We start from the raw sequence: 57,671 nt of genomic DNA, 5'->3' as shown, positions 1-57,671 counted from the left end.
CCAGCGCGACTGGGGTCACTCGGCCGGCGATGCCGCGCCGGCTTCCTCCTGAACGCACCAAGGCGACGCAAGGAGCACGAAATGCCAGACAAAATCAAGATCGTGGCCCTCGAGGAACACATCGCTCTTCCCACGCTGCTCGACGCGTGGGCCAAGGCGGGAGTGCCGCAGATCCCGCAGCTCGGATTCGGCGACGAGCCCTTTGCCCGGCGGCTACGGGACGCGGGAGAGGAGCGTCTCGGGGATATGGACAACCAGGGCATCGACGTCGCAGTGCTGTCCCTGGCTTCACCGGGCGTGCAGAACCTGAAGGCCGAAGACGCCGTGAGCGTGGCCCGCGAGGCCAACGATGCGCTCGCTGAGATCGTCGCCCGGCGATCTGACCGGTTCCAAGCCTTCGCCGCCATCCCGACGGCGGCGCCCGAGGCCGCTGCGGCTGAACTGGAGCGCGCGGTCAACCAGCTCGGCCTCCCCGGCGCGATGCTCTACGGACGCACCGGCGACAAACTCGCCGACGCCGCGGAATTCGACGACCTCTATGCGACCGCAGCGCGACTACAGGTCCCCCTGCACTTCCATCCGCAAACTCCCGTGAAGCCGGTCCTGGACGCGTACTACTCAGGCTTCGACGACGGTGTCGGGCTGGCGCGCAGTACCGGCATGGGGCTTGCGACGGCGGGCCTGGGCTGGTACTTCGATCTGGGCATCCAGTACCTGCGGATGATCTTCTCGGGGGTGTTCGACCGCCACCCCGAACTCCAGGTGATCGCGGGACACTGGGGCGAGGTCGTCCTGTTCTACCTCGACCACACTGGGATCATGGCGCACAACGCGAAACTGGAGCGCCCGCTCGCCGACTACTTCACGCAGAACTTCTGGGTGTGCGGCAGCGGCACGGTCAGCGAACGCTACATGCGGTGGACCGCGGAGGTCGTCGGGACTCAGCGCATGATGTACTCCACCGACTACCCCTACACCTTCGGAACCCGCCCCGGCGGTTTCCCCTTCCTCGACACCGCCAACGGGGTGGCCCGCTCCTTCCTGGAGCAGGCGCCGTTCAGCTACGAGGAGAAAGCCGCTATCGGCTCCGGCAACTGGGAGAAGCTGACCCGGCATGTCGCAGCGGCACGCTGAGATCAGTAGCATTCGGCCCGTGAACGGTTGAGGTGCTGGGACCCGCTGCCCTCCACGTCTGGTCGCTCCAGCACCTCCGCAGCGCTCATCAACGATGCCCGCAACAACAGCAAGCCGGTGTGGCGAACGTGGAGCGGGGGCTTCTTGTCCAAGCAAGGACAGCGGCACCCCCAAACTCCGTCGGCATCGTGGTGGACAACGTCCGCGTCGTCGAGCTGGGCCCGATCGCGTAAGACCCGTCATGGCATCCGTGCGGCGCGGGCACCTCGCCTGCGCCGCCCGGGCGTTGCCCTTCTCGCCCTGCCCGAAGACGTATCGCCTCCTCTCGAGCCCCTGGAAGGAACGTCATGCCGATGACCGATGTCGGAGCCACGCGCGTTCACTGGACCCGCGACGGCGCCGGGCCGCCCCTCGTGCTGCTGCACGGCCTCGGTGGTGACATCTCCTTCTGGGACGCGGATCATGAGCGTCTGGCCCCGGACTTCGACGTCATCACCGTCGACCTTCGCGGCTCGGGGGCCACGGCCGGTTCCGAGGAACTGACCATCGGTGAGTTGGCCGAGGACGTCCGCGCGGTCCTGGACGATGCCGGTGTGCAACGGGCACACACCCTCGGGTTCTCCCTGGGCGGACTGGTGGCCTTGGAACTGGCGCTCACCCATCCGGACCGGGTGGGCGGTCTGATCCTGGCCTCGACCTACGCCCGGATGGGCGCGCAGGCCCGCCGCTTCCTGGACGCGGTCCTCGACGTCTACAGCCGGGGCGCCACCAACCGGCAGATGTACGACCTGATCGCCCCCTGGCTGTTCTCGGCGTCGTTCGTGGCCGATCCCGCGAATGCCGGTTTCTTCAACCTGACCGACGCGGACCTGGAGGACCAGGGACGAGCGGAATGGTGCGCGCTCTACCGGGCCCAGCAGGCCTTCGACGTCACCGCCCGGCTCGGCGAACTGACGGCCAGGACCCTCATCCTGACCGGCCAGGAGGATCACCTGGTCTCACCCCACGACACGCGCGTCCTGACCAACGGAATCGGCGGAGCCCAGCAGTACGTCTTCCATGCCGCCGGGCATCTCGTGAACGTCGAGCGCCCGGATGAGTTCCTCGACGTGGTGCGGGACTTCCTGCTCCCGTCCGAGTGATGTCCGCCGGGGCCGACGCGATCTGGGCGCGGCACCCTTCGGCCGACGCCCGCACGCCGCTCGGTCGACCTCAGGTCGCGGATCAGTGCGCTCGTGACGCCTTCGAGCGCTTGTAGCTGCAAGGACGGCGCCGCGCGCGCACAGCGGCGGCGCCGTCCTTCCCTTCCTGCGGACGCAAGCGGATGCGGTTACAACGAGCAGGGCGACCAGTAGCAGATGTTGCGGGTGGCTGTCTTGCCGGTCGATGGGCGGTTGAGCCCGAAGGTGGTGGAGTGCTCGCCGTCGGTGGAGCAGCCCCACTTGAACGTCACGGTCGTGCCGCCGGTCCCCACGTTGTAGAAGTCAAAGTAGTACGGCCGCGTCATGCCGCTGCCGCTCAGCGTCGCCCAGCCGTGCTCGCCGTTGGTCGCCTCGACCCAGGCCCATGTGACGGTGTTCGTGGTCGCGTAGTTGCAGCCGACCTTGCCGTTGAGGGTCACGGCCGGTTCCCACGGCCATGCCGCCGCCGGCTGGGGCGCCACGGCGACGCCACCGAGTGCGGCGGCCAGGACGGTCGCCACGAGTCCGGCGAAGCGGCGGCGGATGCGAGGTGTTGCGGATGTCGCGGTCATGAGCTCTCCCTGTGCGGTGTGGCGGCCGGGGTGCCGCACGCCGAGCGAACAGGGCGGCGGTCGCCCGGCGGAAGGGTGCGCGGCCCGGTCCGGACGACTCCGGACGGGCCGCGCGTCGGCCCGGACAGATCCGGACAGGCCGCTTGCTGCGGGAACGGGCTCAGCAGGGCGGGCTGTACGGTGCCCCTGGCACGTACTGGTTCCATTCCGCGCGGCTGATGCCCACTCCGGAGGTCCGGCAGATCTCGGCCGCAGCGGCGGCTGGGTCGATGCCCCACAGGCGGGTGGTGCCGTTGTCGCTGCCGGCGGCGAGGACCGTGCCGTCGGGGCTGAACGCGGCCGTGTAGTAGGCGGGATCGGCGCGGCCGAGGGTGGCGACGACCGTGGCGCGGGCCGGGGTGGTGACGTCCCACAGCCAGACGGTGCCGTCGGTCGACGCCGTGGCCAGGGTGGTGCTGCTGGGGTGGAACGTCACCCAGTACACGTAGCTGGTCGGTCCGAGCAGCGGTGCCGGGAACCGCACCGGATGCGCGGGATCGTCGGTCGACCACAGTTGGACGCTCTTGTCGGCGCCGCCGACCGCGAGCAGCCGCCCGTCGGGGCTGAACGCGGCGCTGTAGGCGTAGCCGGTGAACCCGCCGAGGGTGGTCAGCGGCACCAGCCGGGCCGGGTCGCGCGCGTCGAACAGCCGCACGGCGCCGTCGGTGTCGGTCGCGGCGAGGATCGGCGCGTGCGGGTGGAACGCCAGCGACAGGATGATGGCCCCGGTGCCGGGCACGGTGGCCAGCAGGGCCGGTTGTTGCGGCTCGGCGATGCCCCACAGGTACAGGTTGCCATCGTCGCCGCCGACGGCCAGCAGGGCACTGTCGGCACTGAAGGCGACTGCCTCGACGAGGGCGCGGGCGCCGCTCAGCGTCGGGGTGAGCCGGACCGGCCGTTCGGGTTCGTGGACGTCCCACAGGTCGACGTCGCCGGCTCTGGTACCGGCGGCGAGCAGCCTGCCGTCGGGGCTGAACGCGGCGGTACCGGCGTAACCCCCCACGGGGCGGCGCAGCACCGGACCCGGCGGGCCGTGCGGGTGCATCAGCCGGATCGTCTCGTCTTTGGCGGCTACAGCGAGTGTCGCGCCGTCCGGGCTGAACGCGGTCGAGAACACCCCGCCAGAGGGGCCGGTGAGCAGCGGTCCGGGCAGAGGCCACAGGCGCACGTGACCGTCGGTGCTGCTGGTGGCGAGCGTCTGCCCGTCGGCGGTCAACGCGACGGCGGTGACCGGGGCAGGATGCGGCAGGGTCTGCAGGATACGCCCGCTGCCGACGTCGTACAGGCGCACGGTCTTGTCCGACGAGCCGGCCACTAGCCGCTGGGTGTCCGGGGTGAACGTCACCGCGTTCACCCAGCTGGTGGGGCCGGTCAGCGGGGCGCCGCGCGGCGCGGCCCTGCGCGGCTCGGTGACGTCCCACAGCCGGACGGTCTGGTCGCTGCTGCCGCTGGCCAGTCGCCGCCCGCCGGCGTCGAACGCCACGCTGAGCACCTTGCCGGTGTGCCCGGACAGCGCCGCGACGTGCGCTGGACCTGGCGCGGCGGCCAGGTCCCACAGGTGTACCAGGCGGTCAGCCCCGCCGGCGGCCAGGACCCGTCCGTCGGGGCTGAACGCCAGCGCCTGCACGCCTGCGGCGCCGTCCAGAGGCGGCAGCGGTTCGAGGGTACTGCCGGCGACGTGCCAACGGTGCACGACGTGCTCGGCGCTGCCGGCGGCCAGGGTGCGCCCGTCGGGGCTGAACGCGAGGGCGTACACGGTGCCCGCCGGACCTGGCAGCGGCGGCAGCGGCTCGGGCCGGGCCGGGTCGTCGACCCGCCACCGGAACACCTGGTCGTCCGCCCCAGCGGCGGCGAGCAGGCGGCCGTCGGGGCTGGCGGCCAGCGCGTACAGGGCGTCGGCCGGGCCGGTCAGGGTGGCGAGCGCCGTCGGTACCGCCGCATCGGTCGCCCACAGTCGCACGGTGTGATCGGTGCCTGCCGCGGCGAGCAACGGCCGGCCGGGCAGCACCGCAACGGCCTGGGCGGGCCGGCCGAACGGCGCGAGCCGGGTCGCGCTCAGCGTGGCTGCGGCGTCCAGCAGGCTGGAGCGCGCCTCCACGGTGGGTGCGGTGCGGTACGCGGCCAGGGCCAGCTGCCGTGACAGGGTCGTCTCCCGGCCGCGCAGCCAGTCCGCTCGGCCGGCGATCATGCGTGACAGCGCCGCGTTGCGTTGGACGATCGCCGCCCGCCGCTCAGCGTCGGCGGCGGCCCGCTGCTGGAACGCGTAGCCTGCCAACAGCAACATGAACACGGTCAGGGCACTGAGCGCGGCAAGCGTCTGCTGCAACCGGCGGGTGCGCCGCCGCGAGTGCCGGGTGNGGCGGGGACAGCAGGGCGGGATGTTCCGCGGCCCAGCCCTGCGCCGCGGCGAGTCGTGTGCCGCGGTACAGCGCGTTCGGGTCGTGGCCGTCTGTCTGCCAGATCGCGGCGGCTGTGGTGAGCTGCTGGCGGATCAGCAGGCCGGCTCGGTCCGCGCGCAGCCAGCAGCGCAGTCGGGGCCACGCCGACAGCAGCGCCTCGTGGCTGAGCTGTACCGTGTCGGCCTCCGCGGTGACGAGGCGGTGCTGCACGAAGAGCTCCAGGACCGCCTCGGCTGCGTCCGCGTCGGCACCGAACTCGGCGAGCAGCGCCGCGGTCGGCACGACCCGGCGGGTGTCGACGGTGTCCTCGCCCAGGTGGACCAGCGCTGTCAGCAGCCGGCGGGCCACCTGCTGCCGCGACGGGTCGAGCGTGTCGTAGACGGCGCTGGCGGTGGCCGCGACCGCCCCGCGCACGCCGCCGACGTTCCGGTACGCCGCGTGCGTCATCCGTCGACCCTCGTCGTGCCGCCACGTTGCGGCCAGGGCGTGTGACAGCAGCGGCAGCGCGGCGGTCTCGGCTGCGTCGTCGCCGCCGAGCCCGGCCACGTCGGCTAGCAGCACCTCGACCAGGCCCGGCTCGACCTCGACCCCGGCCCGCTGCGCCGGACCGACGATCACCGAGTGCAGCTCGTCGCGGGTCATCGGCCCGACCGTGAGCTGGCGCGACTGCGCGGCCCGTAGCAGCAGCGGGTGGCGCAGCGCCTGGGCGTAGAAGTCGGCCCGCAACGCAACCACCACGACCACCCGGCCGGGCGCGGCGCACAGCCGTTCCAGCCCGCGCACGAAGGCGTCAACGTGTTCGGCGGTGAGGGTGAACAGCTCCTCGGCCTGGTCCACGACCAGCAGCGCCGGTCCCGATGCGGCCGCCACGGTACTGGCCCGCTGCGCCAGCTCCGTCAGCGGGTCTGCGCCCGGTGTCATGACCTCGACCGCCCAGGCGAACGGGCTTTCGGCTGGCGGCACGCCGCAGTCGGGTGGTGCCTCATCCGTGGGCGGTGGTTGCAGGCTCGCCACGAGTCCGGCGCGTAGCAGCGACGACTTGCCCGAGCCTGAGGCACCGACGAGCAGCAACACCCCACCGCCGTCGGCCCGCAGCGCCTCGACCTCCCGGCTCAGTCGAGCGGTCAGCCGGTCGCGGCCGAAGAACCACCGGGCGTCGACGGCCTCGAAGCTGGCCAACCCTCGATACGGCTCCTCGGTGGAGTCCGGGGCGACCAGCCGCCGCCGCACCCGCCGCCAGGCGGCCAGCCACGCCTCGACTGCGTCCGGCTTGACCTCACAGACCTCCAGGACGCGCAGCAGCAGCGGCTGCGACGACAACGACGGCAACCCTCGGCCGGAAAACCAGTCGCCGATCGTGCTCACCGACCCGCGTACGCCGACCAGCGCCGCGACCTGCCGTACGGTCAGCCCTGCCTGCTCGCGCTGCGCGGTCAGCGCGCCGGCGAACTGAGCACGGTCGACGATCCGCGCCGGGTCCGGCTCGTTGTGGTCGCCTTCGGCCATCCAGACCCCCACCTCACCTTTTGCAATCGGAACGCTACCGAAAGCCACATCGATGCGCGAGAGTGCAGCCTCAGGTGGCACGCGGGCCCCGCTCGATGCCGCGCAGTCGCGCCCGGCCCTCAATGAGCCGGCGTTGGGTCTGCTGCGCCAGCGGGTGGAGCGGGTCTTCTGTGGCCGGGTGGACACATGCCCGGGACGTCTCCGGTCGGGTCGCCGGCGACGACGGGCTGGTGCTTTCGTCTGCGAGGAGGCGGCATCCCGGTGCTGGTCAGTGCCGTCGCTGTTCGTCCTGCTGGCGTAGTTGGCTGGCGTGCTCGGCGAAGGGGCCGAGCCCGACGCCGCGGCGGCGTCGTGGGTTCCAGCGCATCATTCCGATGTGACCGAGCGCGACGTCGTTGTCGTCGAGGTCCGCAGGTGCTCGCGTGTGTCCACGGCCGCCGCAACCCCCACGTGGTCATCACGGCCTGACGATCGAGGCGTAGACGTCAGAACCCCCCAGCCGAGCGGCTGGGGGGTTCCCACGTTTGCGGGTCAGGTCAACGGGACTTGGCGGGCGAGTGCGGCGCCGCCGCTTTCGAAGGCCGCCAGGACGGAGGTGGGCGTGCCACCGGTCACCGGCACCAGGACGGTCGTCGCGCGTCCGGGGCGTAGCTGCACCGAGCGCTCACCGAGCGACCGGTCGCCGTCGTAGGTGTGCAGGTACACCGTGCCGGCGCGGTCGGCGCGGACGGTCACCCGCACCCCGTCGGCCACCTGACGTTGTCCGGTCAGTCGCAGCGCCCGTTCGGGCAGCCGGGCCACGGCGGCCGGCGCGACGCCGTCCACCGCGGACTGTGCGATGGTCTGCGCGCTGTGCACGCTGCGCGCGGCCGTGTCCGGGAAGACGGGGGCGCTGGGCTGCCGAGACGCCGGGGTGAGCCCGGGCAGGGTGACCAGGCCGTAACGGTACGGGTCGGCCCGGACGCCGGTGAACGTGGACCAGCCCAGCCGGGACTGGGAGCTGAGGTCCTGGGTGTCCGAGTCGTAGACCAGCACGTTGAAGCCCATCCGGGCCGGGTCGATCGCGTCGGGCAGCACCGCGTACGGAATGCGGGCCTCGATGGTGTAGCCGGTGTACGGCGCGGTGACCTTGCTGACCACGGTCATCCCGGGGGCGGTCGTGGCGCCCGGTCCCTGCCGGTTGTCGGCGTCCCGCTGCCAGCACGGCGGGTCGCCGTTGGCGGGGTCGTCGGTGACCGGGAAGATGCCCGCCTTGAACACGGTGGAGGTGTCGCTCGAATTCCCCTTCGGGTCGACGATGATCTCCACACTGTCGGTACGCCGCTGCCGCTTGCAGTCCTGCGGCACCACCTTCTTACCGAGCACGTCGTCGGTGACCTGGACGAAGACGAGCAGGGAGTCCTCGGTCCAGGCGATCCGCCCCTTGGCCGAGGCGTCCTGACCGGTGGTGGCCGCTCCCTCCCAGATGCGGGACAGGTCCAGTTCCTCGCCGGGGTACTCGCCGGGGCTGGCCACCCCGTCGACGGCGTGGTCCTGGCCAGCGCGCGGAACCACGCTCGTCGGCACGATCTCCAGGGCACCGGTCTCCACGGTGCTGCCGGTGCCGCTGGTGGTGGTGATGGTGATGCCGTAGTCACCGTCGTCGCCGCCCTCGTTGGCGGTCGGTAGGCCGGTGTCACTGTTGGTGACGGTGAAGGTGACCGCTCCGGTGGCTCCCGGCGCCAGGCCGCTGTAGCTCTTCGTCGCCGCGTCCGCCGTGAAGCCGGCCGGCAGGCCGAGGGTGACGGTGCCGCTCTGCGGCCTCCTGCCGTGGTTGCGCAGGTCGATTCGGACGGTCCGGCTCTTGCCGGAGCCGATGGTCAGCACCGGCTTGATCAGGGTGTCCAGCTGCGGGTAGCCGCCGTCGCCGGCCCAGGTGCGGAACAGCCCGACCTCGGGTAGCGGCTCCAGGGTGCCGCGCACGTCGGCGACCACGCGGACGGCGCGGTCCGTGCGTCCGGTGCCCTGGCCGGTGGTCAGGGTGCCGCCGAGGAGTTGCTGGGCGTTGGTGCCGGCTTGGGCGGGGACGGTCACGGTGAAGGTTGCCGTACGCTCCTTGCCGGCCGGTACGGCGCCGCGCAGCGCGTCGGGGCCGGTGGCGGTCCAACCCGCGGGCAGTCGCAGCGCGATCCGGGGCGCGGTCAGCGCCCGGTTCCGGGGCGCCCGAACATGGGCGGTGACCTTGACGCTCTGCCCGGGGGTGATGTCGAACCGGTCGGCGGTCAGGTGGAACTCGGTGCCGCGGGGCAGGCCGCCGGCCGCCGGGGGCAGCACCGAGCCGCGCAGGATCGCCTCGGGTGAGGTGTCCGACGGGTCGTACGGGACGCGGCTGTCGACCAGGGTGTAGAAGTCGCAGCGGATCTTGGCCGGGTCGGTGGGGGCGGCGGCGGTGTTCGCCCAGCCCTGGGTGACGTACTCCCGGCGGGCTTCGACCTCGATCTCGGCCCAGGTCCGGCCGTCGGCGGCGCGAGCGCCTTCCCAGACGCCGAACACCTGGTCGGTCGGGACGGCCGACACGAAGCTGGAGGCGCACTGCGGCCCGGTGGACGAGGTGCCGGTGCCGCCGGTACGCAGGAGCTTCGCCGCCCGGAACGGCTTGAGTCCCTCCCGGCGGATCTGCTCGGGGAAGGCCTTCGGGTCGGCGGCGGCCTGGAACGCCTCGGCGGCGAACCGGGCGGCCTGCTGGTGGTTGCCGTGGTTGCCGGGGGTGGGGGACGGGTTCATCGTCATCAGGATCTCGGGCCGGGTCTGCCGGATCACCCGGACGATCTGGCCAAGCGTCTCGTCGTGTCCCCAGATCTGTTCGGAAAGGGGTGCCGAGGCCGTGTACCAGAAGTCGACGTGGTCGAGGTTGTAGAGGTTCTCCACCCCGGCCTTGCCGATCGCGGTGCGCTCCTCGCGCTCCCGGATGATGCCCAGCGGCGGTCCCTCCTCCAGGCCTACCGCGTTGCCTCCGCCCTCTCCGCGAGTGATCGTGACGACGCCGGCCTTGGCGCCGTACTTCTCCTTCCACTGGCCGAGGGTGGCGAGGCTGCCGGCCTCGTCGTCGGGGTGCGCGCTGACGAAGAGGACATCCAGGTCGACGGCGTCGGCCGGTCGATCGTGGGTGGGGGCGGCGTGAGCCACGGCCGGTGTCCCGGACAGGGCCAGGGCGAGCGCCGTGGGTAGCAGGAACGCCTTGATGCGCATGTAAATCCTTTCGCGCGGGGTCCGCGCAGCGGCCGGCGACGTCGGGCGCTGCTGCGCCGACGTTGGGGTCACGGAGTGGACGGTGGTGGGCGGGGTCGCGGGTGGACGGCGAGTGAGGCGCCGGCGTCGCCGGATCCGTACACACTGGAAGGCCTTCGTTCGGTGACGGTAGGGACCGACGCGACGGCCCGTCAATGCTTTGCAAGGAGTTTCTTCATTTGCAGAAGAAAACAAGTGGCGCTCTGCAGGCCCCTCGGACGCTGCGGCGAGCGCTAGGTCGGCGGCCCGGAGCGCGTGGCTGCTATGGCGTTTCCGCTGCCAGTCGAGTCGGGGCGAGGATGGTGGTCCGTTCGGCCCCTTGACTCATTAATTCGTTCGCCGTAAGAATTAAGGGTGCAGCGGCACCCGCCGAGCGGAGGTCCCGGTGCTCGGCGCGGTGGCGGTCGCCTGGGCGCGTACCGCCCTCTCCGAACGTTCCCCGGGCACCTGGACGTACCTGCAGGGTCTGCCCGCCGCGAATCGCGAGCACCATTCTTATTTCCGTCGATGGGTATTACGCTCTGGGCCAGCCCTGAGGTGGATCACATCGGAGGTTCCCATGAGAAAGATGACCATCCGTCGTACGACTGCGCTCCGCCTGGTGTCCGGCGCACGCCGGCTGTGGATCGAGTGGTGCTGGTAGCTGCCGGCACGGCGGGCGCTCCCGGGCGCCCGCCCCTGCGGCGGTGGGCCCGGCGGTGACCGGCGGGCCGGAGCGCTACGACTGCCACCGCGACCACGGGCCGTACGCCGGTGTCTCGGCCTTCCTCGGCCGGGTCGCCGCCGACCGGCCCCGCCTGGCGGCACGGCATGTGGTTGAGCTGCGCGCGATCGCTCCCCAGCTCGATCCGGCGGCCCGGCCGGCCGCCGAGGAGGAGCCGATCCGCTTCCACCCCGCCCGCCGGACCGCCTGCCTGGCCTACGGCGCGGCGGAGCTGGTGGCGGCCTGGGCCGGCACACTCCGGCGGCCCGTGATCGTCCGGTTCGATCATGTCGCCTGCGCCGACGAGACGACCGCTGAGCTGCTGGACGCGCTGGTCCGCCGGCTCGGGTCGACCCCGGTGCGCCTCGACCTACGCGATGGCGGGGCCCCCGCCCCGACGCCCGACGCGCGTACCCCGCAGGCGTTGCGGCGGACCCTGGGCGACAGCCTGGCCGACGGCTACTACCATCACGCGGCCCGGCTCGCCCGGCGCGGGCGGGCGCAGGTCACCCCGGACGGCGACCTGCGGCACTGGTGGGCGTTCACCACCGGCCTGGCCACTGCTCTGGCGGCCCTGGACCGGGCCGCCGAGGCACTTGACCTCTACGACGAGGCGCGGGCCGTCACCGACGACCCGAAGATCACCATGTCGGCGGCGTACGCCACAGCCATGCTGCACGCCCGGCACCTGCCGGCGGCCGACCAGGACCCGGCACAGGCCCGGCTCTGGCTGGAACGGGCGCTGCGCCTCGCCGCCGGGCTGGTCGACCCCCGCCAGCGCCTGCTGTCGACGGTCTTCTACGAGCAGGGCCTGGCGCTGCTGGACAGCCGTGCCGGCCGGCCCGAGCGCGCGCTGCGGCGCGTCGACGACGGGCTGGCCCGGCTGACGGCCGCGCTCGGCCCCGGTGAGCGCCCGCAGGACCTGGCCCGGCTGCGCCACAACCGGGCGCAGGTACACCTCGCGCTGGGCGACCCGGCGCGGGCGCTTGCCGATCTGGACACCGTGATCGCCCACGACCCCGACAACTGCGAGTACTACGTGGACCGCGCTGCCCTGCACCGGGCGGCGGGTCGGACCCGCGCCGCGATCAGGGACTACGACGCCGCCATCCGGCTGGGACCGCACCTTCCCGAGGCGTACTACAACCGGGCCGTGCTCCACCAGGAGCGGGGCCGCCCCGAGCGGGCGCGCGCCGACCTGGAGCGGGTGCTCGCCATCGACCCCCGGCACCTCGACGCCCGGATCGCCCTGGTCAACCTGCACATGGAGCGTGGCGCGCTCGACGCCGCCGAGGCCGGCGCCCGGGCCGGGCTGGCCGGCACTTCGGGGGAGCCCGCGCTGCTGTGCACCCTGGGCCTGGTCCTCGCCGAGCGCGGTCGGCACGCCGAGGCCGACGAACTGCTCACCCGTGCGCTGGGCGCAGACCCCGAGTTGGTGGAGGCGTGGACGAACCGGGCCGCAGTCCGGTTCGAGCGCGGTGACGTGGTCGCCGCCCTGGCCGACCTGGACCGGGCGGTGGCCCTGTCGGCGGCCCCCGTGCCGCGCTACAACCGGGGCACGGCCCTGGCTCGGCTGGGCCGGTGGGACGAGGCGGCCCGGGACTTCGCCGAGGCGCTCGCCCAGCCCGGCCTGGACCGGGCCCTGCGCCGGGATCTGCGCGCGGAACTCGCGCGGTGTCGCCGGGTGCTGGCCGTCTGAAGCGACTACACGATCACCCGGGAGTGGTCCACCGGCTTCTGGGCCGAGCTCAAGGCACGGTGGATGAGCACCAACGGTCTCTGTGCGGTGGCCTCCAACTGCGGGCCTTGGCGTAGCTCACGGCCGGGCGCTATGCTGCGCCGCGATGAATCCTTCTCTCAGATTGGGGGCCCGGTTCGCGCAAGGTGAGTGCTGATGCGCTCCCTGGCAGCGAATGCGGAATCCCGCCTCTCCCGCTGGCGCCGCGTACGCGAGTACGCCGTGCCGGCCTCCATGATCAAGGCCGCGACCGCTCGTCGCCTCGTCGGTGACTGGGCCGGAGCATGCGCCGTCGCTCGCGTTGATGTCGACCTTGACCTGCGCGCCGTAGCCCGCTGCCACGGCCGCGAACTTGCCGGCCGCCTGCGGGCCGATCTCCGATATCTCGCGCCAGACCTGCTGCGCTGGCACATGCCGAGGATCGCTCCGGACGGGCTGCTGCGCCCGGGCCTGACTATCTCGCTGACGAGGTACGGCCTGGCGGAACACGACGGCGTCCAGCCGGTGCACCTTGTGGCCCGGACGCCACCGGCCTGGGCGGATGCGGGTCAACGGATCAGCCTGGCACTGTGGGCCGGAGCCAGCGAGGAGGGCAACCGCCCGCATCCGCAGCCGCGTCCCGACCGTCGGTTCCGCTTCGACCTGCACCGTCACCTGTGGGACGTACGGAGAGCAGACGAGCTACGGAGCCGATCGGGCGCCGCGCAGGTGCCCTCCGACACCGCCACCGCGGTGCACCCTGATCAGCCATGGGACGCGCTGCGGGACTGCGGATACGCGGTGCACCGGTGGGCGGCCGAAGCGGCGATGCTGCTCCACGCCGAGGGCCGGACCAGCGGTGCCGTGGCGGTGCGCCTCAGCCCTCGACGTCGTCTGCTCCTGGACATCGCTCCAGCAGGAGCGGACCTGCGGGCGCCCGGGGCGCGGATCACCGGGGCGTCACGGGCCGGTCGTGTCGCCGGGCTGCCGGTGCTGCCCGACGCAGCGACCTGGATGGCACCTGACCTGGAGCTGCTCCATCGCGGGTTGATCGAGGTCGACCGGCTGCACCCGCTGGTGGCCGCCGCGCTTGCGCCCGGTCACCCGGTGACCGTCACGCCCGCGTCCCCGGATCCGGCTGCAAATCCACGTCTCGTGGCCTGCCGGGGAGCCTGGCACCGCATCGGCCTGGTGAACGGTGCGCTCACACCCCTCGACCACGATCCCGCGGAACTCCGCCGGGAGGAACTGCTGGCCGCGCTGACCGGCACCCCGCTGCCCTGCCTGCGGGCGATCGACGAGGCGCACCACCGACCGGAGTGCCTTCCCGACATCCGCGCCCGCCTGGACCACGGCGACATCGCCGGGGCGCTGGCCACCGTCGAGGCCCTGCTCGGACCCGATGCGCTCCTACGCAGCGGGGAACTACGTGAGGAACTGGAAAACGCCGCGCTGCGACGGATCACGCACGGGCTCTTCCGAGCCGGGCTGATCAGACAGGGACCCGCTCCCTGCTCCCGGGACTGGCGGCCCAAGCGTGACCGCCGCTCCCACCCACGCCACGCGATCGCCCGCTGACCGCGGGACCTCGACCCTCGCCCGGCTCCAGGCCGGCCAACACAATCCACAGGTGATCTCAAATGCCTTCCACCCATACCTCGCTCGGCACCGCCCCGCAGCTCGACGTCGCCGCCGGCCTGGTGGCGCTGTTGTGTGACACCACCACCGAGACCCGCTCCGACCCGCAGTTGGAGGCACTGACCCTGGCCGTGGCCGCCGATCTGCCGGTGCTGCTCTGGGGCGATCCGGGGATCGGCAAGACCGCCGCGTTGACGCAGCTCGCCGCCGCACTGGACCTGCCGCTCACGACGGTGATCGCCAGCGTCCACGAGCCCTCCGACTTCGCAGGGCTGCCGGTCGTCGGGGACAATCCGGCGACCCAGGGCGTCCCGATGGCGCCGCCGGACTGGGCCGTGCGCCTGGTACGCGCCGGTCGCGGACTGCTGTTCCTGGACGAACTGTCGACCGCCCCGCCCGCCGTGCAGGCCGCCCTTCTCCGCCTCGTGCTCGAGCGGCAGATCGGCAGCCTGCGCCTGCCGCCCGGGGTCCGGATCGTGGCCGCCGCAAATCCACGATCCTCGGCCGCCGACGGCTGGGAGCTGAGCCCGCCGCTGGCCAACCGCTTCGTCCACCTGCAGTGGACCCACGACCACGAAGTCGTCGTACGCGGCCTGGGCGGGACCTGGCCCCGGGCGACACTGCCCCGGCTCGACCCGCAGCGGCTGCCGGACGCCGTCGCCTTCGCCCGGCGCGCGGTGTGCGGGCTCCTGTCGGCCCGCCCGGCGCTCGTGCACCGGCTCCCGAGCAGTGAGGCTGGTCGCGGCGGCCCGTGGCCCTCGCCCCGCAGCTGGGAGATGACCCTTCGCCTGATCGCCTTCGCCACCGCAGCCGACACCACTCGGGAGGTCCTGTCGATGCTGGTCAGGGGCACCGTGGGCGACGGCCCGGGACTGGAGCTGCTGGCCAGCCTGGACCGGATGGATCTTCCCGACCCCGAGATGCTGCTGGCCGACCCCACCGCCGCTGTCCTGCCCGAGCGCGGCGACCTGCGCCAGGCTGTGCTGNGCCCGGAGCGGTCGCGCTGGGACGCGGCCTGGACGCTGCTGGTCCAGGCGCTGGAGACAGGGGCCCCGGACCTGGTGGTCGTCCCCGCGTCCACCCTCGCCCGGCTGCGCCGCGAGGACTGGGACGTGCCCGCATCGATCGAAGGGCTCGCCGGAGTCGTGGCCCTTTCCCGCCGGGCCGACCAGACGGCGGCCCGGGTCGCGGTCGCGGGGAAGAGCCGGTGACGCCCGGACAGGCCGGCACGCTCGATCGGGACAAGCTCTTCACCGCCCGGCTGCACGCTGTCCGGGTTCGGCCCTACCTGGCGGCGGCGCTGTTCGCCCTGCACGTAGTCGAGTCCCGGCGGGTGCCGACGATGGCGGTGGACCGGCACTGGCGATGTTACGTCTCGCCCCTGTTCGTGGACCGGACCCCGGTGGAGGAACTCGCCGGAGTGTGGGTGCACGAAGTTTCGCACCTGCTCCGTGACCACCACGGGCGCGGCGACCGGGTCGCGCGGGAACGCGGGCTGACCGGACCGGGGGAGCGGTTGCGGATGAACATCGCCGCGGACTGCGAGATCAACGACGATGTCTTCGGCGACGGGCTGGCCCGCCCCGAAGGCGCCGTCGAGCCCGGCGACCTGCTGCTGCCCGAGGGACAGCTGATGGAGGACTACCTGCGGCAGTTCCGGCTCGGACCGCGTACCCAGCACCTGGCCTGGCTCGACTGCGGCAGCGGCGCCGACGGGCTGCAGCGGGAATGGGACCTCGGACCCGACGGCGCGCACGCCCTCAGCCCACAGGAACGCGACGCGGTGCGGTTCCGGGTGACGGAAGGCATCACTGCCCGACCGGGAAACGTCCCTCAAGGCTGGCGGCGGTGGGCGGAGCAGGCGTTCCATCCACCGCAGCCGTGGCGGGAGCTGCTCGGAGCCGCGGTCCGCTCGGCGGTCTCCGCGCCCGGAGTCGGCGAGGACTACACCTACGGCCGACCGTCGAGGCGGTCCGCGGGGGCGCCCGGCGTCGTCCTACCGGCGCTGCGGCGCAGGCCCCCACGGGTCTGCGTCATCATCGACACTTCGGGCTCCGTCAGCGACGCCGAACTGGGCAGCGCGCTGCTCGAGGTCGCCGCGATCGCCCGGGCCGTGGGCGGCCGGCGCGACCTGGTCACCGTGCTGCCGTGCGACGCGGCGGCAGAAGTCGTACGCACCCTGTGCCGGACCGAGGAGATCCCGCTGGTCGGCGGCGGCGGTACGGATCTGCGCGCGGGTTTCGCCCGCGCACTGCGAGACAGGGCATGCCCGGACGTCATCGTCGTGCTGACCGACGGGCAGACACCCTGGCCGAGTTCGCGGCCGCCCTGCCGCACCGTGGTCGGGTTGTTTCCCCGGGCCGGCAGGTGGAACGAGGACGATCCCGACTACGTACCCGACTTGCCGCCCGATTGGGCGCGCGTGGTCACCATCGGACCTGCTCCTACCGCTCGGTGAACCGCAGCTCCACGTCAGCAGATCGGCGTCGAGTTCCTCGAAGGATGCGGCTGCTGCGGTGCCGCGCATGTTGATCGCAGAGATCGGCTCGGCTGAGGTTGACTTCGGGTCTGTCAGGGATCACGGCGACGTGTTCCGCGCGGCCGGACCAAGCCACCGGATGCGTAGCGACTGGCGCTGTCGCCAGCGAGTCGCCGCGCGACGAGGTCCGGGGCGAGCACGGGCGCCGCGATTCCAGGTGGTGGCGCGGTTTGCTCAGCGTCGCGGCGCGGCTGTGTTGCATGCATCGTGTACATCGGAATCAGCAGCGCCGAGCGCTCGACCCCCGATCCCGGACGCATGAGGAGCGATGTGTGAGTAAGCGGGACAGTCGGCGACGAGATCGTCCGCGCAAGCAACGACCGGAGGCGCGGAGCGGCAAATCCGACACCGCAGTGATTCCCAGTGACGCCGACGAGAAGGAGAAGGCGACCGCCACATGGTTCGACCGGGTCATGGAGCGGGCGACGCATCCGGGATATCTCACGTACGCGCTGGTCTTCGGGGTTGTTCTGGTGGCTTGGAAATGGCCGTTCGCAGCGGTCGACCCGACGTCCGTCCATGGGACGATGCGCAACGTCGTCCCATGGATCATCGCAGGCGTCGCGGCGCTGTGTTTCTCGACGCTCACCGCGCTCCTCTACAGTTTGGCCCTTGCCGGCAGCTCTGAGGCGGTCAAGAAGTTCGCGGCCGCCGTGCTGAACCGGGCCGGTATCGGCGCGGTGCTGGGCGCCCTGGTTAGCATCCGCGTCGCGCCCGCGCTCCTCGGGAAACCGAATGACGGGCCCGATACGACTTTCGCGGACTACCTGAGCAACGCCGGAAACATCGTCACGATGTTCACCTTCATCTTCATCGCCACGACATGGCTCTACTCGCTCATTGCGCTTGGCAGTGCCACCGCCGCCTCCGTTCGGCGCGTCCAGTGGCTGCAGCAGTTCTCGGACAGTCTCGTCGTCCAGAGGGTAGTTCCGACGGCGATCATGTCCGGCATCAACCTGTCGGCGTTTTTCCTGGCGAAGATCGTTTACTTTGAGATACACCGCCTGTGACGGATGCACAAGGCCACGACGTGCCGTTGCGGCTGCTGTATCAGGTCCAAAGGTGCCAAGCCCTGCTCCGCCTCGGCGGCCGCCGACGCTGAGCCGTCGGTCACCCGGCCCGCCCCTTTTTCGCTCAAGGTCGCAATGGCGACAGGAAGTGTTAGGCCGCTCACCTACGCTCTGCTCGGATGCCCGCGGTGGAGGTCACGGCGGAGTCGGCCGGAGGAGTGTGGGCACATGCAGGCAGAGCGTACGGCTGGGCAGTTGCGCTTTGACCAGACGGTGACGATCAAGGCGCTGCCGCGGCCGAAGGTGGAACCGACCCGGCCAACGGACAGCGAAAACCGGGTCTGCGGCGATGAGCTGGTCTCGGCGTTGGACCGCCAGGTGTACAAGACTCCACTGTTCATGATCGACACCTGGGCGCGGGGGCAACAGGATGCCTTCGGTCAGCAGGGCCCGGCGATCGCGATCGAGAAGTCGTTCCGCAAGTGGGAAGGCGCCGCCCACCTGGAGATCGAGTCGCCGACGCTGCTGTCGAACGAGGGCCTGAAGCTGCACTTCAGCGTGACGGGCAACCCGCGGTACATGGCTCAGCCCCACGACCTGGTCCCGATCTACCTGGAGACGCCGACCGCGGACACGAAGAAGCCGGGCGAGCGGCAACTGTTGGTCGTGGTGATCGAGCCGACCTGGGACTACAACCACTGGGAGATCCGGGTCGAGTACACGCTGCAGCAGTTGGCCACGATCCTCAAGATCAATCCGAGTGGCCCGCTGACCGCTCAGACGATCACCCGGCGGTACCGTGAGCTGGGCCTGCGTGCACAGTGGCTCGGCGTGGCCGACCAGCAGCAGATCCAGGTCAACGGGGTACGCCACGAGAGCGGCGGGCTGGATCAGAAGGGGGGCTCCGGCAAGCTGCGGCTGGTCCCGTACACCCTGCTGGAACTGGCCGGCACCGAGAACCGGCGCAACACGTCCTGGAACATGAGCGAGAAGCTCAACAGCAGCCGCCCGGTGTTCAACACCTTCCAGGAGATCCTGCAGGGCGGCAAGGAGATGATGACCACCCTGGAGTGCGAGGCGGAGTACAGGCTCGCCCGCGAGAGCGACCTCGACCAGGTCATCGTCGCCATGAACAAGCTGCACGACGACGGCGAGACGCAGAAGCGGCTGGGCATCCTCAAAATGACCGGCGAGCAGAAGGTGTACGAGGACACCTACTTCGACCTGCCCAACCCGTGCGATCTGCTGGCCAACCGGATCGTGCTGCGCCGACGGCACCGCAGCAGTGACGCCGGGGGCACGTTCCTGTTCGCGCTCAAGGGCAAGACGTATCAGGACGGCGAGGGCCGACGGCTGCGCCTGGCGGCGCAGTGCCAATTGAAGACCACCGCGCTGACGACCACGACCGGTCAGGCGCTGCTGCGGCGGTTCCTCACCGACGNCCCGTGATCAACCGCCTGAAGCAGGAGGACGTCCTCCCGGCGTTGACGGTCGTGTCGAACCGGGACACGTTCACGATGACGCTGGCCGACGGCACCCAGATCGACTTCAGCGCGGACAAGGCCACCGGCCAGCTCGGCGACGGGCGCTCGGCGACCGTGTACAGCTTCGAGTTCGGGGTGGGCCACCCGGCCCTGACCCAGGCCGCGACGACCGGAGGCCCGACCACCGGAGGGGACGGCGAGACGACCAAGAAGGTCTCGATCAAGGACAAGATCGGCCAGTTCGAGGGCGCCGCGCCGCAGATCGTACGGCCGTACCACGTGCCCGCCGACCTGGTGAACCCGGCGGTGTTCAAGCAGCCCGACTACCAACAGTTCGTCAAGCTGCTGCACGCCGTCGTCACCGACGTGTTCCAGCTCGACATCAAGCATCTGGAACTGGGCGGCAACAAGGCCCACGACCTGGCGAAGCTTCTCGGTCTCATCTGACTCCTGGATCGTCACCATCGCGGACGTCGACCCTGCGTGCCACCAACAGCCCACCACGCGGCCGGCACGCAGGGTTGACGCTGCCGCCCCTGAGCGGTTGGTGCGGCTGTCGGCCCGGTCCCTGCCGTGCTCGGCACTGGACATGGTGGAATCGTCATTGTGGTGGGGGCATGCCACTCAGCGGTGTGATCGATGAGATCGTGTGCTGTTGAGCCCGGTCATGCGTCTCGGCGCTCAGTGGCGAGCAGTTTTCCCATCCGGTCGAGCCGGTCCAGGACGTCGTGCATCATGACGCGCAGTACCGCTGTGTCGGTGTCACGATCGGGCACCATCCGGCCGAAGGCGACCCCGTAGTACAGGGCCGACAGCACCGCCGGAGTGATGACCTCGGTGACTCCCGTGATGCGTAGTACCTGTCCGGCCGTGCCCTGATCGGCGATCAATCCGTGCAGCAGATGGCTACCCGTGGTCGCGGTCGACGAGTGCGCGGTCGCCTGGGCCGCGGCGGCGCTGAGCACCGCGTGGGTGCCGGTCGAGGCGATGGGCTCGGCCGAGGAGGGGGGCCCGGTCGGCCGGTCGGCTTGTTCGAGGGCGGCTTGGATGGTGGCGGTCCGGAAACCGAGTAGCTCAATGGTGTTGAGGACCAGGCTCTCGCCCTCGTTCAGGAACGCCCGCAGGAGATGGGTCGGCTCGACGGTGGCCGATCCGCGTGCGGTGGCCGTCTCCCACGCCTGGTGCAGAATGGCCGCGACGTGATGGTTGGCCGGCGGGTCCAGGGTGATCCCGGCCGGCTGCTCCACCGCGGCCGGGGTGTCGTGGGCCGCGCCCTGACTCCCGTCGAGGGCCTGGGTGAGGGCGGTCTGGCAGATCCTGGAGATCGGAAGGCGAGCCTCGCGCACCCGGTCGGCGAGGGCGTCGGGCAGATAGACGTTGACCTTGGGCACTCCCGGATCCTGCCACGACCGGCGCTGCGTGGCCCAGCGCCGATTGGGGCCCACCTCACTCTTGATCGCCTACAATTCCTAGGGGTACAGTGGGGTTATGCCCGCGCCGCTCACCTCTCGCCGGGCCCTCGACCAGGGCCGCATGCGCAGCGCCCTCTGTTGCCGCTGACGCTCCTCCTGCCCGCTCGCGCTCTCGACGCCCCGCATCCCGGGCCCCGAGCGCATGCCCGCGCTCTCCTGACGACAAGGCTGCAACGCCATGACCGCACACGACCCTGCCCAAAAACTGTTCGGCGCCGACGAGCTGGCCGCCGCCCGGACCGACCTGATCGCCGGCATCAACCAGATCTTCGCCGCGTCCGCCATGTCCGCCAGCGGGCACGGCAACATCAGCGTGCGACTGCCCGGCCACACCGACCTGCTCGTGGTCAACGCCGGGGAACTGCTTCGCCCGTGGCCCGCCTCCGACCTGCGTGTCGGTGTGCCCAACCTCCGCAGCGTCAACGACGACATCGTCGTGGTCGGCCTGGACGGCACCGTGCACCAGGGCTCACCCAGCCGGTCGGTGGCCGCGATCCTCAAGATGCACATCGGCGTCTACCAGGCACGACCCGAGATCAAGGCCGTCATCCACACCCATTCGCCGTACGCCACCAGTTACGCGCTCGCCGCGACTCCACTTCCCGCCCGGTACGAGGCGCTGCTGGTGCACGGCCAGCCGGTCGACATCCCGGTCGCGCCGTGGGCGCCTCGCGGGACCGACGAAGCCGTGCGGTCCATCGCGACGACGTTCGCGGCGCACCCCCGCACGTACGCGATCCTGCTCGGCAACCACGGCCTGCTCGTGGCGGGCGACAGCGCCGGGCACGCGGCCGGCCTGGTCGTCGCGATCGAGGAAGCGGCCGTGTCCAGCATCGGCGCGCAGCCACTCGGCGGCCCCGTGCCCTTCCCCGACCATGTGCACGACCTGAACCTGCGCCTCTTCTGATCTATCCCCGGCCGCATCGCAGAGATGAGTACGACCATGTCGATCCACATCCGTAGCCGCCGCGTCGCCGCGGTGCTCACCGTCGTCGCCCTGGCTGCCCCCGTGGCCGCCTGCGGGGGCAACGACTCCGCAGCCGCCCCCGGTGCGGACGGCCTGACCACCGTTCGGCTGGCCTCCGCGCCGCTGGGTCACCTCGCCCCTCTCTACCTCGCGCAGGACCAGGGCATCTTCGCCAAACACGGCCTGAAGATCGAGATCAGCTCCCAGGCCGATCTGGTCTCGGTGCCCTCGGTGCTGGCCGGCAAGGCCGACTTCGCCACCGGTGACCTCACCACCCTGCTCGTCGCCAGCTCCAAGAAGCTGGACGTCAAAGCCGTCGTGCCGGCGTCGGCGTCGAACGGCAGACGGGGCGCCGACTTCGGCGCGCTGGTGGTCAAGGGTGGCTCGGGCATCACCCGGGCCAAGCAGTTGGAGGGAAAGACCGTCGCGGTCAACATCCTCACCAACATCGCCGCGGCGGCGGCCCGGGAAGCGGTCCGCGCCGACGGCGGCGACCCGGCCAAGGTCAAGCTGGTCGAGATCCCGTTCCCGCAGGCGCCCGCCGCAGTCGGCTCCGGCAAGGTGGACGGCGCCTGGGTGGTCGAGCCGTTCCTGACCGCGGCCAAGGCGCAGGGTGCGGTCCCGGTCGGCTGGGGCTTCACCGACCTGGCCCCCGACCTGACCGTCTCGGCGTGGTACACCTCCGGCGCGTACCACCAGAAGAACCCGCAGACGGTCACCGCGTTCCGCGACGCGGTCCGGGAAGCCTACGCCTACGCCGCCGGTCACGAGGCCGACGTCCGCGCGAAGATCCCGACGTTCACCGAGATCAAGCCGGAGGTGGCCGCGAAGATCACCCTGACCGGTACGGCCGACACCATCAGCAGGGACGCCGCCGAGAAGCTGATCGGCTACGCCCAGCGTGACGGCCTGATCACCACCGCGCCCAACCTCGACGACCTGATCCTGCCGTGACCGTCCCCGACGCTCCCGCGGCGCCGGCCATCCGGCCGGCCCGCGGGGGGCGGCGACCCGCTCTCGGGCTTGTCGGCCTGCTGATCGCCGCACTCGGGTACGAGGTGGGCGCCCGCCTGTTGTTCACTCCCGAGCAGGTCCCACCCCTGAGCGCGATCATCCCCGAAGCGGGCCGACTGAGCGTCGGCGCGAAGTTCTGGACCGCGACCGGCCAGACCCTCACGGCGGTCGCGGTCGGGCTGGCGATCGCCCTGGCCGCCGGGATCACGGCCGGTTTCGCGCTCGGCTCGGTCTCGTGGGTCCGGCGCGCCACGTCGTCGACCCTGGACTTCCTGCGCCCGGTCCCGTCGATCGTGCTCATTCCCGTGCTCGTCCTGGTTCTCGACGTCCGGGAGATCACCGTGCTGCTGGTGGCCGTCTCGTGCTTCTGGATCGTGGTGTTCCAGGTGTTGTACGGCCTACGCGACGTCGATCAGGTCGCCGTCGACACCGCCCGGACGTTCCGGCTCGGCCGGCTGGCCCGCATCGCGCATGTCACCTGGCCCACCGTCCTGCCCTACCTCGGCACCGCGCTGCGCCTGAACGTCTCCATCGCCCTGGCCCTGGCCCTCACCGGCGGCCTGGTGACGGGCTCGGCCGGGCTCGGCGAGCTGATCTGGAGCAGCCAGGCAGGCGGCGAGTTCGCGGACATGTACGCCCTGGTGCTGCTCACCGGCGGCATCGGCATCCTCCTCGACCGGCTCGCCCGACTGATCGAGCGGCGGCTGCTGTACTGGCATGTGGCGACCCGCCGGGAGGCCGCCGCGTGAAGGCCGTCGGATACGCGCTCGCCCTGCCCGTCATCCTGCTGACCACCTGGTGGGTGGCCAGTGCGGAGAGCACCAACGTCTTCGCGCCGCCGCTGCGAACCATCGCAGAGGCGTTCGGCGATGTGTGGTTCTCCGGCCGGTTCACCCGCGACGTGCTGCCCAGCCTAGGCCGGCTCGCCGCCGGATTCGCCATCGCGCTGGCGGCCGGCATGGGCGTCGGATTCGTCGTCGGCCGCTGGAAGCTCGCCCGCGACCTGACGGCGCCGATCCTGGCGTTCTTCCGGGTGCTGCCCGCTCCGGTGCTGATCCCGGTGTTACTGGTGGCGGTCGGGATCGGCGACACCACCAAGATCGTCGTTATCGCCGCCGGCGCCGTCTGGCCGATCCTGCTCAGCACCGCCGACGGCGTGAGCGCCGTCGACGAGGTCGCCCAGGAAACCGCCGCGGCGTACCGGCTGCCGACCCGCACCCGGTACGCGCTGCTGCTGCGGGCGGCGACGCCGCAGATCTCCGCCGGCGCCCGGCAGGCACTCGGCCTGTCGATCATTCTGATGGTGGTCAGCGAGATGCTGATGAGCACCGACGGGCTCGGCTTCACCGTCGTGCAGTTCCAGCGCAGCTTCGCGATCCCGCAGATGTGGTCCGGCGTGCTGCTCATCGGCATCGTCGGTTTCATCCTGGCGAAGCTGTTCGAACTCGTCGAGCGACGCGTGCTGCGCTGGCATCGCGGGCACACCGGCCAAGGAGAACAGTCATGGTGAGCGATCACGCCCTGCTGCAGATCACCGGACTCCACAAGTCGTACCGGGCCAGGGAACGCTCCGTCGACGTGCTGACCGCCATCGACCTGTCGGTGCGCGACGGCGAGTTCGCCACCGTGGTCGGAACGTCGGGCTGCGGCAAGACCACACTGTTGAAGATCGTCGCCGGGCTGGTGCCCGCCACGTCCGGCGAAGTGCTGTTCGACGGTAGCCCCGTGACCGGGCCGCCGCCCGGACTCGGTGTCGTCTTCCAGGAGTACGGACGCAGTCTCTTTCCCTGGAAGACCGTACGGCAGAACGTGGAGCTGCCGTTGCGGCGCAACGGATCGAGCCGGGCGCAACGCCGGGGGACCGTGGACGAGGCCCTCGACGCGGTCGGCCTCGGCAAGGCCGCGGACGCGTACCCGTGGCAGCTGTCCGGCGGCATGCAGCAACGCGTCGCCATCGCCCGGGCCGTCGCCTACCGGCCGCGCCTGCTGCTGATGGACGAGCCGTTCTCGGCCGTCGACGCACAGACCCGCGGCGACCTTGAGGATCTGGTCGCCGGACTGCGTAGGCGCTTCCGGATGACCGTCCTGTTCGTCACGCACGACATCGACGAGGCGGTCTACCTCGGCGACCGGGTCATCGTCCTGGGCGCGTCGGTGTCCGGCGTCCAGGCTGACATCCCCGTCACCCTGCCCGCCGACCGCGATCAGATCACCACCCGGTCCTCCGCCGACTTCGGCCGCCTGCGAGCCGAGGTCTGGGCGCAGGTCCGCCGCACCCCGTTGGAGAAAGCATGAGTGAGTTGCGTTTCACGAACACCGGCGGAGGAGAGGGGCCCCTGTGGTCGTTCGGCGTGGGTGAGGTCGAAGTCTTCCCGATCCGGGAGGTCGACTACTTCCCGGAGCCGACCGAGTTCTTCCCGCAGCTCGAGTCGCAGTCCTGGACCGACGGTGCGTTCTACACCCGCGAGCCGTTCACCTCCGACGGTCGTATCCGGCTCAACCAGGAGGCGCATCTGCTGCGCGCGAAGGACCGGCTCATCCTCATCGACGCCGGTGGCGGCAACGGCAAGGCCCGCAACGGCGGCATCTTCGACCGGGCCGACCGGCCGTTCCTCGAGCAGTTCGGCCGCGCCGGAGTGTCACTCGGTGACATCGACATCGTCGTCTTCACCCACCTGCACGTCGACCACGTCGGCTTCGCCACCAGCGCTGACGGTCACGGCGGCTGGACACCCACCTTTCCCAACGCCCGTCACCTCGTGGTCCGCGAGGAATTCGACTGGTGGACCGGCCCGGACGGGGCGCGGGCGATGACCCGCACCGGTGACTACATCGCCGACAGCATCCTGCCGCTGCGCGACGCCGGTGTCCTCGACCTCGTCCCGGCCGACCACGAGGTGACGCCGGAGGTCCGGCTGGTGCCCGCCTTCGGGCACACCCCGGGCAACGTCTACGTCGAGGTCGAGTCGGCCGGGGAGCGGGCGCTGTTCGCCGGCGACATGCTGCACCACGGCGTCCAGCTCGAACGGCCCGATTGGAGCATCCGCTACTGCGTCCAGCCCGGCGACTCCGCGGAACAGCGCCGCCTGCTGCTGGAACGAGCCGCCGACTCCGGTGATCTGCTCGTTCCCGCGCACTTCCCGTTCCCGGCCGCCGGCCGCGTCCAGCGGGCCGAGCGTGGCTTCACCTACACCTTCATCGACGTCTGATGTTCATCGCCGACTTCCACACCCACCATGCCTGCCCCGACTATCCCGCGCTGATGCCGCACAACGCCACCGGGGAGCTGGCCACCCGGTGGGCGACGGCAGCCCGCCGGATCGCCGATCTCGACGACCTGCTCGTCGAGTCCGGCCGCTACGGCATCGACCTGCGTGTGCTCAGCGCCCCACCCGCCATGATCACGCCGTACGGCGAACGGACCGCGCCCGACACGATGCGTCGCCTGAACGATCACCTGGCCACCGTGATCGCCGACAACCCCGGAGGTCTCGCGGGCCTGGCGACCATCGACGCGTTCGCCGGTGACGCCGCCGCCACCGAAGCGGTCCGCGCGGTCCGGGAACTCAACCTCGGCGGCATCGTCGTCGACTGCGCCACCGACACCCGCCTGCTCGGCGATGCCTCGGCCCGACCGACCCTGGTCGCGGCGGCCGAACTCGCGGTGCCCGTGTTCGCCCACCCGATCAGCTCCGCGGTGCTCACCAAGGAGTTCGCCGGCCTGGGTCGACTCGGCACGTCCCTGGCCCGCGGTACCGCCAACGCCGCCGCGCTGCTGTCCCTCGTCACCGGCGGTGTCCTGGCCGAGCTACGCGGGCTGCACGTGGTGTTCCCCATGTTGGGCGTCGCCGGCCTGGCCCTGGCAGCCGCCACCGACGAGGGTGCGGTGCTCACCGCACAAGCCCCACCCGACGAGCGAGCCCACATCTACACCGACACCATGGGATTCGCCCCGGCCGCCATCGGATTCGCCACCGATCTGCTCGGCGCCGACCACGTCCTGGTCGGGGGCGACTGGCCTGTCGCCACCCGCGTCACCACCCGTGAGCGAGTCGAGTCCGCGCTGTCCTCGGCCGGTCTGGACGCCGGCACCGCCGGGCTGGTCGCAGGCGGCAACGCCTTGCGGCTGTTGGGACGGACACCAGTGCCGGCGTAGCCGGCCCGGGGGAGAGGTCAGATCACGGCCGTCGGGGCGCGGACCGCAGGGCCACATCGCGGTGACGAGGCGGTCAACGCGTGTACCTGAGAATGGCTTCGGGCGTCGGCGCAGACATACCAACTGACGTGGAAGCACTAGGCTGGCGCTGCGTTGAGTCATCACCTGGCTACGTTGGGAGGAGTTCCATGCGTACCACCGTCAAGGTCCTTGCCGCGTCCGCCCTTGCCGTTCTGAGCCTCGCCGCCGCCGGCGCCACCCCGGCCCTCGCCGCCGCCCCGGCGCCCTTCTGCGAGTCCGGCGCCTCGCAGTTCTACTGCGACGGCAGCAGCACCGGCACGACGACCTGGAGTATCACCTGGTACTCCGGCAGTGTCGGCGCCTTCACGACCGCCGGGTCGACTCTCTTCGCCGCCTGCCCGGCCAGCAACCTCGGTCATCCCGTGCGGGCCAGCTACAGCTACTTCGACGGCAGCACGACCCAGTACAGCGGCACCACCCAGTTCATCTGCCGCAGCGGCCCCTGGCAGTAGAGCCGTCCCGCGCCGGCGTACGCGTCACCCGCGCGTACGCCGGACAGGCTCCAACACCGGTGTGGGTCTTCCGGTAGATCAGCGGGAGCAGCCGGCGGTGCGGCGACCGAGCAGCGGATCGGGGCCCCGGTCGGTCTGAGCCTGTGCCGGAGCTCTTCGCCGGCGAGGTCGGGGCCAGCTTCCGCGCGGCGCGTTGCGGCCCGATCGTGGACGGTGCGCCGGGCCGGAGGCCGGCCCGGCGCACCCGTTCCGCGTCGTCGCGGGTCGCTCGTGACCGGTCAGGTGCGGCCGAGGACGGCGGTCACCTTGATCTCGACCCGCATGTTCGGTGCGGCCAGGGTCGCGACACCGAGCATGGTCCAGATGGGCGATCGGTCACCCATCCGCTTGCGGAACTGCTCGATCATGACCGGGGCGTGCGTCTCGCCGAGGACGTCGGGGGAGTCCGATACGTGGAAGGAGTCCACGGACACGACGTCCCGCCAGGTGGCCCCGGCCGTGGCCAGGGTGCGCTCGACGTTGTCGAAGGCCCGGACGATCTCCTCCTCGATCGAGTCGGGGAAGGCCAGTTGGTCGTCCCAGCCGCCCTGGCCGGAGATGTCGACCCGGTCGCCGATCCGGACGGCCTGGTGGTAATGCCGGTTCTCCAGCATCCACGGGCCGTAGCCGGGCGTGGCGAAGAACTGGGGCTCAGTCATGGTCTTCTCCTGTCTATGACTTCATGCTTGAAGTGAACGTAGCACGAGAATACTTCAACCATGAAGTGCTGTCGGCTGGGTATCGTGTCGACATGGCAACCCCCGCCACCCCTGGTCCCGGCGGCGACCACGCCGACCGGGCACTCTGGCTCTCGCCGGAGGAGAAGGACGCCTGGACCGGCCTGGCCTCGCTCGTCCTGCTGCTGCCCGGCCGGCTGGAGGCACCCCTGCAGCAGGCGGTCGGGCTGACCCTCTTCGACTACCTCACCCTCAGTCAGATGTCCGAGGCGCCCGACCGACGCCTGCGGATGAGTGAGCTCGCCTACCTGGCCAACGGCTCGCTGTCCCGCCTCTCCAACGTCGTCAAGCGGTTCGAGCAGCGCGGCTGGGTCGAACGTTTCCCCGACCCGGCGGACCGCCGCTACACCATCGCCGCCCTCACCGAGGCCGGCTACGAGGTCGTGGTCGCCGCCGCCCCCGCACATGTGCGCTCGGTGCGGCGGTACGTGCTCGACCCCCTCACCCCCGCCGACCGGCGCGCGCTGATGCGGATCGCCACCAAGCTCAGGGCGCGGCCGGTCGACCTCGCCGAGGAGACGCCCGGTCCCTGACGGCATCCACGTCAGGCCGGCGTCGTCGCGGCCGGGCGTGGGTGGGCGTACGCCGGGTAGGTGAGGTAGCCGTCGTCGCCGCCGACGTAGTAGGTGCCCAGGTCGGCGACCGCCAGCGGCAGGTCCGCCCGGAACCGCTCGACCAGGTCGGGGTTGGCGAGGTACGCGCGGCCGAGCGAGATCAGATCCGCCCCGTGGGCCAGCCAACGCTCGGCGTCGTCGCGGGTCGCCGCCACGGGACTGTTCGCCGCCGAGGGGTTGACGATGAGCGTGCCGGGCCAGGCCCGGCGCAGTCCGCGCAGCACCTTCTCGTCGGTGCCGGCCAGATGCACGTACGCCGGTCCGAGCCCGACGAGTTCGGCGAGCAGCGCGCCGTACACCTCGGGGATGTCGGTGTCGATGGCGTCGGCGATGCCGGCGCCGGGCGACAACCGCAACCCGACGCGGTCCGCGCCGATCGCGTCGATCGTGGCCGCGACCGCCTCGACGGCGAACCGGATGCGCCCGGAGACGGAACCGCCGTAGCGGTCGGTGCGGAGGTTGGCGTTGCCGGAGAGGAACTGCCCGATCAGGTATCCGTTCGCGCCGTGCACCTCCACGCCGTCGAAGCCGGCCTCGACCGCGTGCCGCGCGGCCGCCGCGATGGACTCCACCTCACCCGGCACCTCGGCCGTCGACAGCGCGCGCGGCGTCGGCACGAGCTGCGGTCCGGTCGGGGTGAACACGGATGTCCCGCGGGCGGCGACCGCGGAGGGCGCGACCGGCTGGTGGCCGGTCGTGTCCGGGTGGCTGATCCGACCCGCGTGCATGATCTGCGCGAAGATCCGGCCCCCGTTGGCATGCACGGCGGAGGTGACCTGCCGCCAGGAGTCGACCTGCGCCGGGGTGTGCAGGCCCGGCGTGAGCGGATTGGACTGCCCGACCGGGCTGGGGTGCACGCCCTCGGTGATGATCAGGCCGGCGCTGGCCCGTTGCGCGTAGTACGTCGCCATCGACGCGGTCGCGAGCCCTTCGGGGTTGGACCGCACCCGCGACATCGGGGCCATCACGAGCCGGTTGGGCAGCCGGAGGCGGCCGAGGGGGACACTGTCGAAGAGTGATGCCATGCCCTCACCGTAGAATCTGACATTGATGTGAGATGCAAGCTTTTGCGGGCGCGACGTGGCGGACGACACGGTGGCACGGAGGGCCGGTCTCGAGCGGACTGCGGCCTAGTGGAAGATCGCCAGCGCCCACATCTTGAGCAGGCGATTCGGTTCGTCCCAGCTCTCCACCTTGCCGAGTACGCGGGCCGGGAACGGCGCTCTGCCTTCCGGCAGCACATCCTTCTCACCGCGTAGCCCCTTGCTGGTGATTTTGACGCGGAGGTAGGCGTCACCCGACGGGTACGGCGCACGAAGGCGAACGTAGTCCCGGTCCGACTCGTCACCCTCGTCGTACTCCTCGAAGCGTCCGTCGATCGACAGGAAGAGTCCGCTGTCGCTCAGCCGGGCGCCTCCCTGCGCCACGTTGCCGAGTCGTCGGTGCGCATGGAGTTCGCCCGTCCGAAGGTCCGCGTACACGATCGCGTCCGCCCGTTCGAGCCGCTGCACGACCCGGCGGATCGCGGTGATCGGGGACTCCTCGGCCTCGTAGGTCTCGGTCCGCTCGCGGTCCCGGGTCCGACCGGTGCCGAGGCTGAACCAGCGGACCTTGACCTCGCCCCGGCCCTCCGCGCTCTCCCGGGTGTACTGCTCCACCTGCCTCTTGAGCGCCTGCACGTCGTGCCGGTATCGGAGAATGTCCATGACCAGCGTTTCGTTGAGATACATCAGCACCTCGTGGTCGCCGCCGACCTTCGGCCCGCCCGGGGTGCGGTGCCCGTCACGGACGTAGCAGACCGCGGCGGCGGCCAGCAGAGCCACACCGGTGGCCATGAGGATCCAGAACCAGACGTTATCGACAGCCACGGATCTCCTTGAATGCCTGCGACAGGGAGGTCGAGTTCGCGTCGACCATTCGGCCGCCGGTCACCCTCGCCGCCTGTCGCAACTCCACGGGGTCGGCCTCACCGAAGCGCACGGTGTAGGTGGGTATGTCCCGCGCCGCCGGTCCTCGGCCCCGATAGCTGCGCTGAAAATCCTCCAGCGTGGCCCCCGTGTTGTTCTCGCCGTCGGTCATCAGCACGATCGTGACCGGCCGGTCGGGGTCCGCCCGGGCCGTCGTTTCGGCCACGTCGTACGCCGCGTCGAGGGCCGACCACACGCCGGTGCCCCGATCGAACCGCTCGGTGGCCAGATAATTTCGCATCGCGTCCAGTTCGGATCGCCCGGAGACGGTGAAGTCGCGTCGGTCGAGCATCCGGGCGCCGAAACGCATGATGCTGAACGTCTCTCCCTTGTAGAAGCGCACGAACTTGCCGACGGTGGAGGGATCCGCGCCGCTCAACCCGGCGAAGGCCGCTCGCAGCGCGGCCATCCTCCGTCCCCTCATCGACTCCGAGTAGTCGAGTACGAAGATGACATGCGACGCCGACCGGGACCTCGGGTCGGCATACGCGGCCAGCAGGCGGTCGATGACTTCCTGTCGGTCGGGGAAGTAGAGCGTGTTCGTACCGAAGTCGGCAAAGCGCCCGTCCCGCGGCACCAGACTGTCCAGCGGACGGCGCGACGTCCGCTCCATGATCTCTTTCTGGGCCTTTTCGGACCTGAACCAGTCGACCGCCTTGTCGTACCCGTCGCGCTTGGTCGGGTCGAGCAGCAGCATGGGATAGTCGGCGAGGATGATGCCGTCGCGCGGATACAGGATCTCCAGGGGCTCGCGCAGCTTCCCGCTGGCGTTCAGGGACAGCAGAACGGACTCGTAGTTGATCAGCGCATCCGCGTCGCCCTGGTGGGCGACGTAGGTGTCGGCGAGCCGCCGCGACGTGTCCTCGGTCATGGATCGCCCGGCGAAGAAGCCGCGGAGCCGGTCGCAGGCGACATCCTGCTCACGCAGGGCGCCGCCGGTGCCCGCGGCGGCCGTGGCGACACCGATCAGGGCGGACAGGCCGCTGCCCGAGTGGCGCGGATCCGCCATCCCGAAACGCACCGTGCCCGCGGCCGACAGATCCGCCAGATCCGCCCAGGAGAGGTGCTGGTCCTCGACCGATCTCCGGAGCAGGTCGGCGATTGCGGGTTTGACCCCGACGGCCAGCGGCGAGAACATGAATTTGCTGCTGAGGGGGCGTTCTCCCCGGTAACCGGTCTGATTCAGTTTCAGCTCGAGATAACGGTCGGTCGACAACCACGCCACGTCGTGCCGATGTTCCCCGGACGCCAACGCGTTCGTCGCGTCCATCGTTCCCCGGTAGTCCATGACCAACTCGACGCCGGTGTCGCGGCGCAACTCACCGAGTAGCGGCCCCATGTCCGCCAGCTCGGACGACGCGAGCACGCGCAGGGTGACGTGCGGCGGCGACGGTGTGCACCCGAGAGCGAGGCCGAGTGAGAGGCAGACCGCGATGACGGCGAGCCCGCGCGGGTCGAGCCGCCTCATGANACGCCTGTGTCTGATCGTTCCCGTTCGCGTCGTCCCTCCCCAGGGCCGGCACCTCGATTCCGCGCTCCCGCAGCAGGGCGGCCAGCAGAGAGCTTCCGTTGTCCGCGTCGAGCACCCGGAAGCCGAGTTCGACCGCCCGCCGGCGCAGCTCCGGATCGGTACGCAACAGCTCGCCGAGCCGCCGCCCCCGGTCGGTGAGGGAGACGAACGCGGGCTGGGTCGCGAACTGGGCGGCGGGATAGAGGAGGACGCGGTCCCGGTCCGGCGACCCCGGTGGCTGCCGCAACTGATGAGCGAGGTACTGATGCTCGTAGATCACGACGACCGGTGCGATGCTGCTGCCTTCCGGCGCGAGGTACAGGGGGACGCGGTCGGCGGTGGGCGCGCCCTGCTTGCGGTAGAGCGGCCGGAGTTCCTCCGCGAGCGCGGTCACCTCGGCCTCCGACTCGGCCGGCCGCTTCTTCTTGGCGAAGGCGATCATGCCCTGATAGGTGCCGCCGGAGTTGGACCGGCAGACATCCGGGGTGTGGGCGAGCACCTGATTGCTGTTGTGAACCCCGTGCCGGGGCAGGCCGATCTCGTTCCAGGTCCGGCCCTGCTCGGTCAATCTGACGAACTTGTCGATGTCGAGCGTGTAGTAGAGCGGGTCGGCCGCACTCCGGTCCTTCGGAGTGACGACCCCGGCGTCCTGGAGCGCCTGCGCGTACGGGCGGTAGGTGGCGAGCACGATCGGGCTGACGAACGGGACGAACGCCTCGGCCTCCTTGTTCGCCGCCGTTCTCTTCTTGATGATCAGGTCACTGGCCGGCTGGCCGGACGGGAAGACGAAGTCGTACCTGTCCACGTCGTGGGTGGCGACCTCACGGGAACCGGTGTTGTCGACCTTCACCTCGATGCGCTTGCCGCGCAGGATCGCCCGCACCTTGTCATCGCGGAAGTAGTCGGCCTTCGAGCCCATCTTGCCCGTGATGACCGTCACCGGCGGTGGCGCCGGTCGGACCAGTACCGGGGTCAGCGTGATCACGGCGATCCCCGCCAGGCCGAGCGTGAACACCCGGGTCAACGGCGGACGGGCCGGAGCGGCTCTGACCGCCAAGAGTGGCTCGGCCACACAGCCTCCTGGGATGTCGGTCGACGTGCTGGACCCACATTCGCTGAGGTTGGTGAACATATCGCGAATTCCCGGCAACGTCGCTGGTCCCGCCGAGACCGATGTGCGACAGCAGCCTCGCCGATCAGCGGGCCGTCGCGCCGGCGCCGACCACCCTCTCGACGAACGCCTCCACGTGCAGGCGCAGCCGCTCGATCCGGTCCGCCTGGTCGATGGTCTCGTTCATCCGGGCGATCGCGTCGGACTTCCGCAACCCGCGTACGTAGAGCGAGCACTGCAGGTCGGCGCAGACGTACGTGCCGACGCTGTTGCCGTGACGGCCGGCGGAGCCGGCCAGCGGCGCGGCGAAGAGCGTGACGCCCGAGGAGGCGTGCAGGGTCACGCACAGCGAACACATGGTGCTCTTGGTCAGCGACTTCGCCGTCTTCGTCGCCGCCCGCAGCACCAGGCCCACCCAGCGGTCGCCGACCCGGGTGACCAGGCAGGCCCGGTCGGGTGCCTTGGGGTCGCGCCAGCCCAGGAAGTCGAGGCGGTCGAAGTCGATGGTGTCGAGCCGCCCGGGCAGGGCGATCCGGGACCGTTCCCCCTGGGTGCAGTTGACGAACGAGGCACGCAGCTCCGCTTCGGTGATCGGTTCCATCAGGCGACCGTACGAGCCGGGCGACCGGCGGCCAACGCATTATCGGATTCAGTGACGCCCGCCCCGCCGGAGGATGCGGCGCGGCCCAGCCCGGGTCCTTCCCGTCGCGTCAGCTTCGCGGAAGCACGGCGACGACCGCGACGGCGCTGTTGACGACCGTGGCCGTCACGGTGCGGGTCACGGCCTGCGCCGCGGCGTCGGCTCCCCAGTCGCCCCGCTCGAGTTCCTTGGCGCGGGTGATCACCGAGGACGTCCACGGGATCTCGCGGTGGAACTGCGGGAGGGTTCCGCTCGCCGAGAGCAGTGCCGCGAGCGCGGCGACGCGGGCCGGTGGCGGCGTGCCCTCCGAAAGCGCCTGTCGGACGTCGGCGAGCAGACGCGCCCGGCGTCCGGTCCGACCCTCCCGGAGCGCTGTCGTGCGGAACAGGCCGAGCACCCGGTGCGGCTCCTGGTCGATGTGGCCTCGCGCGATCAGCCTGTCCAACACCGGCTCGCGCAGCGGGGGGCCGATGGCCGCGAGTGCGGTCTGCGCGCCCCTCGGCTTCGCGCAGAGGTAGTCCCACCCCGGGCGCAGGAGGTCGTCCGACGGTGGGCGATCCGCCACGCTCCTGATCCGGCCCTGGGCCTCCGTGCTCAGGTGGCCGCCGAGGGCGAGGTCCGCGAGGACGGCGCCGCCCAGGACGTAGAAGAGCGTGTTCTCACCCGCGATGGTCCCGGACCGGGGCTGGAACAGCAGCAGCAGGAGATCCTCCACCAGGGTCGGTGGGTCGGAGCGGGGTGCGGTGGTCATCGGCGGGGCTCCCAGCGGAAGAGTCGGGTGGCCAGGGCGACGGCGATGACGACCCAGCCCAGGGTGGGCGCGAGCAGGAGCAGGGAGTCGGTCACGGCGACGCCGCCGTTCCAGGCGTTCCTGGCCAGTTCGGTGGCGGCGCCGCCGGGCAGCAGCCGCTTGAGCCAGGCGAGGTTCTCGGCGTCGCTGATGCCCACCCAGGTGGCCACGGCGATCATGCCGAGGGTGACCGGCAGGGTGGTGACCTGGGCGTGTTCGGGCGAGTTGGTCAGTCCGGCGGTGGCCAGGGCCAGGCCGATCATCATGGCCAGGGTCGCCAGGACCGCCAGCACGAGCAGGGCGACGTTGGCCGGTCCGCCGGCGACGACGGCCAGCGCGGTCAGGATGGCGGCCACCTGCACCACCGCGATCGCGGTGGGCGGCAGCAGCAGGCCGGCCAGGATGGTGGAGTCGGCGACCGCGGTGGAGCGAAGGCGCTTCAGGAAGAGGTTCTGGCGTCGGGAGGCCAACGTGGTGACGGCGGTGGCGTAGAGCCCGAACGCGGCCACGGTGAACAGCACGATCGCCGCGATGTAGCCGAGGCTGCCGATGTCGGCGAAGATCTCGTGCTGGCGGACGAAGACGGCGCAGACGGCGACCGGGACGATGAGGCTGGTGATCAGCACCAGCCGGTTCCGGAAGATCTGGATCAGCTCGCTGGACGCGATGGGAAACATGTGCGACTCCGGTTCGGAAGAGGGTCAGCGGGCGACGGCGCGGAAGACGTCGTCGAGCCGGGTCGGTCCGGCCTGCAGGTCGCGCAGCTCCACCGCGTGGTCCTGCGCCCACCCGAGCAGGGCGTGCAGGTCCTGCTGCAGGGTGAAGGTCTCGATCACGACCTTCCCGTCGGCGTCGACGGCGGCCCGCACCGGCAGCATCGGCGCCGGTTCCGCGAGGGAGAAGCGGATTACGGCCGGCAGGCTGCGGGTCAGCTCGGCGACGGTGCCCTCGCGGTGGAGGGTGCCCCGGTGCATCAGCCCGATCCGGTCGGCGCGCTGCTGCGCCTCCTCCAGGTAGTGCGTGGTGAGCACGATGGTGGTGCCGTCCTCGCGCAGCCGGTCGACCGTCGCCCAGACGGCGTCGCGGGACTGGATGTCCAGACCGGTGGTCGGCTCGTCTAGGACGATCAGCTCCGGGGTGCCGTAGACGGCGGTGGCGAAGTCCAACCGCCGCTTCTCGCCGCCGGACAGTTGGGACACCTTCCGGCCGGCCCGGTCGGTGAGGTCGACGAGGTCGAGCACCCGGTCGACGTCGTCGCTGCGTCCGCTGAGCCGTCCGATCAGACCGACGGACTCGCGGACCGTGAGGTCGGGGGAGAAACCGCTCTCCTGGAGCATCACTCCCGTGCGGGGACGAACCGCCCGCCGGTCACCGGGGTGATGTCCGAAAACGACCACGGTGCCGGAGGTCTGCCTCCGGTGGCCCTCGACGACCTCCAGCGTCGAGGTCTTGCCGGCCCCGTTGGTGCCCAGCAGCGCGTAGAGCTCTCCCGGTCGTACCTCGAAGGAGAGGTCCCTGACGGCGTGGAAGTCACCGTAGGCGAGGTTGAGCCGGTCGACTTCGATGACGGGTGTGGTGGACATGCACCCATGACAGCGCGGGTGGGCCCGGCGTGACAGTGGCGCGGTGTCATGACCGGCAGGTGACGTGGTGTCACTGGTCGTCGGCGGTGGCCGCCGGATACTGGGGTGGTGACCGCACCATCGCCGCGCTTCACCACGTCGACGCAGAGGAGGCTGCGCCGGCTCAACCTCGCCGCCTCACTGCCGCCGGTGGTGTTCGCCGCCGTGGTCCTGGTCTACACCGACGCGCGTACCTGGTGGCACGTCGTCGTCCTGGCGCCCGGCGCGGTGGCGGCCCTGGTGGCCTTCGAGCGGTGGACGGCGGGCGACCTGGCCCGGTTCGTGTGGCCCTGCTTGACCGTGGCGGGAGCGGTGTGGCCGCTCGGCGTGCTGGTGACCGGCAGTCCCAACGCCTACTGGGGTGTCTGCGCGGTGGGTTCCCTCTCGCTGCGCGAGGTGCGGCGGCGTCGCGCCCGGGTGATGGCCGGGCTGTTCTCCTTCGTCGCCGTGGTCGGCGCGGCACGGCTGCTGGTGCAGCGCGACGACCTCGGCGACGTCGTGCAGCGCTACGTCCTCGTGCCGACCGTCCTCACCGTCGTCGTGACGGTCCTGACGGTGGTGGGGGAGCGGTTCTACGACCTCATCCGGGAACTCGAACAGACCCGGGAGCGCGAGGCGGAGCTGGCCGTGGTCCGGGAGCGGGTCCGCTTCGCCAGCGACCTGCACGACATCCAGGGCCACACCCTGCACGTGGTCAAGCTCAAGATCGCCCTGGCGCAGCGGCTGCTGGACCGCGACACCGCGCGGGCGGCCAAGGAACTGGGCGAAACGTACGCGCTGGTCAGCGACACCATCGCGCAGACCAAGGAACTCGCGTACGCCCAGCGGCGGCTCAACCTCACCGCGGAGATCGAGAACGCGAAGAACCTGTTCGAGGCCGCCGGCATCCGGGTCCGGGTGACCCGGGAGGCCGAGGTCGACACGCGCGTCAGCGAGCTGCTCGGCCAGGTGCTGCGGGAGACCACCACCAACATCCTGCGCCACGCGCAGGCCACCCAGGTGCAGATCACGCTCGCCGCGACCGGCATCACGATCGTCAACGACGGCGTGACCGCCACCGGGCGTCCCGAGCTGCGGGGACTGGCGGCGTTGCGGCAGCGGGTGGCGGGCGACGGTGGCGAACTGTCCGTGGAACAGCGGGACGGGCGGTTCCGTACGGCGGTGGTCTTCACGCCCGCCCGTGCCGGCGCGGTCCCGACGGTGGCCAGGGAGGACGGCCGATGACGAGCATCGTGCTCGCCGACGACGAGGCGTTGCTGCGTACGGCCCTGGCCGCGCTGCTGCCGATGGAGGGCGACATCACCGTGCTCGCCGAGGCCACCGACGGCGAGACGGCGATCGCCGCGACCCTGCGACACCGGCCCGACGTGCTGGTCATCGACCTGGAGATGCCGGGCGTGGACGGCCTGGACGCGGTCGCGGAGATCCGCCGGGTGCGGCCGGAGCAGGTGATCCTCATGCTGACCCGGCACGCCCGGCCGGGCGTGCTGCGCAAGGCGTTGCGGCTCGGCGTGCAGGGCTTCGTCAGCAAGTCCGCCGAGCCGGCCCACATCACCTCGGTCATCGCCACCCTGCACGCGGGAAAACGCTGGATCGACCCGGACGTGTCCGCGCTCGCCGTCACCGAGGACTGCCCGCTGACCGACCGTGAGGTCGACGTGCTGCGGGTCACCGGTGAGGGCTACTCGGTCGCCGACATCGCCGCTCGGCTGCACCTAGCGCCGGGCACCGTGCGCAACTACCTCTCCAACGCCATGCGCAAGACCCAGACCCGGACCCGCCACGACGCGGCCCGGTACGCCCGCGAACACGACTGGTTGTAGCCGGCCGTGTTCCACCGTCACCGGTTCGTCAGCCGCACCAGCGGTCCGGTGTCGGCGAGGAAGGCCCGCAGCGTCCGCGCCGGCCGTCCGGTGACCCGCTCGACCGTGTCGGTCACCTCCGCGAAGCGGCCCGCCCGGACGCGTTCGAACGTCAATACGGAGAGATCCCGTTCGAAGCCGCTCATGCCGGAGACCGCCTCGGCGATGGTCACCTGCCGGTGGGTCACGGGCCGTCCGGCGGCGGCGGAGAGCAGCTCCGTGGTGCGCGGCAGCGACAGTGTCTCCGGGCCGGAGAGCTCGTACACCTGACCGGCGTGCCCCTCGTCGAGCAGGGCCCGCTCGGCCACGGCCGCGATGTCCCGGGCGTCGATCCACGCCACCGACGCGTCCCCGGCGGGGAAGGGAAGCTCCCCGGCGTCGACGATCAGGTCGCGGTAGAAGCGCGGATCGGTGAAGACCTGCATGAACCAGCTCGGGCGCAGGATCGTCCAGGTCCGGCCGCTGTCCCTTACCGCCCGCTCCGCACGCGGCGCCCACCCGTCCGGCCCGGTGTGGTCCGGATCGCGCTCGGAGAGCAGCACGACCCGGGCCCGGGCGGGGACCTCGGTCAGCAGCGCGCCGATCAGCTCCGGCGCGTCCGCCCGGTCCGGCCGGACCAGGTACACGGCGTCGACGTCCTCGGCCGCCGCCGCCCACCCGGACGGATCGTCCCAGGAGAAGGCGGTCGGAAGGACCCCGGAGAGGTGGACGGTGGACGGATCGCTGCTTCCGCCGCGTACCTCGACGCCGGGCCGCGCCCCGAGCAGCTCCGCCAGCGGCACCCCCGTCTTGCCGCGGACCCCGGTCACCAGCACACGCCTCCTGCTGGCCGAGTTCGTGCCGTGCATGTGAACCACTCCTCATCGTCGAGTCGCTGAAGCACCGCCCCGGTCGCCAGGTCGAGCCGGCGTAGCCGTCCCGCGTCGACCCGGTGAAGCGCGGCGACGGCGCGATCGCCCCTCCAGTATCCGGCGGCCGCCGTCGCGACCAGTGGCACCGCGTCACATCTCGTCGTGCCCGTTGTGGAAGTTGCGCCATAATTGGGTGGTGCATATTGCAGCATGAAAATTTGCTCAGCATTAAGCAGTGCTTTCCGCCGCGGTGAAAAGCGTCCGACTTCTGACCCGCCGACCGGCCGATCAACTCACGGCGGCACCAACCGTACGGGCAGCGCTCGCATCAGGTGAACGTTCACTCTCTGTGACCAACATGGAGGGTTTTGCGAGACTTTTTCTTTTTGAGGTCTTGTAGATTATTTGGCCTTTCGCCCCCTTTTGAGGGGTGGCGCGTCGTGTCGAATGTGGGGGATCGATCGTGTCGGGCTCGTTACCGCAGTGTGACGAGGCGCTGGCAAAGACGCATGCAGGCCGGCCGAAACCAAGTAGGAAACATGGAATACATAGTTATTAACGTCAATGCATTTCCCGCAGAGATGGCTGCGCCTAGCATTAACCTAACATTAGGTCAACACCTCACTCAGGGGGTGAGACGTCGCTGACGAAGGCAATTGCTATTGATAGCCTTCATTCGCAGCGGCAGCCCTCGGTGGATTGCCGCCCCCCCGCCGCTCGTCCTCATCGGAGGTCAGTTCATGGTCCCTACCGGACCTGCGCGCCGTCGTGCCGCACGGCTCGCCCTCGCCGGGATGACCGCCCTCGTGGTCGTCCTCAGCACGCAGAGTCCCGGCCACGCCCGGCCGTGGACCACGCCGACCCCACCCACCGTCCCCGGCCTCGGCCAGGTCGCGAGCCCGAAGCAGGCCCGACCCGGCCCGCTGCCCGTCCGCTCCGGCGCCATCCGGGTCGACCGGTCCACGCCCGCGACGTCCGGCCGGAGCGCCGGCCGCGTCAGCGCGCAGGGCCTCAATGACCAGGTTCAACTCCGGGCGCTGATCGTGGCCACCGACCCGACCGACTTCGGCCTGCCCACGCTCACCACCACCCTCGACCGGGTGGGCGCCGCCTACGACGTCATCCACACCACCACCGAGACGCTCACCACCAACACGCTGGTCACCGCCGACGGTGTCGGGCGGTACAACGCCGTCCTGCTCACCAACAGCATGCAGCTGTATTTCGCCGACGGCGCCTACCAGTCCGGGCTGACCAGCGGCGAGTGGAACATCCTCTGGGCCTACGAGCGGAACTTCGGCGTCCGGCAGGCGGCCCTCTACACCAGCTACGGCACCTGGCCGGAGGACTACTGCCTGACCCTCAACAGTGAGGGCGGAGTCGACAACAGCCCGCTGCCCGTCGCGCTGACCAGCGGCGGCGCCGGGGTCTTCGACTACCTCAACAGCGCCGCCCAGATCCCCGTCACCCAGTCGTACGTCTACCGCACCGCGATCCGGCCCGGCTGCGCCGCCGAGCCCTTGCTCACCAACGGCTCGGACGTGTTGGGCGTGCGTACCACCTCTGTCGACGGTCGGGAGCGGATCGCCCTGACGTTCACCTCGAACAGCTACGCGCTCCACTCCGACCTGCTGGTGTACGGCCTGTTCCGGTGGGCGAGCAGGGGGCTGTTCCTCGGCGAGCGCAAGCACCATCTGAACGTCGACATCGACGACTGGTTCAACACCTCCGGCCACTACCACGAGGACGGCACCGTCGAGTACACCCCCGGCTTCCAGGTCAGCGGTCACGACACGGTCAACCTCGACGCCCGGCAGACCGCGCTGCGCGCCGCCTACCCGAAGGCGGCCGGGTTCACCTTCAACATTCCATTCAACGGCGCGCACATCGACCCGTTCGCCGGCAGCGTGTGCAGCCCCAACGGCGATGCCACCACGTTGACCGCCACCACGAAGTGCCTGAAGAACAACTTCCGGTGGATCAACCACACGTACACCCACCCGAGGCTGGACACGACGGACTACGCCACCACGCACGGCGAGATCGACGCCAACCGGACCGCGGCCTCCGGGATCGGGCTCGCCGCCCCGGCCAACGTGGTGAAGACCCCCGAATACTCGGGTCTCGGCGTCTACAGCGACACCCCGACCGGGCCGCTCGTCGACCACGGGCTGGGCGCGTCCAACCCCGCGCTGCTGCAGGCCGCCAGCGACCTCGGTGTCGACACCGTGGCCGGCAACATGTCCTTCGCCAGTCACGTGCCGGCGCACTTCAACGCCGGCACGGTGCACCCGCTGAACGCCGGCATCCTGGTCGTGCCCTGCTGGCCGACGAACATCGCCTACCACACCACCACCCCCGCGGAGGAGACCGCCTTCTACAACTCCTTCTACGGCCCGGGCGGGCTCTTCCCCTACTGGCCCACCGACCGCACCTACGCCCAACTGCTGGACTACGAGGCCGGCGTGGCGTTGCAGCACGTGGCCTCCGGCTCGATCTACACGCACACGTTCCACATCGCCAACGTGCGCGACTACGGCAACGGGCGCACCCTCGTCACCGACTGGGTGGAGGCCGTGGTGGCCAGGTACGACTCCTACTACTCGGTGCCGCTGCTGAACTCGGCCTGGTCGGACATCGCCGGGTACGCCCGGGCCCGCACGGCGCACTTCGCCGCGCTGGGCGCCGGGGCGAAGGCGGTCTACGACCGCAGCGCCGGCACCGTCACCGTCTCCTCGCCGACCGCCGGCGCGCTCCGGCTGGGCGGCGTGACCGCGGCTACCGCGGGAGCCACCGCGTACGGCAGTGACATCACCGTGCCGGTGACGCTCGCGGCGAACACCGCCGTGACGTTCGACGCCGCTCCCCGGCCGTAGCACCGGCCGGCTACGCGACCGTGAACGGGAGGGCTCGGTGAGGATCGCCCTGGTCTCGGAAGGCACCTACCCCTATGCGATGGGCGGCGTGAGCATCTGGTGCGAGCAGCTCATCAAGGGGATGCCGGACTTCCGGTGGGAGGTCGTGGGGCTCACCGTGGACGGCACCGAGAAACCGGTGTTCGACCGGCCGGCGAACCTGGACCGGGTGCACTCGATCCCGCTGTGGGGCGGACGGCCGTCCGGCCGCCGCCCCCGGCGGGGGGCGCTCGTCCCGGCCGGTCGGCCCGGCGCGGGATTCATCGATTCCTACGAGGTGTTCCTGCGCGCCCTGGTCACCCCGCTGGAATCGACGCTCTCCCCGGCGGGCGAGGTCAACCGGAGCACCTTCCTGCTCGCCCTGCGGGGCATGTTCGAGTACGCCGCCGCCGGCGGCGACCTGAGCGCGGGTCTGCTCTCCAACCGAGCCCTGGGGATGATGCTGGACGCCTGGCACAGCCTGCGGGTCGACGAGACGGGGCCCGCGCTCACCGTCGCCGACGCGCTGGAGGCCGCCTGGCTCATCTCGCACATGCTGCGTCCGTTGAGCGCGCCGCCGGTGCGCGCCGACATCGTGCACTCGTCCATGAACGGGCTCGCCACGCTCGTCGGGATGGCCGCGGCGTGGACCCACGGCACCCCGCTGGTCCTCTCCGAGCACGGTATCTACCTGCGCGAGCGCTACATCTCCTTCCTGCACGACACGGCCCCGCACCCGGTGCGGGTGCTCGTGTTGAGCTTCTTCCGGTCACTGGCCGGCGCGGCATACCTGATCACCGACGCGCTGGCGCCGCACTCGGCGTACAACCGGCGGTGGCAGCTGCACAACGGCGCCGATCCCGAGCGGATGTGGACGATGTACAACGGGGTGGACCCGGACGAGTTCCCACCGGCGGCCGGCGAGCCGGAGGTGCCGACGATCTCGTTCATGGGTCGGGTCGACCCGCTGAAGGACCTGCACACCCTGATCCGGGCGTTCGCGCTGGTCCGCGCCGAGATGCCGGCCGCCCGGCTGCGCATCTTCGGTGGCACGCCGGCGGCCAACAAGGTCTACCACGCCAGCTGTGAGGCGCTGATCGACGAACTCGGGCTGACCGGGCACGCCACCCTGGAGGGGCGCGTGGAGAGCGCGGTCGAGGCCTATCACGCGGGCAGCCTGGTCGCCTTGACCAGCATCTCCGAGGGCTTCCCGTACACGGTGGTGGAGGCGATGGCCTGCGGGCGGCCGACCGTGTGCACCAACGTCGGGGGCGTCGCCGAGGCGGTCGGCGACAGCGGGATCGTCGTCGCGCCGCGTGACGTCGCCGCGGTCGCCGCCGCCTGCGTGCGGCTGCTCGGCGATCGGGAGCTGCGGCTTCGCCTCGGTGCGGTCGCCCGCGACCGGGTGCTGGAGCGGTTCACCCTGCAACGCTCGCTCCAGGCATACCGCGACATCTACGAACGGCTGACCCTGCCGGCGCCGGCCGCCGAGCCGGCCCGGCCGCCGCGTGGCCAGGCGCAGGGCCGGGTCAGGGTGCCGGCCCACGCGATCCGTCCCGGGGTGGCGACGGTGCCCGTCCGGGTGCCCCGGCAGCGAGGGCCCGGGGAGCACGACCGGTCGGGCGCGGCGTCCGTGCCGGGTGGGGTTCCGGTGACGTGGCCGGCGCCCCGGGAGGAAGGCGACCCGCCGGCCGGTACGCAGTGGCCGGCAGGTGAATCGCGGTGACCTCGATGAGCGACGCCTCCGACCGGGACCGGCGGCCCGGCGGCACGGTGACCGTCGAGCCGCCGTCGGTCGACGACGACCCGGCCGCCGGATCCGAACGCACCGTCCTGCTGCCCAGGATCTCCACCGACCCGGTCGACGAACTGGTCGAGCGGGTGCGGCCCCAACTGGGTCGGGCGGTCGACGGGCTGCAGGTCGCCGCCGCCCTGGAGGCCGACGGGCACACCGACCGGACCGCGCAGGTCGAGTACGGCTACCGCGACGTGTTCATGCTCGCCGGTNGCCCCCCCGCGCCGGTCGACGACGAGGCGGGTGCCCCGGAAGCGACCGGTGGCCGGTGGGACGGGCTGCGACCGGTCCTGCACGGGCCGCTCTACCTGTTGCCGAGCGCCGCGTTCCCGGCCGTGCTGACGGCGGTCGGACGCCCGGGTCTGGTGCTCGGAATGATCATCGCCGGCACGTCCGGCTGGATCTACTCGGGCGTGGCCGCGTACCTGGCGTACCGGCTGCTCGGGCAGGGCCGGCCCGGCGCGGCCGCTCGCGTCCTGCGGACGGCCGCGCTCACCGGCCTGCTGCTCGGCGCGGCGCTCGGCGCCACGGTGCTGCCGCTCGGTGGTCTGCCGCTGGCCGTGATGGTGCTGCTCCAGTTGGCCTACCAGATGGCCAGCACTCTGCTGATCTTCCACCGACGCGAGTCGTGGCTGGCCGCGGCGATGATCCCGGCCGCCGTCTCCGGGGCGGCCTATCTGCTCTTCGGCGGCGCGACGCAGCGGTGGGCCCTGGTCGCGGCCGCCGGCTCGGTGCTGACGGCGTTCGGCGCGGCCCTGTGGGCCACCCGGCCGGCCGCTCACGCCGCGGCACCGCCCTCGGCGGCGACGACCGGCGCGGACCGGACCGGGCTGCTCGGCGTCGGCGGGTACGGGCTCTGCGCGGCGGCCCTGCTCTTTCACGCGCAGGCGCCGTACCTGCTGTCCCGGCTGGACATCGCGGCGGCCGCGGGTCCGCTGCTGCTGTCCATGGGGTACGTGGAGTGGCGCAGTGGCCGGCTCTGGGCGGACCTGGTCGCGCTGACCCGTCGGGCCCGCCGGCCGGCCGAGTTCGTGGCCGGGGTCCGGCGGACCGTCGGTCGGGAGTTCGTCGCCTGCCTGGCGGTGCCGGTCATCCCGGCGGCGGCGCTGCTGTTCGGGCTGGCCCAGGCGGGGATGCTCTCGGCCGCCGGGGCGGTGATGACAGCCGCGCATGTGGCGCTGGCCGGCGCCTACTACCTGGCGTTCCTGCTCGCCGGGCGGGGGCGGTACGGCTGGCTGTGCCTGTCCATGCTGCTGGCGATCGCGTCGCACATCGGCCTGGGGGCGCTGCTCGGTGTCGCGCCGCTGCTGGGCCAGCACGGCTCCGCACTCGCCGACACCTCGCTCTACCTGGGCAGCGTCCTGCTGCTCCAGGCGTTGTTCGCGCTCGGTCTGCTTCCGGTGATCGGGCAGATCCGGCACTACCGATAGTTCGCCCGAGAGCTTGGGGAGGTCTGGTTGCACGCGGTGATTCTTGCCGGCGGTAAGGGAGTTCGGTTGCGGCCGTACACGACGACGCTGCCCAAACCCCTGATGCCGATCGGCGACAGCCATTCGATCCTGCAGATCGTGCTCGATCAGCTCGCCTCGCGCGGGTTCACCTCGGTGACCCTGGCGATCAACTATCTGGGCCCCCTGATCCGGGCGTTCGTCGGCGACGGCCGTCGGTGGGGGCTCAGCGTCGACTACGTCGAGGAGGACCGGCCGCTGTCCACCGTCGGTCCGCTCTTCGCGCTGAAGGACCGACTGCCCGACGACTTCCTGGTGATGAACAGCGACGTCCTCACCGACCTGGACTACGCCAACCTGCTCCGCAGCCACACGCTCGCCGGCGCGGGGCTGACGCTGGCGACCTACGAACGGGTCTACAAGATCGACTTCGGGGTGTTGGACGTGGCCGCCGGACGGGTCGTCGGGTTCCGGGAGAAGCCGGCGCTGCGCTACCCGGTCAGCATGGGCGTGTACGCGATGTCCCGCAAGACGCTCGAGCCGTACCCGCCGGGGCTCTCCTTCGGCTTCGACCAGCTGGTACTGGACCTGCTGGCGGCCGGTCAGTCCCCGGTGACGTACCCGTTCGACGGGTTCTGGCTGGACATCGGCCGGCCGGAGGACTACGACGAGGCGAACCGGTCCTTCGCCCAGCTCAAACCGATCCTGCTGCCGGCGGCCCGGCTGCCGACCGAGCTGGGACCCGACCCGACCGTCGGCGATCGGGCCGGTGCCGCGTGAGCCGGGCACGGGTGCTGCTGTTCGGGGCGTCCGGCTTCATCGGCGGGCACGTGCGTGCCGCCCTCGAGTCGGAGCCCCGGATCGGCGAGGTGGTCTGTCCGGGCCGGGCGGACTACGACCTGCTGCACGGTGAACCGGACGGACTGGCGGCGCTCCTGCGGGCGACCGACCCGGACGCGGTGGTCAACTGCGTGGGCGCGCTCACCGGCCCAGCCACGCACCTGGTCACGGCGAACACGCTCGTCGCGGCGAAACTGCTCGACGCGGTCGGCACGGCGACGCCGCGGGCCCGCCTGGTCCGGCTCGGCTCGGCCGGCGAGTACGGCGAGGTGCCCGACGGCGTCTCGGTCACCGAGGAGGATCCGACGCGGCCGGTGGGCGGGTACGGGGTCAGCCACCTGGCCGGGACCCGGTTGTTCCAGCTCGCCGGGGAGTCCGGCCAGGCCGACGCGGCGTCCCTGCGGATCTTCAATCCGATCGGCCCCGGCATGTCCGAGGAAAACCTGCTCGGCCGGGCGGCGGCGCGGATCCGCGCCGCACTGGCCGACGGCGACGCCGAGGTCACCCTGGGGCCGCTCTCGGCGTACCGGGACTTCGTCGACGTGCGGGATGCCGCCGCGCTGGTGGTGGCCGTGTTGCTCACGCCTGAACTGCGGTATCGGGTATTCAATGTGGGCAGTGGTCGGGCGGTCACCGCGCGTGAGGCCGTCGAGCTGCTGGCCACCACGGCCGGCTATCGCGGACGGATCCGCGAGGTCGGCGCGGGTCCGCAGCGCTCGGCCACGGTCGGCTGGATCCGGGCCGACGTCAGCCGGGCGGCTCGGGAACTCGGCTGGACACCGGCACGCGACCTGGCGACGTCGATCAGGGACATCGTGGACGCCGAGGAGAAACGTTGAACCGGAGTGCCGCGCACAGTGGAGTTCGCCGGCGCGGGTGGTCGGTGGCCGCCCGCGCCGGACTGGCCGTGCTGACGGCGACGGCGGGCGCGGTGGTCGCCTCCGGGTCGGAGAGCCGACCGCCGACGTCACCCGCGGCCGGCAGCGGCACCGCGCCACCGGAGGTCGGGATGATCACCAGCGTCGCGTACCAGCTCCAGAACTATCCCGGTGGGCGGCTCGACGCGATCGCCCGGGGTCCGTATCAGCTCGCCGTCGTCGACCTGGCCCGGGACGCGCACACCGACTGGTTCACCGCCGCCGAGATCGGCGCGCTGCGGCGCAGCGGCAAGCGGGTGCTGGCGTACTTCGAGATCGGCAGCCTGGAGAACTTCCGCCCGGAGTACCCGGTGGTCCGTCGCGGCGCGCCGGACCTGCTCGCGAACGAGTGGGCGTCCTGGCCCGGCGAGTACTTCGTCCGGTACTGGGACTCCCGCTGGTGGAACCGGGTGGTGCGGCCCCGGGTGGACCAGGCGCTGCGCGCCGGCTTCGACGGGGTCTACCTGGACACGCCGTTGGCGTACGAGGAGATCTCGCCGCGCTACGCCCAGGGCCGCGACCGGCAGCGGCTCGCCGCCGACATGGCCGCCCTGATCGAGCGGATCAGCCGGTACGCCAAGGCCCGGCGGCCCAGTTTCCTGATCGTCCCGCAGAACTCCCCCGAGCTGCGCGCCCAGCGCGGCTACCTCGCCGCCGTCGACGGCATCGGGATGGAGGAACTCTTCTACCTCGCCACGGACGTCCGGTGCGCTCGGGACTGGTGCGCGGAGAACCTGGCACACACCCGCGCGCTGCGCGACGCGGGCAAGTTCGTGCTCGCCGTCGACTACGCCGAGCGGGCCGACCACGTGCGGGCGGCCTGCCGCCACTACCGCGCGGAACGGTTCGCCGGCACGGTCACCGTCCTGGCGCTCGACCGGCTCACCGCNCGCGTCCGGCAGGGCCGCCCGCGACGAGCCGGTGCCACCCCTCAATCGAAAGGACCAGACGGATGCGTACAAAGGTCGGAGTCGTCGGCCTGGGCTACGTGGGCCTGACGCTCACCGTGGCGCTCGCCGAAAAGGGCTTCACGGTGTACGGCGCGGACGTGTCGCCGGCGGTGCTGGAGTCGCTGTCCCGGGGGCGTCCGCACATCTTCGAGCCCGGCGTCGAGCAGGTCCTCGCCGAGCGGGTCGGACGGGACGTGCACGTCGCCACCGAGCTGCCCCGGGACACCGTCGACGTGGCGGTGATCAGCGTGTCGACGCCGGTGGACAACATCACCCACCGGCCGAACCTGGCGAACCTGGCCGCCGCCGCCCGGGCGGTCGCGGCCACCTGCCGCCCGGACACGCTGGTGGTGGTCCGGAGCACGGTCCCGGTCGGGGCGAGCCGGCGGGTGGTGCTGCCGGAGCTGCGGGCCGCCTGGGGCGACGAGGTCCGGCTGGTGATGGCGCCGGAGCGGACCATCCAGGGCCAAGCGCTGCGTGAGCTGGTCGAGCTGCCGCAGGTGGTCGGCGGCCTGGACGCCCGCAGCCTGGCCGCCGGGATCGAGTTCTTCGGCGGTCTGGCGCAGACCATCGTCCCGGTCAGCGGGCTGGAGACCGCCGAGCTGGTGAAGCTCTCCAACAACTGCCACACCGACCTGATCTACTCGTTCGGCAACGAGATCGCGTTGATCTCCGAGCGGCACGGCCTCGATCCGCTGGAGGTGATCCGGGCGGCGAACCTCGACTATCCCCGTCCGGATCTCGCCAAGCCCGGGTACGTCGGCGGCGGCTGCCTCTCCAAGGACCCGTACATCATGATCGACAGTGCCGGCGACCGGGCGCCGTTCCTGGTCGGCAAGGCCCGCCAGCTCAACGAGTACCTGCCGATCCACGTCGGGGAGACGGTGGTCCGGATGTTGGCCGAGGCGCGGGGCCGCAGCCACGGCACCCGCCTGGCGGTGCTCGGCTGGGCGTACAAGGGCTGGCCGCCCACCGACGACATGCGCGGCACCCCGATCGCCACCATGATGCGGGTCTTCTCCGCGGCCGGCGTCGCCGTCCTCGGCCACGACCCGATGGTCACCGATGACGTGATTCGGCAGTACGGCGGTGAGCCGGTCGGTCTGGACAAGGCGTTCACCGACGCCGACGCCGTCCTGATCATCAATGACCATCCGGACTACCGGGCGATCCATGTCCCCGACCTGCTCGGCGCGGACCGGCCGGCGTTCATCTACGACTCGTGGCGGGTGCTCGACGCCGAGGCGGTCACCGCCGCCGGAATCCGCTACGCCGGGCTCGGCTACCTGCCGCCGGCCCCGGCCGCCGGCTCGACGGCCCCGGTCGCGGCGGAGGTGCCGGCGTGAGGGCGCTGCTGCTCGGCGGGGCCGGCTTCATCGGCCTGCACCTCGCCCGCCGACTGGTCGCCGACGGCCACCGGGTGACCATCGTGGACGACTTCTCCCGCGGCCGGGACGACGCCGACCTCGACCGGCTGCGGGGCGACCCGGCGGTGCGGGTGGTCTCCGCCGACCTCACCGACGCGGCGGCCTGGGCCGCCCTGCCCCGGGGCTGGGACCAGATCTACCTGCTCGCCGCCGTCGTCGGGGTGCGCAACGTGGAACAGGACCCGGCCCGGGTGGTCCGGGTCAACACCCTCACCGCGCTGCACCTGCTCGACTGGGTGGCACCCGGCGAGCGGGTCTTCTTCGCCTCCACCAGCGAGGTGTACGCCGGGGGAGTGACCGCCGGGGTGGTGCCGGTGCCCACCGACGAGACCGTGCCGACGATGATCTCCGACGTCGCGGCGCCCCGGTTCGCGTACGCGGTCAGCAAGCTCCTCGGCGAGGCCGCGTTCCTGCACACCGCCCGCGCCCGGGGCTTCGAGACCGTGGTCGGCCGCTTCCACAACGTGTACGGCCCCCGGATGGGCGCGGACCACGTCATCCCGGAGATGTCGCTGCGCGCGGTGCGGGGCGTCGACCCGTTTCCGGTCCCCGGCGCCGACCAGTACCGGGCGTTCTGCCACGTCCACGACGCGGTCGAGGCGATGCTGCGGCTGATGGCCACGCCGGCCGCCGACGGCCAGATCGTGCACATCGGCAACGACCGCGAGGAGACCAACATCGGCGACCTCGCCAAGCTGGTGCTGCGGGTGGCCGGGGTGAGCCCCGCGATCGAGGCGAGGAGCGCGCCGGCCGGCTCGGTGGCCCGTCGCTGCCCGGACCTGTCCCGGCTGCGCGAGCTGACCGGCTACGAGCCGACCGTCAGCCTGGAGGAGGGCGTCCGGACCACCTTCGCCTGGTACCGCGAGCACGGGTGGCGCCGATGAGCCGACGCCCCATCTGCTTCTACTACGGTGACGGGCGGCTGGCCGACCTCACCGGCTACCTGCGGGTGGTGCTCCAGCCGGAGTTCTACCAGCCCGCCGAGCTGCGGTACCTCGCGGCGCAGGGCGTGCAGACCCTCGGCTACCTGTCGCTGTCGGAGGACCAGGGGCCGCCCGCGCCCTGGCAACGCCAGGATCGCAACCCGGACTGGGGTGGCGCGTTCGTCCAGGTCGGTCACCCGCTCTGGGTGGCGCACGTGATCGGGGCGGCCAAGGCGGCGATCGGCCAGGGCTTCGCGGGGCTCTTCCTGGACACGCTCAACGTGGAGCTGACCCACCCCGAGGACGTGCCGCACCTGCTCACCCTGGTCGCCGCCGTACGGGAGGAGGCCCAACCGACGTACCTGCTGGCCAACCGGGGTTTCGGCATGCTGCCCCGGCTGGCCGAGATCGTCGACGGCATCGTGTTCGAGTCGTTCTCCGCCCGGTGGACCGAGCACGGCTATGCCCCGTGGCCGCCCGACGTGCTGGAGTTCCACGCCCAGATCGCCGAGCAACTGCTCCAACTGGAGCTGGACCTCTACACCCTGGACTACGCCGACACCCCGGGGCTGACCGACTTCGCCGTGCGGCGGGCCTGCCAGTTCGGCCTCCAGTCCTTCGTCAGCGACCGCGCCCTGTCCCGTACCTGACGAAGTCGCCGGGCCGNGCCCGGCCCGCCACGGCAGTCGGTCGCCTCCGCGGCGGTCGTTCCCGCGCGCAGGCCGCCGACGTCGCTGTGCGCTGCTGGACCGTGGCGTGCGGGCGCGCGCCCTCGTGCGCGGCGCTCCCGGCAACGCGCTGACCGGGGCGGACGTGCGCGTCGTCCGTGGCGACACCGACGACCCGCCGAGCCTGAACTGGCTGCCCGCCCTCCTCCCACGCCGCCGGGGCCGCCGACCACCTGCCGCGCCGGGCACCCCGGTCACCTGCCCCGGGCACGCCTCGGGACCGCCGTGCGGTCTCGCTGATCGTCGCGGTGAGACCCGACGTCGCCTACTCGTCGAGGCGGCCGGTGGTGGCGAGGTGGCGGTACCAGTGGGCGCTGTCCTTCCAGGTGCGCTCCTGGGTGTCGTAGTCGACGCGGATGATGCCGAATCGGCGGTCGTAGCCGTAGCCCCACTCGAAGTTGTCCAGCAGCGACCAGACGAAATAGCCCCGGACGTCCGCGCCCCGCGCGCGGGCGTCGGCCATCGCGCCGATGTGCCGGCGCAGGTAGTCGATCCGCCGGTCGTCGTGGATCCGTCCGTCGGCCGAGACCACGTCGTCGAACGCCGCGCCGTTCTCGGTGATCATCAACGGCTGACCCGGGTAGTCGAGTCGCAGCCGCAGCAGCAGCTCGGTCAGGGCCGGCGGGTCGATGTTCCACCCCATCGCCGTGTGCGGGCCGGGCTGCGGCAGGAAGTCGACGTCGTCGGCGCCCACCCACGGTGAGTGCGCGGAGGCGCCGTGCCCGTCGGCGTCGGAGCGGGCCGAGTGTCCGTCCCAGGCGCGGACCAGGGTGCTGGCGTAGTAGTTGACCCCGAGCACGTCCAACGGCACCGCGATCAGCTTCTCGTCACCGGAGCGCACGAACGACCAGTCGGTGACGGGGGCGGTGTCGGCCAGCAGGTCGGCCGGATATTCCCCGTCGAGCATCGGGCCGAGGAACGCCCGGTTGGCCAGCGCGTCGATGCGCCGGACCGCGTCGGCGTCGGCGGCGGAGTCGGACGCGCCCCGCACGACGTGCAGGTTCAACGTCACCGACAGCTCGGCGCTGGGCGCCAGCTCCCGGACCACCCGCCCGGCCAGGCCGTGCGCCAGGTTGAGGTGGTGCACCGCCGCCAGCGCGGCGGCCGGTTCGGTCCGGCCGGGGGCGTGCACGCCGGAGGCGTATCCCAGGTACGCCGAGCACCACGGCTCGTTGAGCGTGGTCCAGGTGTGCACCCGGTCGCCGAGCGCCGTGACGATCCCCGACGCGTACTCCTCGAAGCGCAGCGCCGTCTCCCGCGCCGGCCACCCGCCGGCGTCCTCCAGCTCCTGCGGCAGGTCCCAGTGGTACATGGTCGCGACCGGTCGCACGCCGCGCTCCAGCAGGCCGTCGACCAGCCGCGAGTAGAAGTCCAGGCCGGCGGCGTTGAACCGCCCGGAACCGCCCGGCTGCACCCGGGGCCAGGAGATCGAGAAACGGTACGCGCCGAGGCCCAGCTCGGCGATGTGGTCGAGGTCCTGCGGCCACCGGTGGTAGTGGTCGGCGGCCACGTCCCCGGTGTCGCCGTTCACCGTACGCCCGGGGGTGTGGCTGTAGGTGTCCCAGATGGACCGGCCGCGGCCGTCCTCGGCGGCCGCGCCCTCGATCTGGTACGCGGCCGTGGCCGAGCCCCAGACGAAGCTCTCCGGGAAGTTCCGTGTCGTCATCGTCCCGCCCCCTCCGTGCCGGCCACCACGCAGTGGTACGCCGACGACTCGCCCGCCACCAGTTCGGCGGTGGCCACCCCGGCGCGGAAACTCACCTCGAACTCCGCGCCCGGCCCGCCGCCGGGCGCCGGGATCCGTACCCGTTGCCGTTGCCCCTCCGCCGGGGCGTGGAGCCGCAGTTCCACCCCGTCGGCCCAGTCGTAGTCGGGCCGGTCGGAGCGGGCCCCGAACCCGATGACCGCGCCGGGCCGGGCGAGCACCGGCAGGCTGTCGTACCCGTGTTTCTCGGTCACCCACGCCGGACCGGTGAGCTGCGCGCCGGTGAGCAGGTGCGTCCATGTGCCGGCGGGGACGTAGAAGGTGACCTGCCCGTCGGTGCTGAGCACCGGCGCGACCAGCACGTCCGGGCCGAGCATGTACTGCCGGTCGAGGTGCGCCACGGCCGGGTCGTCCGGGAACTCCACGATCATCGGGCGCATCATCGGGACGCCGTCGCGGTGCGCCTCCTCGGCCGTCGCCGCCAGGTACGGCATCAGACGCAGCTTGAGCCGGGTGAAGTGACGCAGCACGTCCACGGCCTCCTCGTCGTACGCCCACGGCACCCGGTACGAGCCGGAGCCGTGCAGCCGCGAGTGGGAGGAGAGCAGGCCGAACGCGATCCACCGCTTGAACACGGCCGGGTCGGGGGTGCCCTCGAAGCCGCCGATGTCGTGGCTCCAGTAGCCGAAGCCGGACGACGCCAGGGACAGCCCGCCGCGCAGCGACTCGGCCATCGCGACGAACGTCGACTCGCAGTCGCCGCCCCAGTGCACCGGGAACTGCTGGCCGCCGGCGGTGGCCGAGCGGGCGAACAGCACCGCCTCGCCCTCGCCGCGCTCGGTCTCCAGCAGCTCGAAGACCGCCTTGTTGTAGAGGTGGGCGTAGTAGTTGTGCATGCGCTGCGGGTCCGACCCGTCGTGCCACACCACGTCGGTCGGGATGCGCTCGCCGAAGTCGGTCTTGAAGCAGTCGACGCCCATGTCCAGCAGCGCCTTGAGCTTGCCGGTGAACCAGGCCACCGCGTCCGGGTTGGTGAAGTCGACAAGCGCCATGCCGGCCTGCCACTTGTCCCACTGCCACACCGAGCCGTCCGGGTTGCGCACCAGGTAGCCGGCCCGACGGCCCTCCTCGAACAGGTACGAGCGCTGCGCGATGTACGGGTTGATCCACACGCACACCTTCAGGCCCCGCTCGTGCAGCCGCCGCAGCATGCCCTCCGGGTCGGGGAAGGTCGCCGGGTCCCACACGAAGTCGACCCAGTGGAACTGGCGCATCCAGAAGCAGTCGAAGTGGAACACCGACAGCGGCAGGTCCCGCTCGGCCATCCCGTCGACGAACTCGGTCACCGTCTTCTCGTCGTACGAGGTGGTGAACGACGTGGACAGCCACAGCCCGTACGACCAGGCGGGCACCCGGGCCGGTCGACCGGTCAGCGCCGTGTAGCGGCGCAGCACGTCCTTGGGGGTGGGCCCGTCGACGACGTGGTAGGTCAGTGACTGGCCCTCGACGCTGAACTGGGTCTGCGCGACGACCTCCGAGCCGATCTCGAACGACACGTGCTCCGGGTGGTCCACGAACACCCCGTAGCCGGCGCTGCTGAGATAGAACGGCACGTTCTTGTACGCCTGCTCGCTGGCGGTGCCGCCGTCGGCGTTCCACACGTCGACCGTCTGGCCGTTCTTCACGAANNNNGCCGACGCCGAGCGCGAGCCGTTCGTGCACGTACCGGCGGCCCTCGCCGTCGGTGACGATCCCGACGCTGCGCCCGGTGGACGCCGTGATCAGCCGGTCGCCGTGCCGGAACTCGACCCGCCAGCCGTCGACCAGCGCGACCCGGACGGTCAGTTCGCCGGTGGTCAGCGACGCGCTGAGGCCGGTGATGTCGACGGTGACCGGGTGCGTGTCGTCGGTGCGCAGCCCGAAGTGGGGTTCGCGGGGCAGCCCGCCGCTGTGGTGGCCGATGGTCACCCCGACGACGCCGGGCGCGGGGGAGAAGAAGCGGACGGTGACGACGGGCCGGTTGAGCGTGTCGCCGCGTCCGTTGATCTGGCCGGCGGGCGCGAAGACGGTGAAGCCGCGCTCGTCCATCTCGACCGATTCCACCGTGCCGGGGCGCAGCACGCTGACCCCCGGGCGCAGTTGCCAGTATCCGTCGGTGAACTTCACTTCTCGGCTCCTGCCGTGATGCCGCGCGCCAGAGTGCGCTGGAAGATGAGGAAGAAGAGGATGGCCGGCACCAGGCTGATCAACGCGCCGGCGTTTGTCGTCGGGGCGTCCATCAGGCGGTCGCCCTGCAAGGAGGCGAGCGCGACCGGGATGGTCTGCGTCTGGTTGTCGATCAGCATGACCAGCGGGATGAGGAACTCGTTCCAGGTCCAGATGAAGAAGAAGATGAGCAGGACGGCGAGGGTGGGCCGCAGGTTGGGGAAGACCACCCGCCACAGCACGGTCCACTTGCCGGCGCCGTCGAGCGCCGCGGCCTCCAGCAGCGAGCGCGGGAACGTGCCCAGCACCGAGGCGAGCAGGTAGGTGCCGAACGCGCTCTGGATGACGGTGAAGATGATGATCACCGACAGTCGGGTGTTGTAGAGGCCGATCTCCTTGGCGACGTAGTAAAGCGGGTAGATCAACGCCTCCTGCGGCAGCATGTTGGCCAGCAGGAACACCCCGACGATCCAGAGCCGGCCACGGACCCGGCCGATACCCAGGGCGTACGCGTTGAGCAGCGACACGACGACGCCGAGCACCGCCACGGACCCGGCGATGAGCGCCGAGTTCCACAGCTTGAGCGGGAAGTCGACCGTGGACCAGTAGGTCCGCAGACCCGTGGTGTAGAACTCCGTCGGCCAGCTCAGTGGGCCGCTCGACGAATAGTCACCGGGCGACTTGAACGCGTTGAGCAGCATGAACGCGAACGGCACCAGCATGACCAGCGCGCCGGCGGTGACCAGCGTGAGGACCACCCAGCGGCTGACGCCACGGTGGTGCCGGTCGCGCACCGGCCGGCGCACCGGGGCCTCGGTGATCGTGATGGCCATGTCAGATCCCCCGGTCCCGGCGCTCGCTGCGGGCCTGCACCACGATGAAGACCACGGCCACCACCACGATGATCATGGTGAGCACGGTGGAGATCGCGGAGCCGTACCCGACCTGGAGCTTCTTGAAGAACGTGTAGTACGCGAAGTAGGACGGCACGTTGGTGGCGTTCTCCGGGCCGCCCCGGGTCAGCGCGAAGATCGGCCCGAACACCTTCAGCGCGGCGATGGTGCAGGTCAGCGCCACCACGAAGGTCTCCGGTCGGATCTGCGGCAGCGTGATCGCCCGGAACCGGCGCAGCCAGTTCGCCCCGTCGACCTCGGCCGCCTCGTACAGCTCCGGGTCGACCCGCTGCAACGCCGCCATGAACACGACCACCGGGTAGCCGATCTGCACCCAGATCATCACCGCCATCACCGCCGGCAGCGCGGTGTCCGGGTCGCCCAGCCAGTCGTGGCGCAGCGCCCCGAGACCGACCGCGTCGAGCAGGCTGTTGAACGCGCCGTCGGGGCGCAGGATCCAGCCCCAGACGATGCCGGCGACCACCACGGGCAGCACCTGCGGCAGGTAGAACGCGGCCCGAAGCGCCGCCGCCGTGCGCGGCTTGAACCGACGCCCGATGACGTCGAAGAGCACCGAGGCGAGCAGCAGGCCGAGCAGGGTCGGCACCACCACCATCGCGACGATCATCGCGACGGTGTTGCGGAACGACGCCCAGAACACCTCGTCGTGCAGCAACCGCTGGTAGTTGTCCAACCCGACGAAGGTGGGGTCACCGACGCCGGACCACCGGGTCAGCGACAGGTAGCCGGTGCCGACCAGCGGCGCGCCGATGACCAGGACGAACAGCGTCGCGCCGGGGAGCAGGTAGAGCCAGTACGCCGCGTCGCGGCCACGCGGGCGGCGGCGGCGGGACGGGGGAGCGGGGGTGGAGACGGTCATGGAAGATCCCTCCCGGCGGGGTGGGCGGGCACGCCGGACGCGCCCGCCCACATGCCGTGTCACTTGCCGGTGATCTCCTTGACGCCGTCGGCGTACGGCTTGGCGATCGTGTCGAGCACCTGGTCGGGCGACTTGGACCCGTTGATCAGGCCCTGGAACCCGCCGACCAGCACGTCGTAGTAGCCGGGCACCGGCCAGTCCGGGTAGAAGGCCAGCCCGTCCTGCTTGCTGACCGTGTTGAAGTCTTCGATCAGCTTGCGGTCCTTCGCGTCGCTGATCTTGGCGGGGTCGCCGGCGACCGGGACGCCACCGTTGTTGCCGATCAGGTCCTGGATCTCCGGGCGCAGGGTGATGTCGATGAAGTCGTACGCCAGGCTCTTGGCCTTGCTGTTCGTCGGGACGACCCAGATGTTGCCGGAGGAGCCGGCGTTCAGGGTGTTGCCGGGGAACAGGAAGGTGTCCCAGTTGGCCTTCATCTCGGCCTTGAAGCGGCCGTACCACCAGCTACCCGAGACGATCATCGGCGTCTTGCCGGAGATGAACGCCGTGCCCATGTCCTCGGCCTTGAGGCTCGCCGAGTCCTTGGCCACGTAGCCCTTCCGCACCCAGTCGGCGAAGGTGTCCGCGCCGTACTTCAGCGGGTCGGCCGTGAAGTCGACGGGGTTCTTGTAGAGCTGGTAGTTGTCGACGAACTGCCGGTCGGCCTTCGACAGGGCCAGCTGGTAGAAGAGCTGCCCGGCCGGATATTCGGCGCCGGCCATGCCCAGCGGGGTGATCTTCTTGCCGACGAAGGTGTCCATCGCGGCGGTCATCTCCGCCATGGTGGTGGGCACCTTGACGCCGTTGCGGTCGAACAGGTCCTTGTTGTAGTAGACCGTGACGTACTCGCCGTAGTTCGGCACGCCGAACCAGTTGCCCGAGCCCATCACGCCCTTGTCGCTGTAGCGGGCGGTGGTCTGGAGGCTGGGGCTGAGCTTGTCGGCCCACCCGCG

At 71.3% G+C, this 57,671-nt stretch carries 46 protein-coding genes and 1 pseudogene; 28 read left to right on the top strand and 19 right to left on the bottom strand.

The window, feature by feature from the left end; genetic code table 11:
• The first annotated feature begins 81 nt into the window (after window positions 1-81).
• Together B1205_RS16325 and B1205_RS16320 are read left to right on the top strand one after the other, a co-directional pair.
• Window positions 82-1,134: an amidohydrolase family protein gene (locus B1205_RS16325; RefSeq protein ID WP_089156390.1), complete on the top strand. Its 1,053-nt coding sequence runs from the start codon at window positions 82-84 to the stop codon at window positions 1,132-1,134.
• 353 nt (window positions 1,135-1,487) lie between these two features.
• On the top strand, window positions 1,488-2,276 hold the full coding sequence (locus tag B1205_RS16320; RefSeq protein ID WP_176308634.1) for an alpha/beta fold hydrolase: 789 nt from the start codon (window positions 1,488-1,490) through the stop codon (window positions 2,274-2,276).
• Between the two features lie 188 nt (window positions 2,277-2,464).
• Here B1205_RS16320 and B1205_RS16315 read toward each other — a convergent pair whose 3' ends face one another.
• The 4 genes from B1205_RS16315 to B1205_RS16300 all read right to left on the bottom strand — a co-directional run bounded on the left by B1205_RS16315 (window position 2,465) and on the right by B1205_RS16300 (window position 10,059).
• Window positions 2,465-2,887 carry a hypothetical protein gene (locus B1205_RS16315; RefSeq protein WP_140158073.1) on the bottom strand — a complete coding sequence of 141 codons (423 nt, stop codon included), beginning with the start codon at window positions 2,885-2,887 and terminating at the stop codon, window positions 2,465-2,467.
• A gap of 160 nt (window positions 2,888-3,047) precedes the next feature.
• Window positions 3,048-5,210 (bottom strand): WD40 repeat domain-containing protein, encoded by a 2,163-nt coding sequence (locus B1205_RS16310; protein WP_089156387.1) that lies wholly within the window; start codon window positions 5,208-5,210, stop codon window positions 3,048-3,050.
• Window positions 5,158-6,831, bottom strand: coding sequence for a helix-turn-helix domain-containing protein (locus B1205_RS16305; protein WP_140158072.1), 1,674 nt, complete (start codon window positions 6,829-6,831; stop codon window positions 5,158-5,160). Before B1205_RS16305 ends, B1205_RS16310 begins: the two co-directional genes overlap by 53 nt.
• A gap of 531 nt (window positions 6,832-7,362) precedes the next feature.
• Window positions 7,363-10,059 carry a sugar-binding protein gene (locus B1205_RS16300; protein ID WP_089156385.1) on the bottom strand — a complete coding sequence of 899 codons (2,697 nt, stop codon included), beginning with the start codon at window positions 10,057-10,059 and terminating at the stop codon, window positions 7,363-7,365.
• Between the two features lie 725 nt (window positions 10,060-10,784).
• Here B1205_RS16300 and B1205_RS32760 point away from each other — a divergent pair.
• The 6 genes from B1205_RS32760 to B1205_RS16265 all read left to right on the top strand — a co-directional run bounded on the left by B1205_RS32760 (window position 10,785) and on the right by B1205_RS16265 (window position 19,636).
• Window positions 10,785-12,500 (top strand): tetratricopeptide repeat protein, encoded by a 1,716-nt coding sequence (locus tag B1205_RS32760; protein ID WP_303395023.1) that lies wholly within the window; start codon window positions 10,785-10,787, stop codon window positions 12,498-12,500.
• A 195-nt stretch (window positions 12,501-12,695) separates the two neighbouring features.
• Complete coding sequence (locus B1205_RS16290; protein ID WP_089156413.1) at window positions 12,696-14,096, top strand: hypothetical protein; 1,401 nt, start codon at window positions 12,696-12,698, stop codon at window positions 14,094-14,096.
• 62 nt (window positions 14,097-14,158) lie between these two features.
• Window positions 14,159-15,367: an AAA family ATPase gene (locus tag B1205_RS16285; protein WP_089156384.1), complete on the top strand. Its 1,209-nt coding sequence runs from the start codon at window positions 14,159-14,161 to the stop codon at window positions 15,365-15,367.
• On the top strand, window positions 15,364-16,614 hold the full coding sequence (locus B1205_RS16280; protein WP_089156383.1) for a vWA domain-containing protein: 1,251 nt from the start codon (window positions 15,364-15,366) through the stop codon (window positions 16,612-16,614). The genes B1205_RS16285 and B1205_RS16280 overlap by 4 nt, the downstream gene beginning before the upstream one ends.
• A 353-nt stretch (window positions 16,615-16,967) precedes the next feature.
• Window positions 16,968-17,705, top strand: coding sequence for a hypothetical protein (locus B1205_RS16275; RefSeq protein WP_140158071.1), 738 nt, complete (start codon window positions 16,968-16,970; stop codon window positions 17,703-17,705).
• Between the two features lie 1,445 nt (window positions 17,706-19,150).
• Window positions 19,151-19,636, top strand: a complete 486-nt coding sequence (locus B1205_RS16265) for a hypothetical protein (protein WP_089156380.1) — start codon at window positions 19,151-19,153, stop codon at window positions 19,634-19,636.
• 218 nt (window positions 19,637-19,854) lie between these two features.
• On the opposite strand, the gene B1205_RS16260 is transcribed toward B1205_RS16265, so the two are convergent.
• Window positions 19,855-20,580 carry a Clp protease N-terminal domain-containing protein gene (locus tag B1205_RS16260; RefSeq protein ID WP_089156412.1) on the bottom strand — a complete coding sequence of 242 codons (726 nt, stop codon included), beginning with the start codon at window positions 20,578-20,580 and terminating at the stop codon, window positions 19,855-19,857.
• Window positions 20,581-20,839: 259 nt separating this feature from the next.
• Here B1205_RS16260 and B1205_RS16250 point away from each other — a divergent pair, with 259 nt between their 5' ends.
• From B1205_RS16250 to B1205_RS16215, 8 genes are all read left to right on the top strand, one after another.
• Entirely contained in the window at window positions 20,840-21,568 is a 729-nt protein-coding gene (locus B1205_RS16250) for a class II aldolase/adducin family protein (protein ID WP_089156378.1), read from the top strand.
• Between the two features lie 24 nt (window positions 21,569-21,592).
• Complete coding sequence (locus B1205_RS16245; protein ID WP_089156377.1) at window positions 21,593-22,582, top strand: ABC transporter substrate-binding protein; 990 nt, start codon at window positions 21,593-21,595, stop codon at window positions 22,580-22,582.
• The gene (locus tag B1205_RS16240; protein ID WP_089156376.1) at window positions 22,579-23,391 is read left to right on the top strand and encodes an ABC transporter permease; all 813 of its coding nucleotides are present in this window, start codon (window positions 22,579-22,581) and stop codon (window positions 23,389-23,391) included. The genes B1205_RS16245 and B1205_RS16240 overlap by 4 nt, the downstream gene beginning before the upstream one ends.
• Entirely contained in the window at window positions 23,388-24,152 is a 765-nt protein-coding gene (locus B1205_RS16235) for an ABC transporter permease (RefSeq protein WP_089156375.1), read from the top strand. Before B1205_RS16240 ends, B1205_RS16235 begins: the two co-directional genes overlap by 4 nt.
• Window positions 24,146-24,937: an ABC transporter ATP-binding protein gene (locus B1205_RS16230; protein ID WP_089156374.1), complete on the top strand. Its 792-nt coding sequence runs from the start codon at window positions 24,146-24,148 to the stop codon at window positions 24,935-24,937. Before B1205_RS16235 ends, B1205_RS16230 begins: the two co-directional genes overlap by 7 nt.
• On the top strand, window positions 24,934-25,851 hold the full coding sequence (locus tag B1205_RS16225) for an MBL fold metallo-hydrolase (RefSeq protein WP_089156373.1): 918 nt from the start codon (window positions 24,934-24,936) through the stop codon (window positions 25,849-25,851). Before B1205_RS16230 ends, B1205_RS16225 begins: the two co-directional genes overlap by 4 nt.
• Complete coding sequence (locus tag B1205_RS16220) at window positions 25,851-26,798, top strand: amidohydrolase family protein (RefSeq protein ID WP_089156372.1); 948 nt, start codon at window positions 25,851-25,853, stop codon at window positions 26,796-26,798. Before B1205_RS16225 ends, B1205_RS16220 begins: the two co-directional genes overlap by 1 nt.
• Window positions 26,799-26,986: 188 nt before the next feature.
• Entirely contained in the window at window positions 26,987-27,331 is a 345-nt protein-coding gene (locus tag B1205_RS16215) for a hypothetical protein (RefSeq protein WP_089156371.1), read from the top strand.
• 278 nt (window positions 27,332-27,609) lie between these two features.
• Here the strand turns inward: B1205_RS16215 and B1205_RS16210 are convergent, their stop codons facing one another.
• On the bottom strand, window positions 27,610-28,029 hold the full coding sequence (locus B1205_RS16210) for a Rid family hydrolase (protein ID WP_089156370.1): 420 nt from the start codon (window positions 28,027-28,029) through the stop codon (window positions 27,610-27,612).
• Window positions 28,030-28,121: 92 nt separating this feature from the next.
• Between B1205_RS16210 and B1205_RS16205 the strand changes: the two genes are divergently transcribed.
• A complete protein-coding gene (locus B1205_RS16205) occupies window positions 28,122-28,640 on the top strand; it encodes a MarR family winged helix-turn-helix transcriptional regulator (RefSeq protein ID WP_089156369.1) in 519 nt (172 codons plus the stop codon).
• An 11-nt stretch (window positions 28,641-28,651) separates the two neighbouring features.
• Here B1205_RS16205 and B1205_RS16200 read toward each other — a convergent pair whose 3' ends face one another.
• The 7 genes from B1205_RS16200 to B1205_RS16170 all read right to left on the bottom strand — a co-directional run bounded on the left by B1205_RS16200 (window position 28,652) and on the right by B1205_RS16170 (window position 36,322).
• Window positions 28,652-29,746: an alkene reductase gene (locus B1205_RS16200; protein WP_089156368.1), complete on the bottom strand. Its 1,095-nt coding sequence runs from the start codon at window positions 29,744-29,746 to the stop codon at window positions 28,652-28,654.
• 105 nt (window positions 29,747-29,851) lie between these two features.
• Entirely contained in the window at window positions 29,852-30,589 is a 738-nt protein-coding gene (locus B1205_RS16195) for a hypothetical protein (RefSeq protein ID WP_217809820.1), read from the bottom strand.
• Window positions 30,576-32,156, bottom strand: coding sequence for a VWA domain-containing protein (locus tag B1205_RS16190; protein ID WP_089156366.1), 1,581 nt, complete (start codon window positions 32,154-32,156; stop codon window positions 30,576-30,578). Before B1205_RS16190 ends, B1205_RS16195 begins: the two co-directional genes overlap by 14 nt.
• Window positions 32,157-33,394: 1,238 nt before the next feature.
• Window positions 33,395-33,910, bottom strand: a complete 516-nt coding sequence (locus B1205_RS16185; RefSeq protein WP_089156365.1) for an FBP domain-containing protein — start codon at window positions 33,908-33,910, stop codon at window positions 33,395-33,397.
• A 109-nt stretch (window positions 33,911-34,019) separates the two neighbouring features.
• Window positions 34,020-34,700 carry a GOLPH3/VPS74 family protein gene (locus tag B1205_RS16180; RefSeq protein ID WP_089156364.1) on the bottom strand — a complete coding sequence of 227 codons (681 nt, stop codon included), beginning with the start codon at window positions 34,698-34,700 and terminating at the stop codon, window positions 34,020-34,022.
• Window positions 34,697-35,416 carry an ABC transporter permease gene (locus B1205_RS16175; protein ID WP_089156363.1) on the bottom strand — a complete coding sequence of 240 codons (720 nt, stop codon included), beginning with the start codon at window positions 35,414-35,416 and terminating at the stop codon, window positions 34,697-34,699. Before B1205_RS16175 ends, B1205_RS16180 begins: the two co-directional genes overlap by 4 nt.
• 24 nt (window positions 35,417-35,440) lie before the next feature.
• Entirely contained in the window at window positions 35,441-36,322 is an 882-nt protein-coding gene (locus B1205_RS16170) for an ABC transporter ATP-binding protein (RefSeq protein ID WP_089156362.1), read from the bottom strand.
• Between the two features lie 108 nt (window positions 36,323-36,430).
• On the opposite strand from B1205_RS16170, the gene B1205_RS16165 reads away from it, so the two are divergent.
• Window positions 36,431-37,585 carry a sensor histidine kinase gene (locus B1205_RS16165; RefSeq protein WP_089156411.1) on the top strand — a complete coding sequence of 385 codons (1,155 nt, stop codon included), beginning with the start codon at window positions 36,431-36,433 and terminating at the stop codon, window positions 37,583-37,585.
• Window positions 37,582-38,184, top strand: a complete 603-nt coding sequence (locus B1205_RS16160) for a response regulator transcription factor (protein ID WP_089156361.1) — start codon at window positions 37,582-37,584, stop codon at window positions 38,182-38,184. Before B1205_RS16165 ends, B1205_RS16160 begins: the two co-directional genes overlap by 4 nt.
• A gap of 17 nt (window positions 38,185-38,201) precedes the next feature.
• On the opposite strand, the gene B1205_RS16155 is transcribed toward B1205_RS16160, so the two are convergent.
• On the bottom strand, window positions 38,202-39,071 hold the full coding sequence (locus B1205_RS16155; RefSeq protein ID WP_089156360.1) for an NmrA family NAD(P)-binding protein: 870 nt from the start codon (window positions 39,069-39,071) through the stop codon (window positions 38,202-38,204).
• 797 nt (window positions 39,072-39,868) lie between these two features.
• Between B1205_RS16155 and B1205_RS16150 the strand changes: the two genes are divergently transcribed.
• The 8 genes from B1205_RS16150 (at window position 39,869) to B1205_RS16110 (ending at window position 50,918) form a co-directional block, all read left to right on the top strand.
• Entirely contained in the window at window positions 39,869-41,950 is a 2,082-nt protein-coding gene (locus B1205_RS16150; RefSeq protein ID WP_089156359.1) for an Agd3-related carbohydrate deacetylase, read from the top strand.
• A 37-nt stretch (window positions 41,951-41,987) separates the two neighbouring features.
• Window positions 41,988-43,694 carry a GT4 family glycosyltransferase PelF gene (gene pelF / locus B1205_RS16145; protein ID WP_089156358.1) on the top strand — a complete coding sequence of 569 codons (1,707 nt, stop codon included), beginning with the start codon at window positions 41,988-41,990 and terminating at the stop codon, window positions 43,692-43,694.
• 1,565 nt (window positions 43,695-45,259) lie between these two features.
• The gene (locus tag B1205_RS16135; protein WP_441338502.1) at window positions 45,260-45,991 is read left to right on the top strand and encodes a sugar phosphate nucleotidyltransferase; all 732 of its coding nucleotides are present in this window, start codon (window positions 45,260-45,262) and stop codon (window positions 45,989-45,991) included.
• A complete protein-coding gene (locus B1205_RS16130) occupies window positions 45,988-46,890 on the top strand; it encodes an NAD-dependent epimerase/dehydratase family protein (protein WP_089156355.1) in 903 nt (300 codons plus the stop codon). The genes B1205_RS16135 and B1205_RS16130 overlap by 4 nt, the downstream gene beginning before the upstream one ends.
• A gap of 170 nt (window positions 46,891-47,060) precedes the next feature.
• Entirely contained in the window at window positions 47,061-47,966 is a 906-nt protein-coding gene (locus tag B1205_RS16125) for an endo alpha-1,4 polygalactosaminidase (RefSeq protein ID WP_089156410.1), read from the top strand.
• Window positions 47,921-49,264 carry a nucleotide sugar dehydrogenase gene (locus tag B1205_RS16120; RefSeq protein ID WP_089156354.1) on the top strand — a complete coding sequence of 448 codons (1,344 nt, stop codon included), beginning with the start codon at window positions 47,921-47,923 and terminating at the stop codon, window positions 49,262-49,264. The genes B1205_RS16125 and B1205_RS16120 overlap by 46 nt, the downstream gene beginning before the upstream one ends.
• On the top strand, window positions 49,261-50,229 hold the full coding sequence (locus B1205_RS16115; protein WP_089156353.1) for an NAD-dependent epimerase/dehydratase family protein: 969 nt from the start codon (window positions 49,261-49,263) through the stop codon (window positions 50,227-50,229). Before B1205_RS16120 ends, B1205_RS16115 begins: the two co-directional genes overlap by 4 nt.
• A complete protein-coding gene (locus B1205_RS16110) occupies window positions 50,226-50,918 on the top strand; it encodes a hypothetical protein (RefSeq protein ID WP_089156409.1) in 693 nt (230 codons plus the stop codon). Before B1205_RS16115 ends, B1205_RS16110 begins: the two co-directional genes overlap by 4 nt.
• 343 nt (window positions 50,919-51,261) lie before the next feature.
• Here the strand turns inward: B1205_RS16110 and B1205_RS16105 are convergent, their stop codons facing one another.
• Window positions 51,262-52,662, bottom strand: coding sequence for a GH1 family beta-glucosidase (locus B1205_RS16105; protein WP_089156352.1), 1,401 nt, complete (start codon window positions 52,660-52,662; stop codon window positions 51,262-51,264).
• Window positions 52,659-54,386 (bottom strand): alpha-xylosidase, encoded by a 1,728-nt coding sequence (gene yicI, locus B1205_RS16100; protein WP_369597293.1) that lies wholly within the window; start codon window positions 54,384-54,386, stop codon window positions 52,659-52,661. The genes B1205_RS16105 and yicI overlap by 4 nt, the downstream gene beginning before the upstream one ends.
• A gap of 59 nt (window positions 54,387-54,445) precedes the next feature.
• On the opposite strand from yicI, the gene B1205_RS33010 reads away from it, so the two are divergent.
• Window positions 54,446-54,886, top strand: a complete 441-nt coding sequence (locus B1205_RS33010; RefSeq protein WP_369597292.1) for a hypothetical protein — start codon at window positions 54,446-54,448, stop codon at window positions 54,884-54,886.
• Here B1205_RS33010 and B1205_RS16095 read toward each other — a convergent pair.
• The 3 genes and pseudogenes from B1205_RS16095 to B1205_RS16085 all read right to left on the bottom strand — a co-directional run.
• Window positions 54,864-55,739: a carbohydrate ABC transporter permease gene (locus B1205_RS16095; protein ID WP_089156351.1), complete on the bottom strand. Its 876-nt coding sequence runs from the start codon at window positions 55,737-55,739 to the stop codon at window positions 54,864-54,866. The genes B1205_RS33010 and B1205_RS16095 overlap by 23 nt on opposite strands.
• Before the next feature lies 1 nt (window position 55,740).
• Window positions 55,741-56,679 (bottom strand): carbohydrate ABC transporter permease, encoded by a 939-nt coding sequence (locus tag B1205_RS16090; protein WP_089156350.1) that lies wholly within the window; start codon window positions 56,677-56,679, stop codon window positions 55,741-55,743.
• A gap of 59 nt (window positions 56,680-56,738) precedes the next feature.
• A pseudogene (locus B1205_RS16085) lies at window positions 56,739-57,671 on the bottom strand (ABC transporter substrate-binding protein); the annotation flags it as partial.

Origin of the sequence: Micromonospora sp. NBS 11-29, assembly GCF_002140155.1 — a bacterium.
In the GTDB taxonomy this organism is placed as follows: Bacteria; Actinomycetota; Actinomycetes; order Mycobacteriales; family Micromonosporaceae; genus Micromonospora.
The sequence above is the reverse complement of the archived record's forward strand: the minus strand, read 5'-3'. Positions and strand labels throughout refer to the sequence as shown.

Bases quoted from the DNA above. Each gene is read 5' to 3' on its own strand.
- B1205_RS16325 (WP_089156390.1), top strand. From the start codon at position 82: ATGCCAGACAAAATCAAGATCGTGGCCCTCGAGGAACACATCGCTCTT.
- B1205_RS16320 (WP_176308634.1), top strand. From the start codon at position 1,488: ATGACCGATGTCGGAGCCACGCGCGTTCACTGGACCCGCGACGGCGCC.
- B1205_RS16315 (WP_140158073.1), bottom strand. From the start codon at position 2,887: ATGACCGCGACATCCGCAACACCTCGCATCCGCCGCCGCTTCGCCGGA.
- B1205_RS16310 (WP_089156387.1), bottom strand. From the start codon at position 5,210: ATGTTGCTGTTGGCAGGCTACGCGTTCCAGCAGCGGGCCGCCGCCGAC.
- B1205_RS16300 (WP_089156385.1), bottom strand. From the start codon at position 10,059: ATGCGCATCAAGGCGTTCCTGCTACCCACGGCGCTCGCCCTGGCCCTG.
- B1205_RS16290 (WP_089156413.1), top strand. From the start codon at position 12,696: ATGCGCTCCCTGGCAGCGAATGCGGAATCCCGCCTCTCCCGCTGGCGC.
- B1205_RS16250 (WP_089156378.1), top strand. From the start codon at position 20,840: ATGACCGCACACGACCCTGCCCAAAAACTGTTCGGCGCCGACGAGCTG.
- B1205_RS16245 (WP_089156377.1), top strand. From the start codon at position 21,593: ATGAGTACGACCATGTCGATCCACATCCGTAGCCGCCGCGTCGCCGCG.
- B1205_RS16230 (WP_089156374.1), top strand. From the start codon at position 24,146: ATGGTGAGCGATCACGCCCTGCTGCAGATCACCGGACTCCACAAGTCG.
- B1205_RS16225 (WP_089156373.1), top strand. From the start codon at position 24,934: ATGAGTGAGTTGCGTTTCACGAACACCGGCGGAGGAGAGGGGCCCCTG.
- B1205_RS16220 (WP_089156372.1), top strand. From the start codon at position 25,851: ATGTTCATCGCCGACTTCCACACCCACCATGCCTGCCCCGACTATCCC.
- B1205_RS16215 (WP_089156371.1), top strand. From the start codon at position 26,987: ATGCGTACCACCGTCAAGGTCCTTGCCGCGTCCGCCCTTGCCGTTCTG.
- B1205_RS16210 (WP_089156370.1), bottom strand. From the start codon at position 28,029: ATGACTGAGCCCCAGTTCTTCGCCACGCCCGGCTACGGCCCGTGGATG.
- B1205_RS16205 (WP_089156369.1), top strand. From the start codon at position 28,122: ATGGCAACCCCCGCCACCCCTGGTCCCGGCGGCGACCACGCCGACCGG.
- B1205_RS16200 (WP_089156368.1), bottom strand. From the start codon at position 29,746: ATGGCATCACTCTTCGACAGTGTCCCCCTCGGCCGCCTCCGGCTGCCC.
- B1205_RS16190 (WP_089156366.1), bottom strand. From the start codon at position 32,156: ATGAGGCGGCTCGACCCGCGCGGGCTCGCCGTCATCGCGGTCTGCCTC.
- B1205_RS16185 (WP_089156365.1), bottom strand. From the start codon at position 33,910: ATGGAACCGATCACCGAAGCGGAGCTGCGTGCCTCGTTCGTCAACTGC.
- B1205_RS16180 (WP_089156364.1), bottom strand. From the start codon at position 34,700: ATGACCACCGCACCCCGCTCCGACCCACCGACCCTGGTGGAGGATCTC.
- B1205_RS16175 (WP_089156363.1), bottom strand. From the start codon at position 35,416: ATGTTTCCCATCGCGTCCAGCGAGCTGATCCAGATCTTCCGGAACCGG.
- B1205_RS16170 (WP_089156362.1), bottom strand. From the start codon at position 36,322: ATGTCCACCACACCCGTCATCGAAGTCGACCGGCTCAACCTCGCCTAC.
- B1205_RS16160 (WP_089156361.1), top strand. From the start codon at position 37,582: ATGACGAGCATCGTGCTCGCCGACGACGAGGCGTTGCTGCGTACGGCC.
- B1205_RS16155 (WP_089156360.1), bottom strand. From the start codon at position 39,071: ATGCACGGCACGAACTCGGCCAGCAGGAGGCGTGTGCTGGTGACCGGG.
- B1205_RS16150 (WP_089156359.1), top strand. From the start codon at position 39,869: ATGACCGCCCTCGTGGTCGTCCTCAGCACGCAGAGTCCCGGCCACGCC.
- B1205_RS16120 (WP_089156354.1), top strand. From the start codon at position 47,921: ATGCGTACAAAGGTCGGAGTCGTCGGCCTGGGCTACGTGGGCCTGACG.
- B1205_RS16110 (WP_089156409.1), top strand. From the start codon at position 50,226: ATGAGCCGACGCCCCATCTGCTTCTACTACGGTGACGGGCGGCTGGCC.
- B1205_RS16105 (WP_089156352.1), bottom strand. From the start codon at position 52,662: ATGACGACACGGAACTTCCCGGAGAGCTTCGTCTGGGGCTCGGCCACG.
- B1205_RS16095 (WP_089156351.1), bottom strand. From the start codon at position 55,739: ATGGCCATCACGATCACCGAGGCCCCGGTGCGCCGGCCGGTGCGCGAC.
- B1205_RS16090 (WP_089156350.1), bottom strand. From the start codon at position 56,679: ATGACCGTCTCCACCCCCGCTCCCCCGTCCCGCCGCCGCCGCCCGCGT.